The sequence below is a fragment of the Candidatus Zixiibacteriota bacterium genome, from assembly GCA_029860345.1.
Taxonomy (GTDB): Bacteria; Zixibacteria; MSB-5A5; order GN15; family FEB-12; genus JAJRTA01.
On the sequence record JAOUBJ010000019.1, the window covers coordinates 1 to 57,671 of the forward strand.

Below are 57,671 nucleotides of genomic sequence, written 5' to 3' on the forward strand. Positions count from 1 at the left end.
CCCGCAAACTCATCCTGACAATGTCCTCTCTGGCCATATACATCCCTGTCTTTTTGGGACATATTATAGCTGATCAATAGGACATTTCTACTTTGCTCAAATAGGACATTATCACTTTGCGGGAACAGACTTGAGAGATCAGGGTAGTGCAAAACGGTGTTGCCGAAAAGTGACAACACCGCCTTGGTGTCAGTATATTGAACAGAGTCGACTGTTGTTATTCTGTCCCGAACAGCCGGGACCGGGCTACCTTTTCGTATAGATCGCCTTCCCTGCAACTGCCCACGTTTCGCCACCGTCCATGGACATCTCAGAAGTCCAGTCGAACTTGGCTTTGGATTCATCGGTGCTTGTTATGCGCGAGAGATACTCCATTCCTTGCCAGACATCAGTACCGGTGAAGACCGCTTTGCCGTCGGCGTGACTGCCTTTGTACAAAGTCAGCCGTCCACCCATGTTGTCAACCCAGGACATCTGCCACGATTTTGTCTCCCGATCATAGCACTCGGTGCCGAGTCCCGTGAACGAGTCATCCAAAAACTCAGTCTCGAACAACATTTCCAAAGCAGCGCCATCGAGAACATATCGATAGGTGCAGGTCCCTGTGGACTTGACCCAGTTTTCGACAGTGTCACCCATGTTCCATTCCATTTCAACATCCCAGACTCCGACCAGGTACTCCAGTTGTTTCATTTCCTCCGGCGGTCCGGTCGGCCAATCCTGAGCCGATACTGACTGGTAACTAAGGCCTACCAAAGCCAGCATAACAAGAATCAACGTGAGTCGCTTCATAATCCGTTCCTTTGGTTTGTTTGAACCTGCGCTTTAGAGTAATCTTTACACCTAATACGCATCTATCGGTCTGAGCGCAATCACATTTTGAGTGGTGCCAGGCTCAAAATATGGCTTGGCCCGAAGTCAACTCAAGTCTATATTTTGGCGGTTCAAGGATATAACTGTAGTTGGTACATTCGATAATGAAGATAATGGAATATCGCAAGTTTACTCTGTCGCTGCTCACGATGGCAACGGCGCTAACCGTGGTTTCCTGTTCTGATAACCAGGCGGTGCGATTGCGTTATGAGGCCGAACGGTTGTACTATCAGGCCGATCGCCAGATGAAGATTGCGGCAGACGCTCCCGAACACTCTCGGATGCTCACCATGAAATCGGCCGCCGATGCTTACGGACTGTCGCTCCAATTCGCCCTGGCTTCGCTTGATTCGATCTCGGCCACCGTTCATCCGGTAGAAGAGCGCGAGGTTCGCTACCTGGCTTTCCAGGCGGCCAACCGTTTGGCCTCGCTGTATTTCCAGGCTCGCAGTTTTGATACCTGTGTGTCTATTCTCAGTCGCCTGCTTGAGAAAGCATCTTACGATGGAGCCGCTCAGGTAACCACCAATCTCAGTTTGGGGCGGGCCTTGCAGGCATCGGGTCGCTGGGACAGCGCCCTGGCCGTCTATCATACCGCGCTGGATAGCTATTTCCCACCGGTGGATGATTCTGGAAAGGTGGTTGATGTGCTGTTTCGTCTCCCCTTGCACATTTTCCAAATCGCTCAAGCCATAGGTGATTCCGCAGCGGCCAGGGAGCAGTATGAGATTGCTCGTGAGTACTATAAATCGCTAATTACCGAGACCCCAAGCGATCCAAGTACGGTAGCATCACACGCGGCTCTGGCCAAACTGTACCATGAGGTTGGTAAGTGGGGAATGGTGATCTCGGAGCTCAGACACCTGGCCGACAGCAACGCCGACAATTATATCGACATCCAGATCAATGTGGCCGATATCTACACCCGCCAGCCGCAAGGTAGTGACTCCGCCAAGGCGATCTACCGATCAATACTGGACAAACTCGAACCGGCCGACAGTCTGTATGTTCCGCGTCTGCGATTCAAGATTGCTCTTATGGAAATGGACGACGGCGAATATCGGCAAGCCAGGGAACGTTTGGTCGAACTCAAGCGAGAGCATCCCATCTACTACAACTCCACCCCCCAGGTGCAATTCACCATAGCGCGGTGCTTCGAACTTCTGGGCCGCTGGAACCGCGCCGAAACCGAATACAAGTACTTGATCGAGAAATTTCGCGGTTCCCAGCAGGCGATGGCCACCTACCTGCACCTGGGCGATCACTACCGCGACCTGGACCGCAATGATGAAGCCCAGAAGTGGTATCGGGACGCCGAGAAATACTATGATCAGATTGCAATGCGCGGCTCCGGGACGTTGGTCGAAGCCAGGGCCTTGAGCTTCAAAGCCGACCTGTACAGGCGTTGGGATGACCTCAAAGGATCGGCCGACCTACTCATCTCACTGTTCGAGAAGTATCCGGAGTCCGATCCCGGCCGCAACAGCCTTTTGCAGGCAGCCGCGATCTACCGTAACCAGTTGAACCAACCCGACATGGCCGATTCACTCGTGGATCGCCTGCGTTCTATGCTATTGCAGCCTGAAGAAGGCTGGGGAACTTAAGGTCGTCTATCTTGTGTAAGTGTAACGAATGTTTAAATATAACCTGAGAGTGCGGAGGAAGGATGAAACCTAAAGCTAACGTAATCTTGATCATCTGTCTGGTGTGGTTGTTGCCCGTGGTCGCCCTGGGCCAGAAGGACGCCTTCGGTAAACCGGATTCACTGTTTGCCGACCTGTCCAAAGTCGATGACAACAACTGGAAAATCGATATCTCGTTCGTCAACGACGAATGGGTGGAAGCATTGTCGATCCCGCTGAAGCTGAAAGGCGGCGACATCCGTCTGAAAGGCGACTCGGCAATCTTCACCGGTGGCCGGATTGAAAAATTCGACTACAAAGGATTTCGGGCCGACACGGCTATCCAATGTGTGACCCTGGGGCTGGTGGCCAATCTGGGACCCAACCAGAAATCACTGCCGCCCGGAAGTGGTCGCATAGTTACGGTTTTTGTCTCATCACCGGACAAAGGGCCGATCAAAGACATGAACATCGATACCACTTTTACTCGACCGAACAACAAGCTTTTGGTTATCGCCAAGCGGATTCAGCCGGGCGAACCGCCGGACACGATTGGTTATGATCGGGAGGATGAAAAGCAGATCATCCCGGTTTGGGTGGTCACGAAACCTGAGTAGGCCAGGTCGTTCACGGCCTTGAGGCCGGATCGTCAGGACCACAATCCGCCACTGCGGACTGACCTGCTGCTCCTTGATGGCGTGGCGCACGAGGACGTACACCACGCACAAAATGACACTGGTTCGAACAAATGTAAGGTGGGTCCGTCTTCGGACCCGGCCGGTCAAGCCGGCTCTCCGGCGTTAGGCGCCATTCACATGTTACCCCTCGACTGCGCTCGCGGTGACATGGTGAAGACTGGATTCTGGCCTTCGCCAGAATGACAGGACGGCGAGTGGCGGGTACGAAAACGGCCCCACGCGATCTGAGGATCACGCGGGCACCACAAGCAGGTGTCGGGCGGGGTCGCCGCGGGCACCACAAACGCTCCAGGAGAAGATGGATGCCGGATCAAGTCCGGCATGACAGGGGAAGATGATTGCCGCCCACAGCACCCACGCGATCTGAAGATGACGCGGGCACAAGTCGCAAAATCCGCCGCTCCAACTTTCGGTTTGGAAAAAGGGTCATAATAGTTATATTATACGCAAAATACCTATCTTTCGGAGATCATGCCATGACCGTTATTCGTACACTACGAATTACCCTCACCGCCGCCCTGCTACTGTTCGTGACCGCCGCAACCGCCCTGAGCCAAGCCTCACCAAAGCTCAATGACGGCGAAATCCCAAACCCAAGAGAAGTCCATAAGTTTCTCAGCGAAGGAAAATCTCGAGGAGTTGCCGACCGCGTCTTTACCGAGAAGCTCCTTCAGGACAAAAGCCGTACCAGCACCCAGACCAACTACGATGTCAAAACCTACGACATTGCCATTCGCGTAAACGACACCATTGAGACAATCTTTGGTCGGGTCGGGTTCAGAGCCTTAGCTACCGAAGACGGCGTCAGCCAGGTGGAAGTCGACCTTCTGGACAACATGCCGATCGACTCGATCATATCACCGGCCGGCGCGCTCTCGTATAGTCGTCTCGACAATACGGTCACCATTACGCTGGACCAGACGTACAATACCGATCAGAGTTTTGAGTTCGACATATATTACTGGGGCGAACCGGAACAAAGTAGTTCCAGCGTTTTCAACGGTTTTGCCTGGCATGTGAAATCAAGCGGCGAGTACAGCATCAGCACCGTGTCGCAACCTTACGGCGCACGAAGTTGGTGGCCGTGCAAAGATCGGATGGACGACAAGGCTGACAGTTTCTTTATTGCCATTACGGCCGACTCCCGCTTCTACGTCGCCTCCACCGGTACTCTGGACTCGACGGTTTTCGGCCTGGGTCATGTTAAGACCTACTACTTCACCATGCCTTACCCGATGGCATCCTATCTGTTTGCCATCGGCGTGTCCGACTATGCGGTGTGGTACGATGAATGGATTTACAACAACGATCAGGATACCATGCCGGTGGTTCACGCCGTCGACCCGGCCTGGTTTGAATACTCGCAGGACAACTACGATGTAACGCCATACGCCCTGACCATTCTCTCCGACAATTACGGCCTGTATCCGTTTACCGATGTCAAATATGGTCATGCCTCGATGCAATGGTACTCGGCAATGGAGCATCAATCGATGAGCTGGATGTTGGGCAGCCACACCTGGGGATATTCAGAGCCGGTAGTGGTGCATGAATTGGGCCACCAGTGGTGGGGAGACTATATTACCTGCGAGTCATGGTCCGACATTTGGCTCAACGAAGGCTGGGCCTCTTACTCTGAGGCGCTTTACTATCAAGTGCGGATGGGCTGGAACTACTATCACGACTACATGGACAACATGGACTACGCCGAGGGCACGAGTCTCTATCGGGCCGACACCACTTGGCCTAACTACGTTTTTAGCCTGATCGTCTATGACAAGGGAGCCTGGGTCTGCCACATGCTCCGTGGCGTGCTGGGTGATTCGCTGTTCTTCCAGGCTATCAATGACTACTACAATTCTCAGTATGCCTTCGGGGCGCTGACCACGCTGGAGTTCAGAGATGTTTGGGAACAGTCTTCCGGCATGGAACTCGACTGGTTTTTCGACCAATGGATATTCGGCGAGTACCGGCCTTATTATTACTTCCAGTATTGGGTGGAGGCATCGGCGGGTGGCGGCTACGATGTTTTCCTGGCTGTCGATCAGGTGCATACCACTGACCCGCAGGTGTTCAAGATGCCGGTTGACTTCACATTCGAGACCAACGCCGGCGATCCGGACACACTCACGCTGTGGGTCAATGATCGCTCTAATACTATTGTGTTGAACTTTCCAGACTCCGTTACCGAAATCAACCTTGATCCACGCGGTTGGATTCTCAAGTACGAACGCGATGTTCCATGGTATATGCAGTTTGTCGTCATGTCGGAACTGCCGGCAGCGCAGTTGGCTTTGCCATACGAGACCCTGCTGGACACGCGTGGTGGGACCGGGAGTAATACATTTTCGATATCCGGCGGCGCTCTGCCTACCGGTCTGAGTCTTGACAGTGTGACCGGGCTAATCACCGGCACACCGACCGATACCGGCCTGTTTACTTTCACCGCTTTTGTCGACGACAACGGCAGCAGCTTTGAGGATGAAGAGATTTTCACCATCTATGTCGAACCGACTCCCAACCTTCCCGGCGACATGGACCTCAGTGGAGAATTGGACATTGCCGACCTGATCTACTTCGTCGATTACAATTTTTCCGGCGGGCCACCACCACCCTTGATGAATCTTGCCGATGTCGATGGTTCCTGTGCAATCGATATTGCAGATATGGTATACTTGGTTGACTACATGTTCGCGGGTGGGCCTGCACCTTTAATGGGATGTGTAGAGTAATATTAGTGGCCGGACGGCGAGATTGACGCCGTTGTCAGACCTACCGGCAATGACCGATGGTGCCCTCACCGGCATCTGTCGGTGCTCATACAGCAGTCATTCCTCGGCCCGATTGGGGGGAGAGGATAGACGACTTATTCTGTAAGATTCATGCATTACCGGCACCATAGGGGCGGAACATAACGCAGGCGCGGGTCCGGCAGATCTACGTGTGCAGGGTTTTCCGGCGTTGTTGATTGTCGCAAGCGCTGCGACCGTGTGATACGACCCCGGACGTCAGACGCAGACTCTGCGATACAAACCTGTTGGATCAAATGTGACCACCGCCTATACTATAGTAGACAGACCACGATGACACTTCGCGAGGTTTCCATTGCTTAAATCAACAGCTATTTTACTCGTCTGCATTTTTCTCCCTGCATTAGCGGCGGCGCCTTTGGCCGACAGCAACTCTGCTTCAGCCGACCACCCGACGCCCAGCGCCATCGAAGCACATCGCTGGCTGAGTGAGGGAAAAGCGCGGCGGTTGGCCGACCGCTCTTTTGTGGACAAAATGTTTTCGCAGAACAACGGCGAACGCATTCAGGAAAACTACGATGTCAGGATTTACGACATAGCCATCCGTGTCGACGACACCACCGAAGTGCTCTACGGTCACGTGCGGTTTGTTGCCGAAGCCACCCTCGACGGTACAAGTGAGATCATTTTCGATCTGCAAGAGCTCATGTTCCTGGACTCTGTGGTGAATGCTTCGGGGCCGCTTGCATACTCGCGCACGGGCGACTACGTGACGGTGACACTTGAGCGGCCGTACAGTACCGGCGAGCTGTTTGAGTTTACAGTCTATTACCACGGGCATCCGCTTGATCCGACCATGTGGATCGGTGGTTTCGCCTTTCATCAACGGCAGGTCGGAGGTCCCGGCTCGACCGACTACCGCCCGGTGATATCCAGTCTGTCGCAACCGTATGGAGCCCGCACCTGGTGGCCCTGCAAAGATCGGGTGGACGACAAAGCTGACTCGTTTATTGTAGCTATTACCGTTGACAATCGTTTTTGGGTGGGTTCCAACGGCAGGTTGGACTCAATCGCCCTTGGCCCCCATATCAAGACTTTTCATTATGTCGAACCGCACCCGATGGTCACAGAGTTGTTCATGATTGCAGTGTCGGACTACTACGTCTATTACGATGAGTGGATATACAACAACTACCAGGATACAATGCCGATTGTCAATGCGGTTTACCCGGAAGTATTGGAGCAGGCACAACTGTCGTTCGGTATCGTGCCGGAGGTGTTAACTATCTGGTCCGACAAGTTTGGGTTATATCCGTTCGCCGATGTCAAGTATGGGCATGTCAACTTTGGTTGGGGTGGTGGTGCTTTGGAGCATCAGTCCATGACGTCGATCACCGATAGCTGGTATGGTTGGTCGGAGTATGTTGTTATTCACGAACTGGCCCACCAGTGGTACGGCGACTTTGTGTCGACCAAGTCCTGGGCCGATATCTGGATAAGCGAAGGCTGGGCCACTTATGCCGAGGCGATTTACTATGAAGTAAAAAACGGCCACCAGTACTACCACGACTACATGGATTCCATGTACTGGTTCAACGACGGTTCCGTCTATCGGTACGACACGACCAGCGCCTACGATATCTTTGACGTGATCATCTATTACAAAGGGGCCTGGGTGGTTCACATGCTGCGCAATGTGCTGGGCGACTCGGTGTTCTTTGACGCTTTGCAATACTACTACAACTCAGAATTCGCTTATGGCAGTCTGGACACCTGGGATCTCTGTCAGGTCTTTGAAGATGCCACCGGTCGAGAGCTTGACTGGTTCTTTCAACAGTGGATATTCGGCGGATACCGACCCCATTACCTGTACTGCTATTGGACAGAACCTTCAGACTCGGGCGGCTATGATCTGTTCCTGTCGGTCGATCAGTCACACACAACCGATCCCGAAGTATTCATCATGCCGATTGACTTCACTTTCAAGGACGTCAACGGGGATGAGGATACTGTCTCGGTTTGGATTGATGAACGTAAAGACGTTCAAAGACTGAACTTCCCCGATTCGATTGTTAAGGTGAGATTGGACCCCGAGCACTGGATACTGAAGACCTTCACTCAGTACACCTGGCGATTGAACTTTGTCACCGAACGAGAACTGCCACAGGCTCAGCAGGATCTGCCTCATACCCAGCTGCTGGACACCCGTGGCGGTACCATGAACAACGTCTATTCGATTATTGACGGCAGCTTACCTCCGGGACTGACCCTGGACACATCCAACGGTATCATCTCCGGCGTGCCGACTGACACCGGACTATTTACGTTTACCGCTTATGTTGACGATCTGGGTTCCAACTTTTGGGATGAAGCTGTCTTCGATCTTCGGGTGGAGCCCACGCAGCTGGTGCCGGGTGACATTGATATCAGTGGTTCTGTGGACATCGCTGACCTAATCTTCTTTGTGGACTATTCTTTCAGCGGCGGGCCGGCTCCACTTATCATCAACCTGGCTGATGTCGACGGGTCCTGCGCCATTGATATTGGTGACATGGTGTATCTCGTCGATTACATGTTCGCCGGCGGCGGCGTACTCATAATGGGGTGCGTTGAGTAGGCGACTTAGCCGGAGTCGTTACCACGTAACAAAACGGGGCAAAACAACAGAAAACAAGCCCAAACACCTGTCACTGCGTATACTGCAAGTCCTTGTTGTCAATGCACATAAGTGCTCTCTATCGCTTGGACAATAATCAGGGCGCATAGATAATAGGCATCAAGAGGCGATATATCCTCATTTTGCCGGTTTCGTACTGCCAGGCACTGGCACCATAGCCACCGACGCTATTGTATACGGGAGCGACTTATCGGGAGGTGAAGGAGTCAGACAATGAAGGCCTTGAATCGCATGAAATTGCTCTCTGAGCTTGGGAAGGACTCACGAAGTTATAAGGGTGATAGGGTATCAACATCGCGAAGGCTAATGCGTACAACAGACCTCCGGAAGAGTATTCTTGTCATTGATGATCAACCTGAGATGGTTGAATCACTCTCTGAATATCTGTCATACGGTGGCTACAAACCTCATGGAGCGTTGTCTGTTAAAGAAGGGATCGAAAAGTTGCAACGTTACGGTGATATATGCCTGATAGTCTGTGACCTTATGATGCCGGAAGACGACGGGTATTCAATGCTTGAGTTCCTGAAGGGTAGTTTACGGTTTCGGCACATACCAATCATAGTAAGCACCAGCCTCAACGACATGGATGCAATAGACAAAGCCTCAAGACTTGGCGTTCGAGAGTATCTTATCAAACCTTACACTTCAGAAATGTTTCTTTCAAGAATCCGAGACACTTTACTCTTAGGGCTTGGTTCAATCCTTATTGTTACAGAAAGCTCCACTTCCTCAAAACTTCTCTCAACGGCACTCTCCCGGATTGGATACCGAGTATTATCGGCTGAGAATGGTAATGTGGCTCTGGAAATTCTGCACCAAAAACCTGTTAATGGTGTTTTGTCAGAGTTGGCGCTTGTGGATATGACCGGCCTGCACCTGATGCTTCAAGTTCAAGACATACAAACCGGGATTCCTTTTTTGTTCATTGAGGATCATCTACTTGAATTAGCAGAATGTGACGTAATCTCAGCCGGTGGACATGGGATACTTCGAAAACCTTTCAACAATGCGGATGTAGTCCGAAGAGTAGCTCATTTACTCTCTGATAGAAAAACGCTATTAGGTCCCCGAGGGTAGAGACAGTAGTCTTATCAAGTATCAATGAGCTTCTTTGAGGTTGCGATCTTCCGCTAAATCCCCATGCTAAGACCTGGGAGGCCCGACAACGGCTCCCTCAAGATGAAGATGCTGCCGTCTTGAATCCACGTTTGTCGTTGCGGCAGGTCCTGCGACTCCGTGCCGGTGGATTCGTGCCCATTGCCGCTCTTGCCTGACATATGACCATAACGGAGAACATTGACCCGCAAATCTATACTCGACGAGTATCTCCATGTTTTCCCTTGCGGAAACTCATCTTCGGACTATATTGAGGGTAGGCTGGCAGGCATTGGATTTGGCGAAAGGAATGTTACTGATGAGGATGATTCTGGTCGTGATGACGGCGGTTGTTCTTGCAGGTGGATGCAGGAAGGTCGAGTTCGTGGGCGAGGTATACCCGGCCACTGGTCATGTCGACTTGTACTGTTCGTGGCAGGATGTTCAGGAATTGCATCGTGTGATTGGGCATTTCGTCCCGGTCGATGAGGACATGTCAAACATCCCGAAAATGCGCAAGCAAATGCTCCAGGCTGCTCGGATGAAGGGTGCCGATGCCTTGGTTATCGTTGGCGCCGGTCCCTGTTCGGAGGGTGTTGACTCGGACAACAAGGCGGGTACTCAAGCTTTGCGGGCTCATCAGGTGACAGTAAGCCTGCTTCGCTATAGAACTGCACAAGACAACCCAACCGATTCTGCAGAGGTTACTTCTGCCGATTGATCCCGACCAGGCGTTACGGTTTGGTGTCGGCCGATAGCTATGTTATCCCACAGGTGCGACGGTCGGCTGTGGACCGGCGCCTGCTCTGGCGTGGCTGTAGTTGTTGAGGAACCGGCTGGTGGGAATGTTCCTGTATGAAGAGTCGATGGCGGCTGTGCGGGTATCTCAAGAACAATACTCACCGGACGTGATCTCGACCCGCTTGTCCAGTTCCGTTCGAACCGCTTCCGCGATAGACCTCTTGGTAAACGGCTTCCTGACAAAAGTCCCAGCCCCCAGTTTCTGAGCTTCGATAACTCGTTCAGAAGATGAGAACCCGGAAACGACAATTGCTCTTTGATTGGGATCGATCTCGATGGCTTGTCGATATGTTTCGGTCCCGTCCAGGCCAGGGGGCATGATCATATCAAGGACCAGGAGGTCCGGCGAACTCTTCTTGAGGAGTTCGATGGCTTTCTCGCCACTTTCGGCAATGGTAACCTGGTATCCAAGTTTGCGCAAAATCTGGGCGGAGACCCGGCGTTGAGTGTCGTCATCATCGACAACCAGTATTGACTCCGTTCCACACGGAATCTTTTCCGGATGCTGTTCGTCTCGTGATTCGCGAGTGACCGGAAAGTAGAGATAGAATGAAGTTCCCACACCCACCTGAGTATCCAGATCGAGGTATCCACCGTGATCTTTGATAACAGCATCGACCACGCTCAGGCCCAGCCCGGTGCCACGTTTCTTGTCGCTGGTTTTGGTCGTGAAGAATGGATCGAATATTTTCTGGACAATGTCATCGGTAATGCCGCAGCCGGTATCTGCTATGGTCAACTTGACAAACTCACCTTTGGGAACACGGCCGTAGGCAACCGAAACATCGTCGACATAGTAGTTCTCCGTTTTGACGGTAACCTGACCGATACACCGCATGGCATCAATGGCGTTGTGCAGTAGATTATTGATCACACGATGAAGCTGGGCGCCACCGCCACGTATGTTCATCAGGTTCGGGCCGAGAACTGTCTTGATGACCAGGGTGTCGGAATGTGGTTTAATGTCCTTTGTGGCCTGAAGGATGATCTCATTCAGATTTAGAGTCTCGGCGTTGTAATGACCTCTTCTTCCCAGGGTCAGCAGTTGCTGGTTAATCTCGGCGATCTGCTTGGCGGAGTTTTCGATGTCTCGCACATAAGCCAGAGCAGGGTGATCCCGGGGCAGGTCCTCGCGAATGAAGTCCGGGTACGCCATCAACGGAGCCAGCAGGTTGTTGAAATCGTGCGCGACCTGTCCGGCAATGGTCCCTGCCGTTTCAAGTCGTTCGGCCCGCGATTCCAATTCACGCAAGCGTCTGGTTTCGGTTATATCGCGGACAATGCCCTGGATAGTAGAGTGTTTGGGATCGACTATCTTGGAACTGATGCTCACGTTTCGAATCGTTCCGCCGGCAGTTATGAGCGATGATTCGAAAACCGTAGAACCCTCTTGCTCGGTGGTCCTGATGGCTTGGGTACACCTGGCCTTTTCACTATCCGGGTGCAAGCAGGGTACCGTCATCGACAGTAGTTGCTCGCGACTGTAACCAAGCATTTCACAGGCAGCGCTGTTGACATCAAGGATCACCCCCTCGGGTGAATGAACGAATATGGGATCGTTGGAATGCTCGAACAAGCGGCGGTGTTTTTCCTCGCTCTGGCGCAGTTTTTCAGCGGCCTGTTTACGATCGGTGATGTCCTCATGGGTGATAACGATACTCGTAACGGTGCCTGCGGAATCTCTCAGCGGGTAGATTTTGGTGCTCAACCAACGTACTCTGCCCAATCCTCCGGATTCTGTTGCGCCGGTCGGGTCGAACAGATATTCGGGCGCTGTCACCGTTTCTCCGGCATACGCCCGTCTGACATATTCCATCAGGCCGGTCTCTTCTACTTCCTTGCTATTTAGCACGTTGAACTTGTTTACCGTGGTGTCGGCCGGGAACCCCCACAGCTCTTCGTAGGCCGTGTTCACTTCAATCTGAAGGCCGTCGAGATCGTAGATTTCCATCACCAAGGGAGATTGCATCATTTGGGTTCTGAATCGTTCCTCGCTCACTTGCAGCGCTTCCTGGGCCCGCTTGCGCTCGGTTATGTCGAAAACGTAGTGGACGTAGTGATCATCGTCCAACGGCACCCAAACACCATGATACCAGACACCCTCACACTCCACTTCAATATCTTGCTTCTGACCTGTTGCCCAAACTTCAGGCGCCCGGCAGAAGGTGCAACTTTCCTGACGCTGTGCGCACGTGCCATAGCAGGTTGTGCCGGGAACGGCGCCAATTGAGTGCGCGGCGTTGTTACTGGCTACTATCTCCCTGGTTCCCTTCCTGAGAATCATGGCCACGCATGGAAGATTGTCCAACAGCAGGCGCACTCTGTCCTCGGCCCGCTTGCGTTCTGTATAATCGGTGATAACAGATGAGAAACCGGTAACACACCCTTTGGCATCACGTTTGTAGTTCCAGTCAACAAGTTGGTCGATAATCCGGCCGTCCCTGGTCTTGTTCTTTTGCATGTAGGTCGTAGGTTCAGGCTGATCCTTGACCAGCAAGGGCAGATAGGCCCGAAGACTATCGCGCGCTTCGTCGGTATCAAGTAAATCCATAATGGACTTGCCCTGCAATTCCTCTTCGGTATAGCCGAGCATTTTCTGATACGCGGGATTACTGAGCGTGATACGTCCGGAAACGTCGATCACCTGGAACCCATAAGGATTGGTTTCAAGGAGTGTCCGGTACTTCTCCTCACTCTCTTTAAGTGCCTCTTCGGCTTTGAAACGGTCGGTGACATCCTGCGAGAAGCCCCAGATGTAGGTCAGGTTACCATGATCGTCGAATTCCCGGTCAGCCTGGGTATGGATGTATCTCAGTTGACCGTCTTTTCTGAGAATTCGGTATAGGATATCCATGTCGGCTTCGCCTGCGTACACTTTGTTCGCAGCTTTTGTCAGGCGATCACGGTCTTGGGGATGAACAAATCCCCAGTAGGTTTCATTGTCCGGTTCGACTTCTCCGGGTTTGAGTCCCAGCATGCGATACACCTGATCAGACCAATTCAGATCCTCGGTAGACACCTCCACCACGAAACTGCCGACTGCGGCTATCTCCTCCGATTTGCGATACTGACTTACTTTGAATCTGAGAGTTCTCTCTGCCTTTTCTCGGTCATTAATGTCCAACGCACAGAGTTGAACGGCCGGCTTTCCCAGATAAGTTATCAGGCTGGTATGTGCCTCCACCCACACTGTGTCACCGCTCTTTGTGAGAATGCGAAAACGGTGAACCCCCGACATTTCTTTGCCGGCCAGGCGATCCCGGGTCCTCTGGATTACTTGCTCACGATCATCCGGGTGAACGAGTTTGGGTAATTCGGGTGGGGTAAGTTTCTGTAGTTCTTCCTGGGTATAACCCACCAGTTTGGTATAGGCGGGATTGACCAGCGCATGTTTTCCGTTTTGCACGATGGCCACGCCCTGAAGGGAATCGATAAACAAGTCTCGAAAGCTGTTCTCGCCGGCCAGCGATTGATCCACTTGATCACGTAAAGCTGCCAACTCTTCTATTAGCTGACGCTTCGTTTTCTGATCATCTCGCAGCATTTGCGGTCCTGTCTGATCCGGAGTTTGATGAGCGGCTGCGTAGCGTCGTCATTTCCTTTTTCCACCCGGCTGTACTGACCTGCCCTCGGCCCCTCTCGGTGCATTAGCACTATGATAATCAATGGTCTATCTATCTACATGGAATCGGCACATTGGGCAAATAGGTTAGCCTTGAAGTCCAGTTGGATAGCTATCTTCAGGTCCATGCTATTACTTCCTGTCGGTGCAGACAGCTCACTGTCAAGCGGACGTCACGGTCTGTTCATAACCAGCGAACCATGGCGGTTCACGCCCCCCTCTGGTACCGAGCATATAGGCCTGCGTCGGGTTTGTTGACTGTTTAGTGCCTGTGGTCGGCAATAATCTGATCCAACCTCCGGATAGTCTGCGTATACAGTTAAGAACAGACTGAATCTGTTTGTGTATGGATAGCCGGAAGACTCACTATTAGTTGCCAAGAGATGAAAAGATGCCGTGCCGTGATCTTACTGAAAGAATAAAACTAACGCTTGATAACGATAACCGCATAGAGTCCTATTCTCTCTCCAAAAAAACATGCGGTGGAGCCATCGGGCTTGAATCCTTATTGTTGGATCACCTTGGCGGGCGATCTATAGATGAAGTCACGGGGAGTCGCGGTTTGTCACTTCTGCAGACAATTGTAGCGGAGGATGAGATTGAAGTATACCTAAAGCAAAAGCATTTCCACACCATTCAGTCTGTTCTGAACACCTATGTCGGTAACTCGCCCGGTGGAATTGGTGATTTGTGTACTATTGCCGGGATAGAATACGGCAGCGGGCATACCGTCATTGAGGCCGAGATTAAGATCGAGCTTTTGACTGATCGAATTGAACCCTGTGACCATTGCGGACCAGACTGAGGGTCGCATTAAACCATCCGGCGGATGGTGAACAGGATGACCTTACCACACCTATCGCATTCGAACACGGCCCTACAAAACCGTCGAGACCGTTTTCAGGTTTCCCGGTTCCGCTTCTGCGGGTAAGTGAGGCTGTCGCACGCCTGCTTCCAGCTCCAGCAGGTACTTCTTGCGCCAGACTTTCCCGCCATAGCCGCGCAGGTTGCCGTTGGCTTCGATCACTCGATGGCAGGGGATCACAATCGAGAGGTAATTGGCGCCGTTGGCTCGGCCCACCGCCCGTGCGGCGCCCGGTTTGTCCAACTTGGCGGCCAGTTCACCATAGGAGCAGGTGCGGCCATAGTCGATTTTCTGCAGTTGCTTCCATACAACTTGTTCAAACGATGTGCCGGTGATGTCGATAGCCGTTCGGAACTGTTTCAGATCGCCGGTGAAGTAGCGAGATAGTTCATCGGTCAAACTCGTCAGATGATCGTTGTGGCCGGGGGCAACTTCTGTCTTGTAGCGCTTGCGAACCCGGTTGAGAATGACATCGACGCCGCCCCGGTCGTGCCATTCCAGAAAACAGATGCCCTGGTCGGTGGCGCCGCCGATCATGGGACCGATTGGGCTCTCAAAATCCTGATAGAGTATCATTGGTTTATCTCCTTGATCCCTCCCGGTGGACGGCCGAATTGTTTGGCGAAAGCGGCTCGGAACCCCGACGAGGATTCATAGCCGCAGGCAAAGGCGGCGCTAAGATAGTTTTCGCCGGCCGTTAGCATCTCACGGGCATGCAGCAGCCGCTGGTAGCGATTGAAAGCCAAAGCTGTCATTCCAAGATGCGCTTTGAAATGACGGCGAATCGTACTGATATTGACCCCGGCGATATCGGCCAAATCGGTTTCGGTAATCCGAACGGTACGGTTTTCTCTGAGATGCTTGATCAACCGCTTGACCCAATCGGGCAAGACATCGGGATACCTATCTGACCGGCAGCGTTTGCAACCTCGCAACCCGGCCGCGACGGCTTCTTCACGGCTGGGGAAGAAGCGAACGTTTTCCCGTTTGGGATTCTTGGCTTTGCACGAGGGGAGGCAGTAGATACCGGTGGAGAGAACACCGACATAGAACTTGCCGTCGAACGACTGGTTGCGTTCGATCATCGCTTTGAGCATTGTTTTATCTGTGTACGTCATGGCGACCACAAGATATACGTGGTTAGCCGATCCTGTCTACCGAATTTCGGGCAGGGAAGTAGGTTTTTTGGGGTGGGTGGGGTGTTTTGTTTCAATTAAGTCCAACCGTTGTCATAGGCTACTTTCCACATCTAGTATGAAGGGCTTTTCCCTAATCACCGTGGAAGCCAATTTCAATATCTGTGCGAATCTGGTGACACTCGAAAAAGAAATCCAGCCCTACTACGTCGTCTTCAATTTCAAGCACCCTCCCGTCAGGTCCTGGCTCAAGGTAGATGCCGACAATTCCAGATGTATCAGGAGAGTTCACAATCAAGAAAGTACCAGACCAAAGACCCCTTTCACACCAAAGCGGCACCGACTCGCTACTGATCTCCACGTTATCGCGAGCGAGGAGAGATCTCATGACCCTCTGAGCAGACTCCCTATCTGCTATCTCAGGGATTATATTGGATTCCGTCAATAGGTAGAGCAAGAAATCTTCCGTAGATCTCTCTCCCAAGAAATCCCGGTTCCAGACCTTTCCAATCCAGCTGGCCGCGACATTCGAGAACTTCTCTCTCCTAGCCTTTTCTGTAGGCTCATCTAGCGTTTTAAACAGTGGAATAGCCTTTCCTCCTTGGAAGGACGCAAGGCGTGCCTTTGCTACCGCTCGTTGCCACCAATCGCCGGCCTGATCCCCCCTCTCAGCCAGAAACAGCTGAATGCTCTCGATCGCACGGCTGGTATCACCGGTCATATCGTACACATCCGCAAGCGCCGACTGTACCGCCGCACGAGATGCACCAAGATCGAGCGCTTTCTCTAAGTGTTGAATCGCTGCTGCACCCTGGCCATATGCCGAGTGCACGTTTGCTAAGGCGAGCCGTAAATCTGCATGATCTCCCCCTTGGTCGATCGCTTGCATCAGGAACGCAGAGACCTCTCGGAGTGTGTTGCGATCAAGAAAGTCACCGTACCGTGCGTACAAACTCACTCTCATGAAAACTGGCCGATGAGAAGAGGGATCCTTTTCCATTGAGACACGCAGGTAGTCGTCCGCTCTATCAAAAAACTCCGGCATGTCAGCGAAAGCGTACGGGATCTGCAACATCGCTTCAAAAGTCAAAAGACCGGCAATATAATAGGATTCGGACGAGTTTCTTGATAGCTCTATTGCCGTCTTCAGTTCCTCCTCAACGACTGAGAAGCCCGTGTTCTCATTCAGGAAGAGTTCGGCGCGGCGCCAGTGGACAGCCGGCAGTTCGAGCCCCAATTCAACTGCACGATCATAGTCCTGGTCTGCTTGGTCTGCATCCGAATGTATGTAATGGCAAATCCCACGGAGATAGTGAGTCCGAGCTGTGAGCCGGGCGTCCTCGGAGCGATCGATAACTTCGGAGAAGTGATCCTTAGCTCCGGCAACGTCTCCAGAAATGTAGAGGTGAATACCTTTAATAAAGATGGCTACAGGAAGCAAGTGGGCCGACAATGCGTTTACTGGAATGTTAAGGGAAATGGGGCTACCGTCCAGGCGGACCCCTATATGCGTCAAGTCTTCATCCAGAATGAGGAGGCTCGGTTCAGTGAGTGCGAGCTTTAGATTCAATGTTTGTCCATCATGACTACCGGTTATCACAAAAAGTGCTCGCAGTTCCTTTCCCAGTGCTGTTGCGTCGGAAATTGCGAGGGCTCGCCGGGATTGCTCAATTCGCCACGGGCTCATCAGAGCCACGACGCCGCCTGTCGGACCGTATTCGAGTTCAGCCTGAAGAGTGCTCGCGACAGCCGTCGTAATGTCCGCAGTGTTTGCGGGACCCTCGATTCCGAAGACCACTACAAGAGACTCCCCAGGTGCAGTAGGAGCGATATCCTCGAAGTACGGCTGACTTGAGACAAGCCATGTGGTGATCGCTACGATAGCTACTGTTTGGATGCCAGTGGCTATCGCAGCGACGAGACGTATGGTCGGACTGAACCTAGCGACGTAGGTGATGTTTTCAGCTCCGAGGATGACAGGCTTTGCTCCGGGTATGCGCGCAACGATCATCCAAGTTGTGTACACGATACCCATGCAGCAAGCCAACGCTAGCGAAATGGCAGCCGCAGAGGTGTTCTCGAAATAGTAGGTCACCACCGCCATCAAGGTAGCAAGGATCCCGACTACCTTAGCCGTTCGGTCAAGAAATCTGTACATGGTGCCGGTCACCCGTTTCGTCGTGTGTTCGCTCATCGGCGGGACAATTCACGATTATCCTAATGTTCAGGTTCACATGTTTAAATAATATGATACGACACTTTTTCATAGCGATTTGACACGCCACGGGTGAATGTCAAGAGTATTAGAGTTGGGCTGCCATTGCTCCCAGCCATCTGTATCTCCAACAGGACTAAGTAGTACAACAGATTACAGGAGAAACCACTAGACAGATAAACTCCAGTTAGTCTTTGCTATCACTACGGGTTTCTATGGCGTACTTGCTGTTAAGCGAACCTGCAAAAGTGCTCTTGATCCTCAGGTCGTTTTTCTGTTCTACCCCCCTTCACAGCCACAGCTTGCGGTCAAGCGAACGGTAGTGGATGGCCTCGGCGATATGGCCCAGTTCGATATCCGAAGCGCCGGCCAAATCAGCTATTGTACGCGCCACTTTGAGAATCCGATCATACGCCCGCGCCGATAACCCCTGCTGCTGAATGGCCATGGCCAAGAGCGATTGGGACTTTTCATCTACTTTACAGTAGGTTCGAATGTCGCGCGATTCCATGTGAGCGTTGCAGAACATCTTCTTCTCGCTTTCGAACCGGGTTAGTTGCGCCTGCCGCGCCCGATTGACTCGTTCGCGGATAGCATCGGATTTCTCCCCGCTGGTCTCGGAAGAGAGTTCCTGGAATTTCACCGACGGAACCGTGATATGGATATCGATTCGATCCATCAGGGGACCGCTGATCCGCGACATATAACGCTGAATCTCGGTGGTGGAGCAGTTGCACTCATGGGCCGGATCACCGTAGTAGCCGCACGGGCAGGGGTTCATAGCCGCCACCAGCATGAACCCGGCCGGATAGGTCAGAGTAGTCGCCGCCCGTGAGATGGTCACCGCGTTGTCTTCCATCGGCTGACGGAGCATCTCAAGAATATCTTTCTTGAACTCGGGCAGTTCATCCAAGAACAGCACGCCATGATGGGCCAGCGAGACCTCGCCCGGTTTGGGAATGGCGCCGCCGCCGATCAGTCCGGCATAAGAGATCGAGTGATGCGGCGATCGGAACGGTCGTGTCGCAACCAGCGATGATTCAGCCGTCAGTTGCCCCGCCACCGAGTGGATTTTGGTTGTCTCAAGCGCTTCCTCAAGTGACATATCGGGCAGAATCGTCGGCATCCGCCGGGCCAGCATGGTTTTGCCGGAGCCGGGCGGTCCGATCATGACGATATTATGGCCACCGGCGGCCGCGACTTCCAGCGCCCGTTTGGCTGATTCCTGACCCTTGACATCGGCAAAGTCGATTGTGTATTTGTGGGCGGCATCGAAGGCTGAGTTGATATCGACGTGGAACTGTCGGATGCTCGATTCATCTTCCAGAAAGTGGATCGCCTCTTTTAGCGAGCGCACCGGAAACACCGGCAGGGTACCGGCCATGGCTGCTTCTTCGGCGTTTTGCCCGGGGACGATCAACCCTTTGAGGCCGTTGTTGCCGTTGAGTACCATCGCCATAGGCAAAACGCCCGGTACTGCCCGGAGGGCGCCGTCGAGCGACAGTTCGCCCAGGATCACGAACTCATCGCAGCGGTCGCGCAGCACTTGTCCGGTGGCGGCCAGGATACCGACTGCGATAGGCAGGTCGAAAGCCGAGCCTTCCTTCTTGATATCCGCCGGAGCGAGGTTGATGGTTACCCGTTTGGAGGGAAAGATAAAATCGGAGTTTTTGATAGCCGCGGTCACCCGTTCCTTGGATTCCCGTACCGCTCCTTCCGGCAGCCCGACGGTGACAAAAGCGGGAAGCTGCTGTTGAATGTCAGCCTCGACCTCGACCCTGTAGGCATCGACGCCCATGGTGGCGGATGAAATCACTCTGGCCAGCATACAGACTCTCTTTCCTTTTTGAGCTAACCTGTGTCTTGTAGGCAGACTGCACCGTATGGTACCAGACGCTGGGATTGGCAGGTCTTAGCTCTCTTGGTTCAACCTCCGGGGCCTGAGCGCTTTCAGCGGGAGAGGCGGCCAGCACGTGATCCGCCTCTCCCTGATCGAAGGTCCGCGATGTCATTTCCGACCCGCGGGCGCCCCGCAAGCCCCTCTTGTCTGCGCGGATTATAACCCCCACCACTGACAGGTACTGTCAGTCAAAAATACTGAACTTGTAGTTTTTTTGTGATACGGTGCTGGTCAGTAGGGTAGGTCTGTCTTCAGACCTGCCGACAAAGTCTGGTTCACGCCGCGGCGCGCAGGCGAAGACGGACCCGCCCTGCTTGTAATGAAGTGGCTACATATTCAAAGACAACTTCCCAAGCTTCAGCTTGTCAAGCTGGAAGTCCCACTGAAAGCCGATGTGTGGTCAGGCCACTACCTCTGGTTGTGTGACCATCACGCCAAAGAGTACGCTCTGTAGCCGACAGCCCGCCCACCAGAGAATAAACATCTTGCGAAAAGCTCCAACCTGGGTATAATCTTATAAGCATGCGAATGTCCATGCGATGCGATAATCCGCATCGTGAGGGCGCAATCGGAAGGAGGAGGCGATGACATGCGAAGGTAGATTCATTCAACGATGGTTCCCGAGATTGATAGTCTGTTTGATGGCCGGGCTGTTGTGGTTGTCTTGCGGCCAGTCCGGTGTGTCGGACGATGGTGATGGTTTTGTTCAATCGTTGCCGAAACTGCCGGCCGATCAGGCAATTCTGTTTGAGGTCGGCTATGTCAACGGGGCTTGGGGCTACAGGTGCGAGGGTTGGTATATCGATGGATCAGGGCGGCGTTACTCGTACCACTACGAACATGACGATGATCCCTGGCGACCAGAGAACCACGAAGCAATCACCGAACAGGAACTGTTGGAGAAATTTAGCCACGGCGCCGAGTTTCTGGGGGTTGTCGATCCGGCGGAGGTGGCAGCTTCCAAAGCTCTGATACCGGCCAGCGCAGTTGGGACTATGTCCGATGTTGCTCGCCGTTGTGCCGACTTCGGTACAGCCAGGTATCTTGCTTATGTGCGCGACGATTCGACACTTACCTATCGCACGGTTCTGTTATACCAGCACGGTGATATGGCCTACAGGAATCTCTCTGTGGAGGCGAGGACACTCTTTGACTGGTTGCGCGAGGTGTCTGATCAACGGGGCGAAATCCCCTGCCCAGCCCCGGAGTGAGGGGGGCAACCGGGACACCTGTTGCCAGCCCCGCTGGCACTGTGCATCATTGGTCTTCGAGTGCTTTTTCCAGTTCTCGGATTTCCTCTCTGGCCCGCTGGACTGACCGCTTGTCTTCATCGCGGCTTCGAAACATGTACTTCTTGTAGTCCAAAAGAGCGCCCTCCAAATCACCGACACGCTTCCGTGCATCAGCACGGAAATAGTACACCTTGGCATTATCAAGCCCGAGTTCTACAGCTTTGGTGAACTCTCTTACCGCACCGGCAGGATCTGTCTCGCCATCCTCACGGGCGACCAGGTGACTGAATCCGCGATGGAAATAGGCCCTGGCGTTGTCAGGGTCGATTTTAAGAACCTCGTCATAGTCAAGCATGGCCCGTTCGGGATCACCGAGCTTATCATAGGTATGCCCACGTCGTATGTAGGCCTTTATCAGGAGAGAGTCTATCGCAAGAGCTTCGGTATAGAGAGAAATCGCCTCTTCAAGGTCGCCGTTATCTTCAGATTTCATTGCGTACTTGAGATATGCGGATGCGCTTTTTCGGCCTCCGGTGCAATTAATCGTCAGAGTAGCCACAATGCTGACAGCTATCAGTGAACATGTTGCTTTTGACATGATACCAGTCACTGGCGAATGGTCAATGACCTATTAGATTCACACCCAAGAACACGACAATCGACGGTCCCCCTACCCCTCGACTTGTTTGCGAGCGGCGTTCTTGAGCTTGTCGTTGGCGAAGATGGCTATGTCGACCCGGCGGTTGGCCTGACGCCCGGCGTTGGTATCGTTGGTCGCAACCGGCTGATCGGGACCATACCCCATCATGCGAAACCGCGAGGCAATAACGTTCAGTCCGGTCATGTGATTGGCCACCGACTGGGCCCGCCTAAGCGATAGATCCATGTTGTGGTCGTGCGTTCCGGTTATGTCGGTGTGCCCCTCCACCAGGACATCGGTGTCCGGATACTTGTTCAGCACTTCAGCCAGCCGAGTGAGATTGGTTTTGGCTTCCGGGTGCAAGCCGGATGAGTTCACATCGAATAGAATTCCCGAATCAAAAGTGATCTTGATTCCCTCGCCGACCCGCTCGACAGTGGCGCCTTCCAAGTCCTTTTCAATCTCCGCCGCCTGCTTGTCCATGTAGTTACCGATGTAAGCCCCGGCTGCACCACCGATAGCCGCGCCCAGAATTGCCCCCACGGCGGTGTTACCGGCTTTGTCTCCGATGACACCACCAAGTACCGCCCCCGCACCGGCCCCGATGACGGCGCCCTTGTTCTTTCGTGACCATCCGCACCCCATGGAGCTTGCCAACACCAGGGCGCACAATCCGACAATAAACACTCGTTTCATTTGGACAACTCCTTCGTTTTAGTCATGACATCCAATCAGCCATCCGCCGATTGCATGATAAAACGGTAGCCCCCGGTGTCATCAGGGTCAAGTTTTAAGGTTGGATTCCGGGGATTCCTCGATTTTTGGAAATTCCGCTACTTTTTCTGCAATAGGGCGAAAATCTCATGCCCGACATTCAAGTGAACGGGCAGGCGAATGATACATCGATCCCGGAAACGACAGTACCAGGGCGCGAGCGATTTTAGTTTGGGATGAAGCCACCACTCGTTGAGAACTTCTCGTTTGACAACATCGAACGCTCTGAGTTTGCCTTCGTTTTGACGTACCATAGACGCAGCCGATTTCCGTGTCGATGGCGTGCATGCGTTCTTGTCCCGCAACCCCCAACCACGTCCCCTTCTGGTACCTTTTAGACCATAGTTGTAGAAATCGACCGTCGCGAATCCCAGTTTGTTCAAAAACCGTTCAAGGCCGCGGCCATCGAAATAGTTGACGTGATTGATAAGTATCTCCGATGGTTGCGCGCTCAGACGCCAGCGGGCAAAGCCGGCCCAGGCATCTTCATGTCCGTTCGGTGTGATAAAATGGAAATAGCCGCCATCGTCCAGGATTTCCAAAACGTTTTTCGTCACTTTCGATATATCGCCGACGTGTTCGATTATGTCTCTGGCCACCACAAGATCGAATCGTCCGCAGGCACTGGTATCGATTGTCTCCGGGGTCGCCTTGATCGTCTTGAAACCATGTTCCGCTTTGATCCGGTCCAGCACTTCGTCGAGAACATCAAGAACGGTGAATTCAGCTTGCTCAAATACGAACTGCATTCCCGCTGCGAAGTAACCGCTGCCGGGGCCGAGTTCCAACACCCGCGAGGGACGAATTCCCTTGGCTTTCAGGCGCGATGCAAAAGCCACCCCCCGCCGATAGTTCCTTACGCAATTCCTGAGTTGGCTGTGGCGCGATTCGGCCATGGTTTCCTGAATGTAGTATGCGTAACAACCAAGAGCCGTCTCTTCATCGGTCAACATTGGATCAAACTGGGTCAGGTTGCATTGGGGGCAGGTCATCAGGTCGCACTCTTTGATGTCCCAATAGTGAACTTCCGATATCTTGAGCCCTTCAAGGCACCCGCACATTCGGCAGGGTTCCGCCCGCCTATGTCGTTCCCCGGTCATCTTGCGTGGAATTGGGAACAACGACAGTAGACCGCCCCACAGCCTTCGGACCAGCGGGATGTTCTTACTCATCGGGTTGAATTCTTGTTTCTTGATAAAGGGTAGAGGCTGTCACGTGAGCAAGATTAGCAGTCTGGTTGCCGTTTGTCAAGGTTCGGGATTTGGCCATAAGCGCCGAAACCACCCCACCTAAAAAAACCACCGAATCCGCCGATTAGTACCTTATATGTTCTATGGGTCCAAAGCAGCAGGAGGGAATCCATGAACGATAAGCGAAGACAGAAACGACACGAAACAAGCGATCTTCTGAAAGTGCTTGATAGGGACTCCGGGCAGCCCGTAGCAAACCTGGCCAACCTGTCGACCGAAGGGGCTATGTTCGTCTCGCACGGGCCGGTGAAAGTCGGCCGGTTGTTTAAGTGCAAGCTTGATTTGCCGCAGCCAATTATGGATCAAACCAAGATCGAATTCGATGCGGAATGTCGCTGGTGCAAACAGGATGTCGTTCAGAACCGTCACGAATCCGGATACAGCCTAACCAATGTCTCGGACACAGACAAAGAGATAATCTCTTATCTAATCCTGCGATGTGTTATCGACGAATGGTCCCAATCGGATACTCAGCCGCGTACTCGAACCGAGGAGTCGGTCGATCGATGAGGGTTTTTCTATGATGGACCGGCGAAGACTGACGCGCTACGAGGTCGAGGAATACTATCCGGTAGTGGAGAGGGAGACCGACCGGGCAGTGGGGCGGCTGGCCAATCTTTCGATTGAGGGTGTCATGCTGATCACTGAAGAGCCGGTGAAAAAACGGACACTTCTCAAGCTGACCCTCAAACTTCCGACACCGGTTTTGGGTCACGCCACGGTCGAATTCGATGCCGAGTGTCGCTGGAGCCGCAAGGGGAGAGGTGTTGACTGGTTTGAGTCGGGCTACAGACTGAAAAATGTCCCGATAGAAGACCAGACGACTATCTTGTGCCTGGTGATGCAACTCCTGGCCGACAAGACCACCGACCAAGAACTGGCCTGACGCGGGACTGCACGAACCGACTAGCAATCTCCAATCACACTTGTAGGTCAGGAGGCCTGTCCTCCTGACGAGTTCTGTAGGGCGGGTCCGTCTTCGCCTGCGCGCCGTGGCGTGAACCCGCCGATTGTGTCAGGACAACAAGGGTCCTGACCTACAAAGATCACGGCTCATAACTCACATGGTGGACACTCTTGAGTGTCTTGCGGTGGGGGAATTTCGATGACGGTATACAAAAATCCGCGCCCTCTTTACGGCGCATCCGGACAGTATAATCCTGGCAAGCCTGACATCGACGGATCGACCCCAAAGCCTCCCGTTTGATCCGACGGCGTTTGTTGTGGTTCGGCGCAAATACCGGCTCGCCGATAATCTTGTATCCCTTGGTCGGGTCGTCGTTGTCGTGGTACTTCACGCCGCCGATAACGTTGTTGGTGCCCGGTTCGTACAACGTGGCGCCGGGACATTCGATAAAGACACTGTCTTCAGATTCCTGCTGATCGACGAATATACGTGAAACATCGATCTCGTCCGAATTACATTCAAAGCACAACCAGACGCCTTTCTGTTTCAAAAGAGGTCGGTTGCAGTTGATGCATCTTTTTTTATCGTCCATCTGTGCCGTTCCGTGGTTTTCAGATTGCTCTTTCTGTTTGTCTTGTGTTTCAGTTAGGTATAGAGCAAGCGACCTGCCGGAGTGGGGAGAGGTGGAGTAACGGGCTGTCGTTCAGCCGATTTGTGTGGCGGGGCGATATCCCGGCGGGCAAAAAAACAGCCCCAAAAAGGGGCCTGAAAACCAGACAATGTCGGACTTAACCCTTGAACAACATAATCAACGAGCAGCCAACAACCGTCACCGGCAGCAGGCTCACAAACGGCGACCCCAACACAAAGCTGCCCACAGCGGCCAGCGCGACAGACGGAATGACCACATACTTGAGAGCATCAAAACCAATCTTGACCAGGCGCCAGACTAATACCAGAGCCAGCACGGCGGCGACAATGTAGGCTGCCGTAAGTCCGTTGGGTCCGAAGTAGTCGAGAATCAGCGCCTTGATCGAACCCAGACCGCCGGTGACGCTGTCGGCTTCGGCGGCCGCCCGATCGCCCAGATCGGAAAGTTGGGCCAGTAGGTTTGCTTTAGACATCGGCGGTGTCTTCCATCGGCTCGATTGTTAACGACGACTCACCCACCCGGGTCAGGCCGACCATCCGTTGGGTCAGGAAGTTTTGTGAGGTGATCCATTCATGCGACAGTTTGAGAATGTCACCCTGGTCGACATCGGTTTCCCAGTCGAAAATAACGCGATCGATGTTGTGGTCGTCGACGACCAGATCTTCCATTGTCAGTATGAACTTGACTTTCATATTTCTCACCTGTCTGACGGTTTCCTCTTGCGTTCAGACGGGGTTGAGCAACCGAGATGCCGTTTATCCGGCTAGGTTGAGGTGGTTTGGTAACTGGTTTACTTACAGCAGCTTGGTGGGCGGATTGGCCGGCTATTGAACAGCCGGTCAGATATTTCCCAGTGGGGTCTATCAGACAACTATGGGGTCCATCGGACAACTATTGGATACATCCCACATCCGACAGGCTAAGATAAAAGCCGGGAGCTTTTTAGGGCTCCCGGCCAGTCGTATTACGGAACTGAGTTAGCTACAATCGAAGCGTCTCAAACGTCCCGGCTGTGCGCCGCCATTTTACCCCCTCGGACGATAGATGAGCGTGTGCAGGTTTGTGCTGATGTGTAGATGATGCCTGGGGGATCAGTCCTTGATCCCACAAACCTGATGGGCACTCAGCCGATGGTCCAAGACGACTCCGATCGAGCTGCAAAAATGTCTTACGTTTTTTGCATGTGCTTGGGTGTCCACGGCATCATCGAGTATCCGGGCTTTCAGATGACGCGGACGGAAAAGTGCATAGATGCTCCTCCTCAGATTTTGGTTCTTGCCAACTCGTTGGCGAAGAGTTGTTACGAAACTGGGGAAATCGTTATAGCCAATGCAAAGGCGGTCCGCAAGGCCGTGTGAGGGATCTGTTGGTGTCTAAGGTGAGGTGGAAGAGCCCTGCTAAGCTTTCTTCCTGAGGGCAATTAACTATGCGATAGCGTTTTTGTCAAGCAAAAAGTGGAGTTTGAAGAACTGTTAGGCGATGATGAGTCTTCTGGAGAAAGCTATCTTGCTAACGGTTTGGACCTTCGGGCGATCAGCATGGCCGGCGCAGAGTTTGCGAAATGGGGGACGCTCAAATAAAAACAGGGCCGAGACCCTGTTTTGCATCTAGTCGAACACCAGTCATGAATCCAATCATGACCGTGCGGTTTGGATCACTCTGCTATCTTCAAAAGCCTGAGCATCTGAAGGGTAGTGCCTTCCTGCAGCTTCATGATCAGCGAATCACCTTTGGTCTCACGAACAAAGACACCCTCCGGATTCAACTCGTCGTTACAAGCACCTTCACAGCCCTCCTCGGGCCCGGAGTTCTCCTCTTTGAGACGGATTCCTTCGGTAAGCGCATACTGGCCATCGACGGCGCAGAAGCACTCCTGCTCGGTGTAGGTTGTATCCAGGTTCATGTGATAGGATGTCTCGTCAAAGATGAAAATGACGTGAGACTTGATGGTTACCTGGTCCACACCGGCACCGAAGTTGGTGATATATGAGTAAACACCTTCGTAGGTCCCCTTCAGAGGTGCCTCTTCCGGCAGCACTATATCGGACTGACAACTCATGAGCGCTACAATCAGGAAAAGTGCAGCCATTAAAGCAAAGAAACGATTCATCAACCAAATCTCCTATTAAAGCACATACCTTTGAGCCAATATATGTAACCGACGCTTTCGGCACAACCGAAAAGTGCGGTCGGTTTCTTTTCGGACGAACCGGCCCTCCCTTTCGTGCAAGAGCTTTTGACCTGATTCTCAGGCTCATTTGCGGATGTAGTCAGGCCATTTCGGCAGGTCGAGACAAGCCCGTGATCGCCGCCGGTGGCGGAGTTAAAGCCACTTTTCGAGGGGCGCTGTTGCAGGCCTGCTGTGGTCTCTCCGCGCTCACACCGCCGCACTGCCATAAACCCCCCTAAGTAGGTGAATAACAATGCTATACGCTAACAACAAAGCACTATGAGGGGGCGCCGTGGTCTCAGCCTGGTTTGTCTCAAAAGTTGTCGGATTTGGTCAGGATTAGTGATTCGCTCTTGACAGTCGGTGAGTCAGGCCGTATAATATATTGAAGTTTGCTGGAGGGCAACTTTCGGGGATCTCCCCCTCTATCCCCACAAGTCCTTTCGGCAAACTTCTTTTTTGCGCCAATCTGAGTATGTGGGGTATACGGTCGATTTAACTGCCGCTGACTGTCTTGAAGCTATAGATTTTCCATTTACCGTTGACTTTGTGAAGCCCGAAACGGGTCATGTAACCCTTTGATTTTTCTTTGTCCACAAAAGTGACGTCGACGGTGGCTGTCTCTTCACCCGTGAGATTCACACCGCTGATTATTCGTTGAAGAGCGAACCAGGTTTTTTTGGTCTTGCCCTCGCCGGTTAGATCATCGAGTATCTGCTCAGGATTGGTGAAGACGCGGGGGCTATCGGTCTGCAGAGCGTAGTCTTCGTTCAAGCTCATCATCAGCTCCGGCAGATCGAGAACATACAGAAGGGCCGCCTGATCGTCCTTTTCCATGGCGCCGAAAAGAGCGATGACTGTTTTTTTTGGCGCCTCGCTGTCTTTATCCGAAGCGCATCCGCCGATGAGTGCCAGCACCATCAGAGCCGGCAGCAGCACACCGAGCCTGCGCATAATCATCGGGGGAATCCTCCGGTGACGGTAATGCGATGGCTGTCCCCCAGGTCGGCTCCGGGTGCAAACGCGTAGGCAAAGTGGAGACGTTTGTAATCAAACCCGCAGCCTACACTTAACCCCGCCCACTTATCGTCGGAGTTGCCGGCGCGATAGTTCGAGCCGAAACTGTTCCAGCCGAGACGCAGGTAAAGCGGTTTGAGTTCATGGTACTCGCCGCCGATGGCAAAATCAAAATCGTTGTCGACCGGGAGGATCAGGTCGGTGGCCAAAAGGAGAGGCAGTCCGACGGGACGGTAGGAAACACCGCCACGGAAGGTTAGCGGCAGCCGATATTTCTCTTCACCCAACGATGAAAGCTGCTTGCCGAGGTTTTGTACCATTACGCCGCCGGTAAAGCGTTCGCGATCATCTGAGTACCTGGCGCCCAGATCAACAGCTATTCCGGATGCCGAGAACTCCTGGACACGCTCATAGATATATTTGGCTGTCACCCCGAGACTGAGGTTATAACCTATCAGCCGACTGTAGGTGGCCGCCAATACCATATCGGCGCCGCCGAATGTGCCCAGTAGGCGGCCGCTGGTATCGGTTTCAACGAATTCACCGTATCCGAGATAATCCAGGTGACCGGCAATAGAACTCTGTTCATCCAGCGGGAAGATCATGCCGAAAAAGCCTGATTGCATGTCGAGAAAATAGTTGTGGTAGCCGCCTATCCACCGTTTTTCTTTGAAACCTGTAATCCCGGCCGGGTTGTAATACAAAGCCGCTTCGTCGTCGGCCAGCCCGGTAGCGGCCCCGCCCATCGCAATCGGTCGGGCGCCGATGTTAATCTTGAGGAAGGGAAAGGCACTGGTGCCCGCTTCCGAGTGGATCTCGCCGGACAGTATGGACAACGGCGAAAACAGCCAACCTATGATTGTGACAAGCAGGGTCAGTCGTGTGGTTTTGTTCAGCATCAACATTTCCTATTCTGGACGTCTTTACACCTTATACTGTTTATCGACTTTCTCGGTCGACGCTCTTATGCACGGGGTCCACTTCATTTCTCTACCAACTCTTGGTGGTACGGTTAATAATCTCGACAATCAGCCGCTGGACGGCACTGTTTTGTCCGTCCTGTTCGGTCTGGCTGTCGACATTATACACACCTTCCTGCACCATGTTTTCGCGCCAAATCTCAGAGTCGTTGTCGTTTGGGTTTTTCAATAAGAGATCGAAAGTCATGGTAACGCTGTAAGAGATCACGACGCCGTTTTCGTCGTACTCAAACGGTTTTCGCTGATAGCCGGTCAGCTCACCCACCAGAACGGCGTCGGCATTATCGGCTGAGACGACTTTCATGGTACCATCGGCCAGGAAGGCATCGATGACCAGGTCGGTCATGCGATCGGCCAGGTCATACTCGGTAGTCTTGTTGTCGAACCGCTCGACGGCAATTGCCTGAATACTCGACTTGCCGGCCGGGTTGAAAGTATAACAACCCACCAAAAGCAGCAAGATCGTCGGATACACTGTTAATCGCAGAGCCGGCATCATCCTTTCAACCCCTGAGTCTTCCGGACGTTCCCTTCTCCTGACGGACTGCCGACTACTTTGCCCCGCTTGATAACCAGTTGGGCCAGGTTGACACCGTAGTGATAGGGAAGCTCACGATAGTCGTCGATCTCCCACAGCACCATGTCGGCCAGACATCCGACATCCAGTCGGCCGATTCGGTCCTGACGTTTGATAGCACAGGCGGCGTTGACCGTGACAGCCGAGATTGCCTCGGCGGCGGTCATTTTCATTTGCAGCGCGGCCAGCGAAATAATCAACGGCATCGATTCGGTGTGGCTGGAGCCGGGGTTACAATCGGTGGATAAGGCAACGACAACGCCGGATTCGATCATCGTGCGGGCCGGGGCATATTTGCTGCCGGCCAAAGAGAATGTGGTACCGGGCAGAAGTACCGCCACGGTACCGGTGTCGGCCATGGCGCTGATGCCTGAGTCTGAGATATAGACCAAATGATCGGCCGACACGGCATTCATAGATGCCGCCAATTCCGCGCCGCCGGTGGACTTCAATTCATCGGCGTGGAATTTCAAACCAAGACCTGCATCTTGCGCCGCCTGCTGGATGTGTCGGGATTCGTCGACGTTAAACACACCCTCTTCGCAGAAGATGTCCGAAAACTCAGCCAGCCCTTCGGAAACGACTTTGGGGAGCATTTCATTGATGACCAGTTCGATATAAGCCTGGCGATTGTCGCGATACTCATCGGGGACTTCGTGGGCGCCCAGAAAAGTAGGTACCATATCTATGGGATGCGACAGGTTCAGGTCGCGGATGATCTCCAGCTGTTTGATCTCCGACTCTGTCGATAGTCCGTAGCCCGATTTTGCTTCGATGGTGGTGATTCCGTGAGCCAGGAGACGATCCAGCCGCCGTGCGGTTCGCTGCTTGAGAAGTTCGGTTGGACTACTGCGCAGGTCACGCACTGAGGCGCGGATGCCACCGCCGGCCTGCGCGATTTCCATATAGCTCTTGCCGAGGATACGCATCTCGAACTCTTTCTCGCGCGTCATCGAAAAGACCGGGTGCGTGTGAGGGTCTATGAGCCCGGGCGTCATCACCATACCGCAGGCATCGATGACACGGCAGCCTTCGGCCAGTTGGGCGCGACCCTCGATTTCATCGGAGAGACCAACGGCCAGAATCTCATCACCGGTTACTGCGATGCCACCGTCTTCGATCAGCCCCAGCTCTTTCATTTGAGGACCCAATCGCGGGACGGCACCGGCCATAGTGATTAGTTGGCCGACATTCTTTATGAGTAGCGTTGCTTTTTTTTCCAGCGGCATGTCACGAATATATGGTGTGAGCGGTTTTGATCAAAACGATTCTTGTCCGGCGACAAAGGGCTTGTTGATAAACCCGGTATACGTTGTGTCGGGTCCTGAACCCCGCGATAGCGGGGGTTGTGACCCGACACCTAACCCCATGTTGGACAGCGGCGGCGGGTCACACGGATTCGCTCGCGTCCGCCGCGGCGTACAGGACCCACCGCAACACATGAGGAGGCTTTGTCAACACTCCCCAAAGCCTGGGGTGGGTTACCTGGGATAGTCTTTGTTTAAGCTGTCAGCCCAGTGATCAAAAAACGGGTCGTCGGTCATCCGGGCCAGATCGCGCAACTGGTCTATATGGACTCGGTGATAATTGACATCGAAGCGTCGAAAATGCAGGTTGTAGAAACTTATCCCGCCCGTTCGCCGAAACAGAGGCAAGTAGTTCTTGATGGTACTCAGGCAATCTTCCAAAACCATTTCCGCTCGCGGGTCAGCGGTGAGCAGGAAATAATCATACAACCCGTAGATTGCAAAGATGAAACCATTCAGGGTCATACTGGGTGGTTGGGTGGGATACTCTTCGATCCAGTAGCAGCCACAACTGTCGCGAAAAACCGTCCAGGGACTGCTGTCTGAGCGAAGTCTGAGGAAAGAGCTGAAAACCCGATGTGAGAATTCAAGAAGAGTCGAGTCTTTGGTTATCTTAAACATGCGCACGAGAACACCAAGCGCCTCCCCCTGAGCCATCCCCGAAAACCAGGGCGCTCTCAAAAGAGCATCATCGCGCCGATGGACTTTGTAGTCTATGTGATAGGGGAAGTACATTGCGGTGTCGAAGATCATGGCTTCTTTAATCAGGCGGGTTGTATATTTGTTGGCAAGTTGCAGAAGTGTGGTATCGCCGGTGCGATGGTAGACGTCGATCAAGGCATATAGTTTGTGAGTCATGCCAACCGGATGGTAGTAGGCCTGGCCATCCCGTTGGCTGAGCATGACATTGTCGGCATCGCGTACAAAGTCGGTGTCGCGTGCGGCCGCCTCGGAATAGCCGGTGTTGGGAAGATCGTCGTAGCCAAGATCGACAATGTTGAAATCGTATGAAATGCAGGAATCAAGCCGGGGGATATCACCGTAGTCGTGGCCTTCCAAGTCAACCCCGGAACCGCAGCCGAGTGAAAACAAGAGAGCTGTAAGCGCTACAAACCACAAGCAACGATGGATGGCCATCGAGGCCACAGGGATATTGTAACCATGTCCGCCGGTCATGGCTGCCGCTTCTACTTTTTTAGCATGGGGATCTTGACTTTGTGCTTACGAGCGAAGTCGGCTGCTTCTTTGTAGCCGGCGTCGGCATGGCGCATAATACCAGTACCGGGGTCGTTGGTCAAAACGCGGTTGAGACGCTCGGCCATCTCCTGGCTTCCGTCGGCCACCACAACCATACCGGCATGTATCGCGTTGCCGATACCAACCCCGCCGCCATGATGGATCGACACCCAACTGGCGCCGGAAATAGCACTGAGCAATCCGTTCAACAGGGGCCAGTCGGCGATAGCATCGGACCCGTCGAGCATGCCTTCGGTCTCACGATAGGGGGAGGCGACCGAGCCGCAGTCGAGATGGTCGCGTCCGATCACGATAGGCGCGGAAATCTTGCCCTTCTTGATATAGCTGTTCATAATGTCGGCAAAGCGATCCCGCTCACCGTAACCCAGCCAACAAATACGGGCGGGTAACCCCTGGAATGGAATCCGTTCACGAGCCAATTTGATCCAGTTAACCAGCGACTTGTTTTTGGCAAATTCTTTCAGCACGATCTCGTCGGTGACGGCGATATCTTTGGGGTCGCCGGACAGAGCCGCCCAGCGGAAGGGCCCGCGACCTTCGCAGAACAACGGTCGAACATAAGCCGGTACAAATCCGGGATATGCGAATGAGTTCACCAGCCCGCCGGTCTGGGCCTGGCCGCGCAGGTTGTTGCCGTAGTCGAACACGACAGAGCCGGCTTTCTGAAACTTGAGCATGGCGTCACAATGCTTGACCATCGACTCGAATGACCGCTTGATATACCCCTTGGGGTCTTTTTTGCGCATGCGATTGGCCTCGACCATGGTCAGCGCCTCGGGGATGTAGCCGTTTAGTTCATCATGGGCCGAGGTCTGGTCGGTGACGATATCCGGCACGATTCCGCGGCGGAAAATCTCCGGAAGAATCTCGGCGCAGTTACCGACCAAACCGATGGAGATAGGTTTTTTGGACTTGTTATGTTCCTTGATCAGTTTGATCGCTTTGTCCAGCGCCTTCACCTTGACATCGCAGAAGCCCTGTTTGATGCGACGGTTGATGCGCGACTCATCGACTTCGACAACCAACACCGATGCGCCGGCCATGGTAGCCGCCATCGGCTGAGCACCACCCATACCGCCCATGCCGCCGGTAAGAATCCATCGTCCATGCAGGTCGCCACCGAAATGTTGATCGGCGATGGCTGCAAAGGTTTCATACGTCCCCTGGATAATCCCCTGGGTGCCGATGTATATCCAGCTACCGGCTGTCATCTGGCCGTACATGATCAACCCGAGCCGTTCCAATTGGCGGAACTTGTCCCAATTGGCCCAGTGTGGTACCAAATGCGAGTTGGCGATCAGCACGCGCGGCGAGTATTCATGGGTGCGGAAGATTCCAACCGGTTTGCCGGATTGGACCATCAGAGTTTCGTCGTTATCGAGTTTTTTGAGCGATTTGACGATAGCGTCGTATGATTCCCAGTTGCGCGCCGCCTTGCCACTGCCGCCGTAGATAATCAAATCTTCCGGTTTTTCGGCCACTTCGGCGTCGAGGTTGTTGTTGAGCATCCTGAGGGCGGCTTCCTGATGCCATCCCTTGCACGACAGTTTTGTCCCGCGCGCGGCTTTGACTTTTTTGGGTTTCACTGACCAGCTCCTGCTTGCATTCCGCGAATATACGGCGCGGATTTCACGATGTCAAACGGGGTTTTTGTGGGTGATAAATCACCCATAAATGGGTTCCTGCGCTTCGCGGCCTGCGTCCATCATAGCGGTGTGGTCTTGTGGGCAGGTTCTTGTAGGTCAGGTCCTTTATGGACCTGACAGAAAATCAGGCTTGCCTGTCAGGACCACGAGGGTCCTGACCTACTGAGGAAACTGTCGAAACCTGCCCTTCGACTTCGCTCAGGGCAGTCCTTCGGGCCAGGGGTTTCGACCTACTTCATTATTTCCTAAACCCGAAACTGATGGCGTCCTCATGGCAGGCAGTGGCGCACTCGCCACAAGAAGTGCAGTCCGGCAGCGCTTTCATGTTCTGTTCCACCAGCGGCTGGATCGTCGGACAGGGGCTGGCGTCGTAGCAGTCTTCACACCCGGTGCATTTTTCATGATCGATCCGGATGCGTCCGGGTGCGATTTTTTCAAGCAGCCAGGTCAAGGCGCCAATAGGGCAGAGCAGATAACAAAAGGGCCGGTAAAGCATCAGGCTGGCGACAATCAAAATCCCGAACATGACAAACCAGCGCACACTGTTCATGCCCCAGTGCAACAGTTCAAAAAAGTTGACCGGCTCATACAGACTGTAGGCCGCAAACGCCGTCCAGGTGTCCTGGGAGCCTTGCAGTCCTACCTGTCCACCCAGGAATTCAACGTGGTCTTTCACTCCGAAAAAGGTAAAGATAAACCCGGCCAATAAACCCAATCGCACGGCGTTGAACAGGGTAAAGTTGAACCGTTTGAAGCGCAGTTTGAACGGAATCTTGTTCACCAAATCCTGTATCGCACCCAGCGGGCAGACCCAACCGCAAAACAGTTTGCGTCCGATCAGACTTGGGATCATGATGGCGAAAAAGAGGGCCAGGAAAGCCGGGAAGAACTCACCCCAGGTAAACCGGAACATGAACAACTTGGTAACAGCACACATGGGGGAGGGATGCAACGGATAAATGTAGTCAAGGCCGAAGAGCACAAAGGCCACCAGCAGGAGCGCGATGCGCACCCAGAGATGGACCCATCGCCTGACGAGGAGGACCAGGGCAACGATCATCAAGACCGCAAAACCCAAAAACTTGCCGGCCATCAGAAAATCGATCGGGCCGGGATCTGTGCGCTCGCCCGGCATCTCACCCTCGACTACCGGCTGAGCCTCTTCTGTCGCCTGGGCCGGATGTTCAACTTGTTCCGTGGACATTTGCCCAACAAGGCTGTCGTCGGTTATCGAGCCCGAATCCTGCGCTGCTGTCGGGACAGCAATTATCATAAGCCACGCAGCGGCAAAACAGATTGCCGCAGGGGCATTCCACCGAGTGTCTTTCGTCTTCATGCGGCACAATATAGAAGACATTTGGGCGACGTCAACACGAACCTGAGCCTTTCTATCGCTAATCTGCAACCGGTCCGAACCCGGATTGTTACTATCATGATAATAGGTTGCGCCATTAGATTTTGCCGGTATCTTAGGCGCTGGAAACGTAAGAAATAAGTATGAACGAGCATCACGACCACAGCCACGTCTCCGGTTCCAAACTGTTCTGGACCATTCTGTTCAATCTCGGTATCACCATCGCCGAGTTTGTGGGTGGTATTGTCTCCGGTTACCTGGCTCTTTTGGCCGATGCCGTTCACAACCTCTCCGATGTAGCCGCCCTGATCTTAGCCTGGCTGGGTGTGAAAGGCTCGGCTATGCCAGCCACCAAGCGCTCAACTTATGGCTACAAGCGGATTGAAGTGATGACCGCTATGCTCTCGGCGGTGGCGTTGGTGGTGATTGCCGTTTTCATTATCCGCGAAGCCTACCTGCGAATGATCGACCCGCAACCGATCACTCACCCCTGGTTGTTTCTGTCAGTGGCCATAATCGGGCTGATCGGCAATATTGTCTCGGTTTGGTTGCTGCATAGCGAGAAGGGCAAGTCGCTGAACATGAAAACAGCTTTCTTGCACATGGCCTACGATGCCGTATCGTCGGTGGGCGTGATTATCGGCGGCATCGTGATCCTGCTCACCGGCTGGATGATAATCGACATCATTTTGTCCTGCCTGATCGCCCTGGCTATCGTCTATTCATCCTATCTGGTAATCAAAGAGGCGATGCTGATCTTTCTGGAGGCGGCGCCGGAAGGCATAGATTTCGACGCCGTGCTCGATACAATCAAACGGGTCGACCATGTTCAGGATTGCCACCATCTGCACATTTGGTCGCTCTCATCGAAAGAGGTGGCACTGTCTTGCCACGTCTGTATCGATGAATCCGATTTTCAGGACGGCCCGGAAGTCATCGGGGCGATCAATCGGATGCTGCATGAAAAGTATACCATTGGCCACGCTACGATTCAGATCGAAAAAATCCGTTGTGAAACCGACGATCCCAGCTGCAACAACCAGGAGCAGTCGATAACATGACCGCGTCGGATAAACTGGTCAAACTTAAGATCGTCGACCTGGCCTTCGACGGCAAGTCGGTAGCGCATCTCGACGGGAAAGTCGTTTTTCTCAAGGGTGGCCTGCCCGGCGAGACGGTCGAGGCCGAGATTGTTCAATCACGACGACGCTACGACCAGGCACTGGTCCATCGTATTATCGAAAAATCGGAATACCGCAAGGATGCCCGCTGCTCTCATTTCGGCCAATGTGGCGGATGCACCTGGCAGGACCTTGATTACGAACAGCAACTGTTGTTCAAACACAAACAAGTGGTGGATTGTCTGAAGCGGTTGGGCGGCTTTGAGGATATCAAAGTGGAACCGCTGGTTGGTGTGGCCGAACCGTTCTACTATCGTAACAAGATGGAGTTTTCGTTTCATGTCGACGATGATGATTCGCTCCGTCTTGGTTTGCATGAACGGGGCAGGTTTGATCGGATTTTCGATCTCTTTGAATGCTATCTGCAATCGGAGTTGTCCAATCAGGTTGTGGCTTGCCTGCGGAGTTTCTCGGTGGACAACGGTATTCCCGCCTACAACGTAAAGACACATGAAGGATACCTGCGTTTTTTGGTCATCCGCCAGACCGCCCGCACCGATCAATTAATGGTAAACCTGGTTACCAACCAGGGAGACTTCCCGGATGTCGACAAACTGGTGTCCGAATTGACGGCCGCCGTGCCTCAGATCACTACGATTGTGCACAATCGCACCGGTAAAGTCTCGAACGTTGCCGTCGGTGAAACAGAAGAAATACTTTCCGGACCGGGTTATATCGAAGAGGAACTTTCCGGCCGTCGTTTTGTGATTCGCGCCAATTCGTTCTTCCAGACCAACTCGCTGCAGGCTGAGAAACTTTACAACGTGGCCTTCGAGATGCTTGAGCCGCAACCGGACGAGCGCGTGCTGGACTTGTTTTGTGGCGCCGGGACAATAGGTATTCTACTGGCCGACAAAGTGGCCGAAGTGCTCGGAGTGGAACTTGTCCAGGACGCCGTGGAAGCAGCCAGCCGGAACGCCGCGCTTAACGAAATCGACAATATCAGCTTTTTCTGCGGCCATGTGCGCGATTTTCTAAAAGAGACACCACCGGAGCAACTGGGTCGTCCAACCGTTATCGTCGACCCACCGCGGGCCGGTCTGCATCCTAAGGCTGTTAAGCGAATAATCGAAATGCAACCGGAAAAACTGTTGTACATCTCATGCAACCCGGCAACTTTCGCCCGCGATGCCAAGCTGCTTTGTGTGGCCGGTTATGACCTTCCCATGGTAAGGCCGGTCGATATGTTTCCACACACAATGCATATTGAACTGGTGGGTCGCTTTTTCCGTAAGTAAGACGGGACTGTTTTGGTACGGCGCTTTTGCCGACCTCTATATGAAGGAGAAAAGATGCTTCGCAGAATCGTAGTCAGCTTCGTTTTGATCACATTTCTCACCGGATTGCCCGGGGGGCCTGCCGCGGCCAAGAAGAGTCGGACTTTTCAGGATATCTGCCTGGAGGTTCTTGAATCACTGCAGACTTTCTATCCGGTGCGCGCTACCGAGATGGGTATCCATGCTCATGACTTTCATCTGGCCGACTATTCATCGAAGTCCGTCAAAAGTATGATCAAGAAGCTGAAGGGGTTTGAGAAGAGTCTTTACAAGTACAAGGGCGCCGACCTCGAAGACTACCAGCGCATAAACTACCACCTGGTCAAATCGTATGTTGATATTGCCCTACTGGACCTTGAGAGAATCCGCTGGCATCAAAAGTCGCCGCAACTATATGTTGATGAAGCAATCCAGGGGCTGTACCTGCTTACTATTTCATCACACGCCCCCCTGAATGAAAAACGGGTGGCTATGATGGCTCGCATGAAAGCGGTTCCGGGGATGTTTGCGACGGCCAAGAAGAACCTGAAGAAACCACCATCGATCTACTTGGAAGCGGCACAGGAGTCACTTGAATCCGGGCAGGTCTTTTATCGTAATGTGGCCGGGGAATTGATGAACCGTTTCCCGGACCATGCCGATCAGATACTGAAGGTTGCCACCGCCGCGCGTGAGGCCATGACCGACTTTGCCGCCTGGCTCTCGGAGCTTCAACCCGGTGATTCTACGGCCTTTGCGATCGGCCAAAAGAACTTCGATTACAAACTATCCCACGAGTACTTTCTCGACATAGATTCGGACTCACTTCTCCGGATCGGCAACAGGCTACTGGCTGAAGCCGACTCGGCTTACCAGGCGTATGAGACCCACATTGAAGAAAACCATCAGAACGGTTCCGATTCGGTCTATGTGCCGCCGAGTTTTTCTCGCGATGACATTTTGGCATACTACTCGTGGGAGACTCAGCAGGTGCGGCTGTTTCTGGAAGAAAGCGGCTTTATCACCGTGCCGGACGACATCGCGCCGGTGAAGATCGTCGAGACGCCTTCGTTTTTACGTTCCATGATCACGAGTATCGCCTACCAACCGGCCGGACCGTTTGACAGTATCCAACAGGGTATCTTCTACGTTCGTCCGGTCCCCGAGGATTTGGATAGACGCCAACTTGAAGCACGCTTTCGGTTTTCGCATCGGCGTGGGTTCCGGGGCTCCATCGTGCACGAAGCCTACCCGGGACACCATCTGCAAATGCAATTGGCCGGTCGGCATCCCGACCCGGTGCGCCGCTGGGCCTCCAGCATTATGATGATCGAAGGCTGGGCCTTGTATTCTGAGGAAGCGGTGTACCGCCACGGTTTGTTCGGCGAGGAACACCCGGTGCAATGGCTGGGCGTGCTGGGCGGTATACGTTTTCGAGCCATGCGAATCGTGGCCGATGTAATGCTGCATACCGGCCAGTTGGGCTATAATGAATGTGTCGACTGGGCCTGTGACGCCCTCCGGATCACCAGCGAGTCGGAGAAGCAATTCGTGCGGCGTGAGATCAGGCGCTACACTTTGTCACCGACCTATCAAATGTCCTATTTAATGGGAAAGCGCGAGATTATGAAGCTGCGTGAGGCAGCTATGGCCCGCGACGGCGAAGCCTTTGACCTGCGCGCTTTCCACGATGCACTTTTGGCCGAGGGCTCCGTCCCGCCGGCATTAATGTGGGACGTGCTGGGGTTGTAGGGGGGGTAGTCAACGATCCACCATGAGAAGCCATCGGCAATATCCGCTCTGAGCGATCCGGCATCATAGAATTCGGACAAGTATCGGTCGACCCACGCTCGAAGTGATCGGAAATACGGAGGAGGCGGAATCTGGGGGAGTAGACGGTAGGCGTATCTCAAGGCCAGTTTGGCATACTGGAAATTGTCATACTTGGCGTGGACCAAGGCTATCAGATAAAAACGGTGAGCCCGGCCTATCCCCGTGGTTGGCTGCCACTGGTCGATGGCTCCTTTTGCACCCTCAAGATCGTTGTTGTTCAGGCAATCCAAAGCCCTTTTGATTTGGACGCCACTATCAGAGCTCAAGTATCCTTGTACTCCTCTCTTGTGGCCGCGTATAAGCCACACCACCTCCATATTATCATAACAAGCACTTTCAGGGAGTTGGTAAGCCAAGAAGCACATAACAACCTTCGAACCCGGTATTGCATTTTCGGAATATACGTTCAGGACTCTATTGGCATAGTGTTCCGACCAAAAAAACATGTCCAATCGGGTATGTCCGGGTTCCACTGGGACGAAGCGCCCGGCGAAGACAGAATCTGAGTTGAGCGAAGGTGGCGGGGTATCAATTGTGTCAGCAGGATCGTAGATTTCATCGAGTCTACTCGAAACCGATCGAATGTGCTCCATGGGACAAATGATACTTGGCGCAAACTCGCTTGCCTTCTGCTGGACATAGGCTGGAGCGTCCTCGAACCCTACACGCTTGACGGCCATCTCTGTGAAATACCCCCACATCATTAACTCTTTCTTGGTATCACGATCCACCGGGGCTATTTGAGTTATGCAGTCAAGCGCGTCTGAGAAGCGGGCAAGACCTGTTTCGTACTCGCTCTTATCACATGCCAGCTTCAAATTCGCAGTATGTGTGCTTAACGCTGACTGCAAATCTTCACCATCGACCTCTGATCCCGCTGCCGTATTGATCTCGCTCTCCTCAGGGAGGGTGATGTGAATACTGTCGTCAAATGTTGTTTCAGATTCGTGTGTCCCCAGGTCGCAATCCTGTTCTGTGACATCGGCTTTTTCAGGGTCTTGTTCCACGACATGCCGGTCACAGACGACAAAAAACGTCAGCGCTAATACTGAAACGACAAGTAATACAACCGCTTTGTGACGTGCCATGCGATTCACCGGGCCTTCCTGCGATCGCGCTAGCGTACCATGGTGTTTAGAGAGTTCCATTCTTTCCTCGGCTTCCTACGACAGATTTGTCGCTGTGTTCTTTCTCAACCGGCCAACGTCATATTGACACTGGCCTACAATCCCACTATCCACCGGCGAGCGCTTTTGTCCCGGTTTCTTCGCATCCTTATCCTTAGCCGGATTTGGTCCCAATGGGGCCAACATCGTTCGATCTCAAGGCGAGCGTCGCGTGTGATTCACTAGCAGGGGAAGTGGGTTGATCTCAGTTGTCGTCGAATCCGCTCTCACATTATATGTACCTCACTGTAATGCGAAAATTCACTTACTTTCAGAAATTCGTACCCCCGACCGATTCCCAGCCGTATATTGAATTAGAGAGTGCGCACTGTTATGTCCCACCAAACGAGCCGATAAAATGTATGTGACCGGAACCATCATTATAATTGCCTTGCTGATGGCAGCGATACTGTTGCTCAGACTGCGCATTCGCTTTGAGTTGGGCAACGGGCGGCGGCGGCTCTTCGTGGGCTTGGGACGAAGCGGGCCTCAGTTCGATTTTGTGCGTCGGGTGCAGAGTATCAAGCTGTTCGGCTTCACGATCTGGTCATCACCGATGAAAGATAGCGACGACTCGGAAGAAACCGAAACCGTATCCGACGTAAAGAAGAAATCAAAGCGCAAAAAGGCCGGGCGTGTTCGTTCCATCCGTGAGATACTCGCCGCCGTTCCAGCAATAAGCGGCGCTATGTGGCGGTACTCGATCGGACTCCTGAAGTCGATAATCGTGGAAGAGTTGGAAGCTGAGATCCAAGCCGGATTCGAGGCGGTCGACCTGACCGGCCAGGTTTTTGGATACTACCAGGCAGCGTTGGCCGCCGCGCCGACGGTGATGGGACGGATACAATACAGGCCGGACTGGACCGGACCATCGTTTGCCGGACAGGCGCGGGTCTGTGTAGCCCTGCCCGTATATCGAATGGTGTTTTGTACGCTCAAGTTGATTTATCAGTTGCCGTTAAGACGAATTGTGAAATTGGCGATAGGAAAGAAGAGAGGAGGCCAGGATGGCAGACAACAACGTAGTTGAAATTCTCAAAGGCGTTGTCGGCGAACTCAAAGAAGTCGCGCGCTCAGAGACGATAATCGGTGATGCTGTTACGGTCGGTGACAAGACGGTGATCCCGATTGTGAAAATCTCATTCGGTTTCGGCGCCGGTGGCGGCCAGGGAGACGATCAAAAGCGCTCCGGATTTGGCGGTGGTGGCGGTGGCGGGGCACGCATTGAGCCTGCTGCTTTCATTATAATGGACGAGTCCGGAGTCAGCCTGTTGCCGGCCGGAAAAGGGAAGTGGGATACGATCATAGATGCTATCCCCAACATTGCCAAGAAAATCTCCAAACTGAAAGACAAGTTCAAGTCGGAAGGCACCACCGATGATGATGCCGACCTCTACGATTTCGACGACACCGATGATGATCCGGCGGCTACCGACGACAAAGGCGACGGATAACAGGTATTGGATACCATTTTCATATATTGCTGAAGGCCGGCTGCCCGCCGGCCTTTGTTTTGCCATGATGTGGGCGACACAAGGCCGCCCCCTACGCGGTGTAACGCCGGGCACGAGGACGTATACCAGGCACAGGCGTGCTAAAAAACCCTGGCGCGCTTGAGAGCCCGGGCGAACTTGCTTTCAGACTGGACTTCGTAAGGGATGGCCAACGATGAAAAGATGCGACGCAGGTTGTCATCGACTGTGTCCACCCGGCTGACATCGGGCAGTTCCACTTCGAGTTCGTAGTCTACCGAGCCATCACCGAATTCTGTTTTGTCGATTTCCAGCAGGTAATTGAAGTCGGCGATTTTGAAAAACTTCTTCTGCCTTAAGTTCTCGAACTTAACCAAAGTCATGACCTCAAGCCGGCCGACTTTTTCAACCAGGTATTCAATCGGCAGCACCGGTTGGTCCATCACGTCAGATTGTAAGGCCAGAATGTCCATTGCTTTGGAGCGGGTGATTTCGGACTCGACCTCCTGCCGTATGAAAGCGCTTCCGGACTCTTTGGCGATACTTTTGATGGTGATCAATCCGCGATGGTTTTCCGCGCGAACCCTGAGAGCCCAGCCGGCTTTTGACAGTTGGCGGTCTTCGGTGTCGAAAAATGCGTTGAGATGCCGTTCTTCCTTTTCGGTCTGACCCAAAAAACCCATCAGTTTGAGGTAGTTGGTGAACGATCCGAGGTTGAGCTTGATCTCAATCTCGTGACTCATATTGTGCTCCTTCGACATGGTTGTATATTATAACGAAACCAGAGCGTCGAATGCACCATATTTTTTTTGGCGATAAATCGCTTTCTTGCGCCTCGCGGCGATAAATCGCTTTCTTGCGCTCCGCGGCGATAAATCGCTTTCTTGCGCTTCGCGCATACCGATGTCATGCCGAGCGCAGTCGAGGTATGAGTCATTGACCCGTAGGGCCGAACCGATTCTGGTTCTGCCGATATTCGTGGGCGGCAGACGCCTCCGTCTGGCCCAGGGCTTCGACTGCGTTCACCCTTCGACTGCGCTCAGGGTGACTTGAGAAACACGGCTTGACCGTGTCAGGACCGCCAAGGGGTCCTGACCTACAAGACTGCTGTTGATAAACCCACGGAGCCGTCATTGCGAGGTATCCCGCGCCGCGCGGGATGCCGTGGCAATCTCATTTCTGTGGGCGGCAGACGCCCCCCTTAGAAGGGCCTGTTGGTCTGCCCCTGCTTCGACGGCGTTCACGCCTCGACTGCGCTCGGGGTGACATGAACGTGGCGCACGAGGACGTACACCACGCACAGGTCGTGGAATGGCAGGTCTCCAGGAGAAGAGAGACCTGCCCTACAAAACTGTTTTTTGTTGGCTTCGCATGCGGCGTCGGGTATCCTTGCTCAAAGTAACGCACGGAGGTGTTTGATGTTCTTTGGTGTCTTGCTGATTGTCATGGGGATTCTCATGTTTCTGGATCAGATAGGTGTTATCTACGGTGATTGGTGGGATTATTTCTGGCCGACGGTTATTGTAGCAATTGGAGTCTCGATGATTTTCAAACACAAGCGCCCCCCCACGCACTGATGTCGAAACCGTTCTACTTTAATCCCACCGCAGAGGGGTTGGCCGTTTTCATGGGACCGACCGAAGCGCGACTGATGGAAATAGCCTGGGCGCAGGATAGCTTAACCGTCAAACAGGCGCTCTTCCACCTCGGTGAAACCAACAAACGAGCGTACACCACGGTTATGACGATATTGAGCCGCCTGGCTGAGAAACAGCTCTTGATGAAAGAACGGATCGGGCGCAGTTTTGTCTACCGTCCGAGTATTCCCAGAGAGAAGTATCTTAAGTCTCGGGTCAAAACGCTGACCGATTGCCTTGAGAACAATTTCCCCGATCTGAGATAAGCCAGGTTGTTGGCTGAGACAATCGCTATCGTTGTGAAAGAGCGAAAACAGGTCGATAGAATACCAATGATCTGCATGTGGCGTAGTATCCTTTTGCTCTTGCTCTCAACCAATGTGTTGGCCGATAGGTTGATCCGTCCGGCCGATCAGGTGGAGCTACCTTTGCCGGCCAGTTGGCTTGTCGGTGGCGACGAAGTCGGCTTCCCCATCGACCTGGTCAACGAAGATCTCACCGCAGAATTCCAGGTTTATCGAAATGAGTTGCCACAGGATGATGCAATCGCCGACGGCGCCCAACTGCGCCGGGCTGTCGATGATATTATCAGCGACGTTGTCATGGAACTGCCCAATGCACAACTATTGACCAACACCGGCTACGCCGAGGACAACCGCGTCTGGTTTGTTCTGGAATTCACATCAGGCGACACGGCTGCGGCATCAAGGGTCAGCCATCGGTTGGCCGGCGTCCTTTATCGTCTGCCCAACCATGACCAGCTGTTGTTTACGCTGTGGGGGAAAGCGTCGGCCAACGCCCCGGGCAGCGTGCAGTCGGATTTTCGTGTAATGCAATCAGGCTTTCGGTATACCGGACCGTCGGCCGACCGTCCCTTCGAACAATCCAACGGGCTCCGATATTTCCTGGTTGGGTCCGGCCTGCTGGTGCTGATTCTGATAATAACACTGCGTCGAAAGCTCGTTCGACCAATAGGGTGAGACGGCCACCCGCCGAACACAAAGCTGCCGGCGTTACTACACTTTCTGCTCCAACTCGATCAGCACGCCATGCATGTCCGACGGATGTACGAATGCGATCTTGTTCCCCTGGGCTCCAACTCGCGGTGTCTCGTCGATTAGTCTCACCCCGGCTGATCTGAGCCGAACCAGCGCAGCCTCGATGTCATCTACCGAGATGCATAGATGATGCAGACCTTCACCCTTCTTTTGCAGAAATGACATCACCGGGCTATCCGGCGAAGTTGGAGCGACCAGTTCGATTTTCGAAGAGCCTGCAGACTGGCCCGCGAACATGGCTACTGTGACCTTTTGATCGGCTACTTCGGTTACATGGTCAGGTTCTTTTCCGATCAGCAGTTGATATCGTTGAATGGCGCTGCTCAGATCGGCCACGGCAATGCCGATATGCGAAATCAGATCGCGGTTCATCCTACCAATCATCCCCGGCGTCATCGTCAGCTTGCCTCAACAGGGCATCGTAATCAAGCTGATGCTGGATCGTGGCCACATACGGCCTGATCCACCGACCGTGGCGATAATAGGTCATCAACGGCATCGGCTGGCCTGCCACATCATCAATGTTGTTGAAATAGAAAGCTGTTTCCACCAATGCTGAGTCCTTACCGAAGAAGAGAATGTCCTTTATTTCGACATACTCCAATCCGTCGACATTAGCCCACTGGACCTCGCCCCGTTTGAGATAGTCATCGAACGTTTCCTGCTCATGGAGGTAGCTGAATTCATTTTCCCATAGCCCGGATTTGTCGCCATAGCTGAGCCGCGTGATGACCTCGTCAACAACGGCATGGATGGCGGTCCAATCGTCGGCTAGTTCTCCGGTCGCCCCTGGTACTTCGGCTATGCGCACCAACGATCCCGACGCTTCCTGGGTCGTGACCACCGGTTCGGCCAACTGAGGGGCTTCGGTTTCGTTACCCCCGCAGCCGATAAGTCCGTTCAGCAACGACAGTAAAGCCCCCAAGGTAAGTGACCTAATTCTTCGCATGATATTCACCCCACACTTTTCGAAACTGCTCGGAAATCTCACCGACAGTAGCATAGTTTTCGACCGCCTCGATAACAGGACCGACTATGTTGCCGGAACTTTCGGCGGTCTGTCTCAAACTGTCCAAACAACTCTCGACCTTTCTGTTATCACGTCCGGCTTTCATTTTCTGCAGTCGTTCTTTCTGATTCTGTTCCAACAGCGGGTCGACTTTCAATACCTGTGGCGTCGAACTCTCTTGCCCGATGAAGCGATTGAGACCGACCACGACTCGCTCTTTATCCTCAATAGCTCTTTGTGTCTTATATGCCGCCTGGCTGATTTCGCTGGAGTAATATCCGTTCTCGATACAATTGACGGCGCCGCCCTGTTTGTCTATCTGATCCATGATTTCCGTGATGCGACCTTCCAACCGGCTGGTCAAATACTCCACATAGTAGGAGCCGGCCAGCGGGTCGGCTGAGTCGGCGCAACCGGATTCGAAGGCAAGTATCTGCTGGGTGCGCAAGGCGATTTCGGCCGCCTTCTCAGTCGGCAGACTCAGCGCTTCATCGTATGAGTTGGTGTGCAAGGATTGCGTACCGCCCATCACCGCCGCCAAGGCTTGCAAGGTGGTGCGAACGATGTTGTTCTCCGGCTGCTGAGCGGTAAGCGTGGAACCACCGGTTTGCGTGTGGAACCTCAGAAGTGTCGATTTTTCGCTGGTGGGCGCAAAGCGTTCATGGATCGATCGCGCCCAGATCGTTCGCGCCGCGCGAAACTTTGCCACTTCCTCGAACAGATCATTGTGCGCTGCAAAAAAGAAAGACAGCTTGGGTGCAAACTTATCGATGTCCAGTCCCGCTTTCAGTGCCGCTTTGCAATAAGCAAGACCGTTGGCCAGCGTGAAGGCCACTTCTTGTGCCGCCGTGGCGCCGGCCTCACGTATGTGGTATCCGGAGATCGAAATGGTGTTGTACTGCGGCAGATTCGAGCCGCCGTAAGCAAATATATCGGTGATTATGCGCATCGACGGCTCCGGCGGCAGGATATAGGTACCGCGGGCAATGAATTCCTTAAGGACATCGTTCTGTATAGTGCCCTTCAATCTCTCGGACGGCACTCCCTGCTTTTTCCCCACCACGATGTACATGGCCAACAGGATTACGGCAGTGGAATTGATTGTCATCGAAGTAGATACTTTGTCCAGAGGGATACCGTCAAAAAGTGCTTCCATGTCCTCAAGCGAATCTATGGCCACACCGGTCCGACCAACCTCACCCAGGGCCATGGGGTGATCCGAATCATATCCGATTTGTGTGGCCAGGTCGAAGGCAACCGACAACCCGGTCTGACCTCGTTGAAGCAGATATTTGAAACGTCTGTTGGTTTCTTTGGCGGTGCCGAACCCGGCGTACTGACGCATCGTCCACAGCCGTCCTCGGTACATGTCCGGATAGACACCCCGCGTAAACGGAAACTCCCCGGGGCGGCCACAAGTGGCTTCTTTTTCCGCCCTGTCAGGGGGTGTAACAACAATCGGTATCTCAATGCCTGACGTGTTGAGTTTCTTAGTCGGCGCCATCACTCAAACTCCATGAGCACGTCACCCTTTTCAACCGAAGCACCCTTGGTCACACTGACTGTTTTCACCGTGCCGTCGGCCGGCGCTTTGAGGACGTTTTCCATTTTCATCGCTTCGATTACGATCAACGGATCATCTTTTGCTACGGCTGCCCCCTCGGCAATCTTCACTTCAAGAATCAATCCCGGCATGGGCGCCCGCAGAACCTTTTGAGCCGACGCCTCGGTGGCGATACCGGCCCTTTTGCGCAACTGAGCCAGATGATACTGTTCAACCTCGGCAGCGATTTCGACGCCAAGCATGAAAACGACCCGGCTTTCATCGTGACCGTTGGATCGAACGTCAACTTCAAACGAACGATCATCCACCAGGAGCACAGACCGCGTGTCGTTTAATTCGTGCGTGGATATCCTGACCGGTGAACCGTCGACCGTCACTGCATATCCGTCGGCGCGGTACTGAACCTCGACATCGTATTCGTGACCTTCGACTTTGACCAGGTAGCGCGGCATCAGCGGCTTCCTCCAAACCAACGAAGACGTTGGCGACGATGGACCGCGCTCCATTGGGAGGTATCCTCTCTGTCGGTTCGTTTGGGCCCGAGGGATATCTTGCGCTCGTGCGTAAACTTGTTCAGCGCCGCCGCAATTGCCGCGCAACGCAATATGTCGTCGTCCAGGATTTCGTACTTATTGTCGGGGAACTCCTCTGATAAAAAGCTGGTGGAAAGTTCACCTTTGGCGAATCTGTCGTTTTCCAAAACGGCCAGATGGAATCCAATAGTCGTTTTCAGTCCCGACACTCGATACTCCTGCAGAGCGCGGCGGGTGCGGTTGATAGCTTCGGCGCGGTCGCTTCCCCATACCACCAGCTTGGCGATCATGGGGTCATAGAAGATAGGTATCTCATTGAAAATAACGACACCGGAATCGACTCGGACGCCGGGGCCGGCCGGGATGCGATAGTGGTTGAGCCTGCCGGTGGAGGGTGTGAAGCCCTGTTGAGGGTCTTCGGCGTAGATACGACACTCGATGGCGTGGCCGTCGAGTTTGATATCCTCCTGTCGATAGCGCAATGGTTCCCCTTCGGCAATGGCAATCTGTTCTTTGACCAAATCGATACCGGTGACCATCTCCGTGACCGGATGCTCCACCTGGAGCCGCGTGTTTACTTCGAGAAAATAGAACGACATGTCCTCAGCAACCATGAACTCGACCGTGCCGGCGCCGACATAACCGGTCTTGCGGGCTATGTCGACAGCAGCGGCGCCCATCCGTTGACGCAGTGGGGGCGTCATCACGGGCGAGGGCGACTCCTCGATCACTTTCTGGTGGCGGCGTTGTATCGAACACTCGCGCTCGTTCAGGTGTATGGCATTACCGTGTTGATCGCACAGTATCTGAATCTCGATATGACGCGGGCGTTCGAGGTATTTCTCCAGGTATACCCGTCCATCGCCAAAGGCGGATGTTGCTTCGCTTGAGGCGCGTTGCAGAGCGTCATCAAACTGCGCCGGTTCGTGAACGACCCGCATTCCTTTGCCGCCGCCACCGGCGGCTGCTTTGATAAGGATCGGATACCCTATAGCATCGGCCTTGGCGATGGACGACTTGAGATCGTCACCCTCGATAGTTTCACCCGGCACGACCGGCAGGCCCGCTTCCAGCGCTTTTGCCCGCGCCTGCAATTTGTCACCCAGCAACGTAATCGTCTCCGGCTTGGGTCCTATGAAGATGATCTTTTCGTCGATACAGCGCTGTGCAAACTCGGCATTCTCTGCCAGAAAGCCGTAGCCCGGATGAATAGCATCGGCCCCGGCCCGTTTTGCGGCATCGATGATTTTGTCCTGAGCCAGATAGCTCTCGGCCGAGGGGGAAGGTCCTATATGATGTGCTTCGTCGGCCAGTCGCACATGATAGGCGGATTTGTCGCAGTCGGAGTAGACGGCTACGGCGTCGATACGGAGGTCGCGGCAACCGCGAATAATTCGAACCGCGATTTCGCCACGGTTGGCGATGAGTATCTTTTTGATCTTAGCTGCCATGCCACACGCGAACCACCCACCTCACAACGGAATGTTCCCATGCTTCTTGGGTGGGTTGGTGTCCTTTTTGGTTTCGAGCATCTCAAAGGCGCGAATCAAGCGCGGACGTGTTGTCTTGGGCTCGATGACATCGTCGACATACCCACGCGCCGCAGCCATGTATGGATTGGCGAACTTTTCGCGATAATCGTCGGTCATCTTCTGTAGCTCTGCTTCGGGATCGTCGGCCTCGGCGATATCCTTCCTGAAAATTATCTCGACGGCTCCTTTTGATCCCATAACGGCGATTTCAGCACTCGGCCAGGCGTAGTTCATGTCGCCGCGCACATGTTTGGAATTCATGACGTCGTATGCGCCGCCATACGCCTTGCGGGTGATCACCGTCACTTTGGGCACGGTTGCCTCACAATAGGCATACAAGAGCTTGGCGCCGTTTTTGATAATGCCGCCATGTTCCTGATCCATCCCCGGCAAGAATCCCGGCACATCCTCGAAGGTCAACAGCGGGATGTTAAAGGCGTCGCAGAACCTGATGAACCGCGCACCCTTGTTCGACGAGTTGATATCCAGCACCCCGGCCAGCACCGCCGGCTGGTTGGCAACAATGCCGATCGAACGTCCGCCCAGATGCGCGAAGCCGACCACAATGTTCTGTGCGAACTCCTGGTGCACCTCAAGGAAAGCGCCCTCATCGACCACCAGTTTGATAACGTCCTTGATATCGTATGGCACATTCGGATTGTCCGGCACGATTTTGTTAAGCGTCTCATCTTCACGATCCGGCGGATCGTCGTTGTCACCGAACGGCGGGTCCTCGCAGTTGTTTTGCGGAATATACTGAAGCAACTTTTTCAGTCTGGTGATAGCATCGGCTTCGTTCTCGCAGGCGAAGTGGGCCACGCCCGATTTTTCGGCATGCACCATAGCGCCGCCCAACTCTTCCGACGTTACTTGTTCGTGGGTGACCGTTTTGACGACGTTGGGCCCGGTGACGAACATGTAGGATGTGCCTTTGGTCATGAAAACGAAGTCGGTAATGGCCGGGCTGTAGACGGCTCCACCGGCACACGGCCCCAGCACCAACGACAACTGCGGCACGACACCGGAGGCCAGCGTATTGAGCAAGAAGATGTCGGCGTAGCCGCCCAGCGAGACAACGCCTTCCTGAATTCGCGCGCCGCCGGAATCGTTAAGTCCGATCACCGGCGCGCCCACTTTCATAGCCATTTTCATGATCTTGCAAATCTTCTCGGCGTGGGCTTCAGAGAGCGAACCACCGAAAACGGTGAAATCCTGCGAGAAAATATAGGCCGTCCGTCCGTTGATCTTGGCGCATCCGGTAACGACGCCGTCGCCCAGAACCTTCTGCTCGGCCAGCCCGAAATCGGACGAACGATGGGTCACGAACATGTCGAACTCTTCGAACGAGTTCTCATCGACCAACAGCTCGATCCGTTCGCGCGCTGTCAGTTTTCCTTTGGCGTGCTGAGCGTCAATACGCTTCTGCCCGCCGCCGAGTTTGGCCTCGGCGCGGCGTTTTTCAAGATCGTTCAGTTGTTCCTCAAGTGACACGGTGTATCCCGTTCGCTTTGGGTTCAGATTTGCTCGACCGGCAACGCTTTCAGGCGTTTGCCGTCTTTCACAACTCGGGCCAGCGGAGCGTTAACGTCGTGATCGAAAGCCATGACGACATTCTGATCGACAATCCGCGGCAATGTGTTTCGTTTGACATCCATCGTGTCCAATGGATAGAGATCGGTCGCCGGGACATAAGCCACGCCCATGTGTGCGGCACTGCAAAAGATATCGGCATAATAAAAAACCGATGCGCCCTCAGACTCCATTTCCAGAGCATAATGCGCAGCGGTGTGGCCACCGGTAAACACGGCTCGGATGCCCGGGAGGATTTCCCTGTCTTTGTCTATAAAGTCGACCTGACCGGCATCCTCCAGCGGTGTCAATCGTTCCGGCACATAGACAGCCGATGTTCGTTCGTCCGGCGTCAACGCCATCTTCCACTCTTTCCGGCCGACGACGTATTTCGCGTTGGGAAAGCGTGGGACGTAAGCGCCATCCGTTTGCTTCACGGCGCCGGCAGCGTGGTCGGTGTGCAGATGTGTCAGAACCACGTAGTCGATTTCGTCAACGGCCAGCCCGAGTGACTCAAGCCCTTTGTCCATGTGCGAAACGCCGTCGGTGCCGTAGATCTTTTTCTCTCGATCACTAAGGGTGTCGCCCAGACCGGCGTCGAACAAGAGCTTCTTGCCATGGGCCGACAGCACGAAAAGGTTAGTGACCATCGGTATCAGGTTGTTCTCATCGGCCGGGATCATCCGTTGCCAGATTACTTTTGGGATGACCCCGAACATAGCGCCGCCGTCGAGCTTAAAATGCTGCTCAACGAACGTTTGAATCTCAAACTGACCGAACTTCATCAGCGTCCTATGATCGTACCGGCGATTACCAGCCGTTGGACTTCGGAGGTACCTTCGTAGATTTCCAGCACTCGTTGATCGCGGTAGATTTTCTCGATTTGCGTGAACTCACCGATGTATCCATAGCCTGAGTGAATTTGCATGGCCCGGTCGACACAGAAGTTGGAAGCTTCCGACGCATACAGTTTGGCCATGGCCGCCTCGACCGAGAATTTCTCACCACGGTCCTGCATCTGGGCCGCTTTATAGGTGAGGGCACGAGCCGCTTCCAGACGTACCGCCATGTCGGCGATCATCCACTGGATGGCCTGCAGTTTGGCAATTGGTGCGCCAAAGGCCACGCGCTTTTTGGCGTAGGAGACAGACTCATCAAGTGCGCGCTGCGCGATACCGACACCCTGAGCGGCCACACCCACCCGAGCGGAGTCCAGTGTGCCCATAGCATAACGGAAACCCCGGCCGATTTCACCCAACAGGTTCTCCTTGGGCACCTTGACGTCTTTCAATATGATTCCACCGGTCGTCGCGGCGCGCATGCCCATCTTGTTGGCAAGGGTGCGACCCTGCCAGCCGGGTTGATCGCAGTCGACGATAAAAGCTGAGAGTTTGGGCTTGCCTTCGATCTTGCAAAAAAGCACGCCCAGATCGCACACGTCGCCGTGCATGATGAATGTCTTCTCGCCGTTTATGACATAACCGTCATCGGTCTCGACGGCCACCGTGGTCAACGAGGCAGCATCCGATCCGGCGTTCGGCTCGGTTAAAACAAACGAGGGTATCCGTCGACCCATGGCGCAGTCGGGCACATATTTTTTCTTATGCTCGTCACTGGCATAATAGATGATCGGATGGGTGGCCAACTCGGCAACCGCGGCCAGCAGTCCGATGGCGGCATCGTGGTAGCAGAGTTCTTCGACCAGCGTTATATACTCAAGGCTGGATTTCCCCTGCCCTTCGTACTCTTTGGGCATGACGTATCCGATGAACCCGGCGTCACCCAGTTTTTTGTACAATTCGTGGGGGAAAGTTCGCGGTTCCGGCATTTCGTCGAGTTGGCGCGAGACGGGATACATCTCTTTTTCGGCAAACGCCTTGACTTCATCCCTGACAGCTTGTTGGCGTTCATCAACGTTCTTGTTCATTGTTCCTCCGGCCGGCCATGAATGGCTCTTATTGAGTAACTCTTGTTTTCGTTTTTGGCTTTGTATCCATCGCGTAGGGGGCGGCCTTGCGTCGCCCCTTTTGTCGGTGTTAAGGCGAGATAACGGCGGAGACTAGCCCCGCCGCTACGCGGAGTGGTCCAATCGCGGGTCAAGTTTCCTCCATCGCGTAGGGGGCGGCCTTGCGTCGCCCCTTTTGTCGGTGTTAAGGCGAGATAACGGCGGAGACTAGCCCCGCCGCTATGCGGCGTGGTCCAATCGCGGGTCACGTTTCCTCCATCGCGTAGGGGGCGGCCTTGCGTCGCCCCTTCTCCAACGCCGCAACATAAAGATATCGATATGTTTCCTCAACTTCAACCAAGCTTGCCCTGATTGGATTATTCACGATATATGTCAGCTTCTCCTTAAGGTCCACTGGACCGCGGATAACGTGCTCGTGGTATCCTCGTTGCCAAAAAGACTCGGTGATGAGATTCTCTTGCTTCAGCAGATAAACGCTTTTGGACTTCAGTATACAAACCAAGTCGCTCAAAGCTGTACGGTCACTGTCACCCGCCCGGACCAGTACATGGATATGGTCTGGCATTACAACAAGTGCGTCGCAGGTGTACTCAGAATCTCCAATAAGCTGCAACAGCGCTTCAAATAACTTGCTGCATACAGTCTCCTGAAGCGGCAATTTGAACTTCGCGGTAACAAAGTAAGCTTGGTTTGCAGCCCTATAATCAAATCCCGAAAGTCGGACCGACTTCATTGTTTTAATGCTCCGTTATTCTTGGCGGAGACAAGCCCCGCCGCTACGCGATAATGGGCCGTCGTGATTCATTAGTTCTCCCCCGCGTAGGGGGCGGCCTTGTGTCGCCCCTTCCGTCATGGACGGGGCTAGATAACAGCGGAGACAAGCCCCGCCGCTACGCGGTGACATGTGAGCCTTGCTCATCGTTTTCCGACAGCGCGAAAAACACATTTATGTGCTACTTCTTTTTCGCCTCAATCGTTTTGCGCAACCAGGCGATCGCATCGGTCGTCGGTGCACCCGGCGTAAAAATGTGCGCCACACCAAGTTTCTGCAACTCCTCCTTGTCGTCGTCCGGGATGATGCCGCCGCCGAACAACAAAATGTCCGATGCGTCCTTGGCTTTCATCTCATCCAGAATGGCCGGGAACAAAGTCATGTGGGCACCGGAAAGGATCGACACGCCGATAGCGTCGACATCCTCCTGCACGGCGGCATCGACAATCATCTGAGGCGTTTGTCTCAATCCGGTGTAGATCACTTCCATGCCGGCATCGCGAAAGGCGGCGGCGATTACTTTGATACCTCGGTCGTGGCCGTCAAGGCCCGGTTTGGCTAACAGTACTCTGATTTTGTCTGGCATTATTTCTCTATTTGCTACAGTGAACCGAATTCTTTGTCATTCCACGACGCCCCAAGGGCGAAAGACAGGCATCGCCTGCTACGACGCGACCATGGCTGCGGCCGGTTCGACATACTCGCCCCACTCCTCGCGCAACAGATCGCACATCTCACCCAGCGTTACATAGACGCGGCTGCAATCCAGAATGGCCTCAAACGTGTTGCCGCTGCCATTGGCAGCCTGACGCAGTTTCTCAAGCGTTGCTTGAACCGCAGCTGCGTCACGCTCGGCGCGGACTTTTTGCACGAAGGCTCTCTGGTCGGCTTCCACCTGTTTGTCGATATACAGAACCGGGATATCGATCTTCTCGTTTTCCTCTACATAGTCGTTGACGCCGACGATCACGCGTTGTTCTTCCTCGATCTCGCGCTGGTAGGCGTAGGCCGATTTGGCCAACTCGCGCTGGAAGAAACCTTCTTCGATGCATTGGAGCACACCGCCGCGTCGTTCGATCTCGTCGAAATACGCTTCACATTCGGCTTCCATCTTGTCGGTCAGCGCTTCAATAAAATACGATCCGGCCAGTGGGTCGACGGTGTTGGCCACGCCGGATTCGTGGGCGATGACTTGCTGGGTGCGGAGAGCGATCTTGGCCGCTTTCTCAGAGGGCAGGGCCAGCGTTTCGTCCATCGAATTAGTGTGCAAAGACTGCGTCCCGCCCAACACACCGGACAGCGCCTGCAGGGCAACACGCACGATATTGTTTTCAGGCTGCTGCGCCGTTAACGAACAACCCGCCGTCTGAGTATGGAACCTGAGTAGCCAACTGCGTTCGTTTTTCGCTTTGTACTTTTCTTTCATCCGTCGCGCGTAAATGCGTCGCGCGGCGCGGTACTTGGCAATTTCTTCAAAGAAATCTGAGTGGGCGTTGAAAAAGTACGACAACCTCGGCGCGAATTCATCGATATCCTGCCCGGCTTCGACAGCCGACTCGACATACTGGAACCCGTCGGCCAGCGTGAAAGCCAGTTCCTGCACGGCAGTGGCGCCTGCTTCTCGAATGTGATAACCGGAGATCGAAATCGTATTATACTGCGGGACATTTTTCGAGCAGTAATCCATCATGTCGGTAATCAACCGAATGGACGGACGCGGCGGGAAGATAAACTCCTTTTGTGCGATGTACTCTTTGAGGATATCGTTCTGAAGAGTGCCGCGCACTTTGTCAAACGGAACGCCCTGCTTCTCGGCGACACAGAGATACATGGCCAGAGCCATCGAGGCGGATGAGTTTATCGTCATCGATGTGGATACCTGCGAGAGATCGATACCGTCAAACAGTATCTCCATGTCGGCCAGGCTGTCGACGGCCACGCCACACTTGCCCACTTCGCCGAGCGAGCGAACATGATCGGAATCGTAGCCCATCAGCGTCGGCAGATCGAAGGCTGTCGAAAGGCCGGTGCCGCCGCTTTTCAGAAGATACTTGAACCGCTCGTTAGTTTGCCTGGGCGTGCCCATTCCGGCAAACTGACGCATCGTCCACAACCTGGTGCGATACATGGTATGATGCACACCGCGTGTATAGGGATACTCGCCGGGCAGACCTATCTTATCGAAATAGTAGCCGTCACCGTTGGCACCCACAACCGAGTCAGGCGTGTACAGTTCATCGATGTCGACACCGGAAACGGTAAAGAAACGGGGCTTCGATTTTTTCTGTCTTGTCTTCTCAGCCGTCCTGTTCCAATCGGTCAGGCGGGCCTCAAGATTGTCCAGTAAACTCTTGGTAAACACAATAATCTCTCCACTATTCACACAGCCAAAGAAGATATGTAATGCGCCCGGCAAAAGCAAGCCGACCGGTTCATTTTTGGACGGCCGCCACCGCCTACTAACATTGTGGACCTCAATAGGTTATTAGCTGAGCTTAATAAGTCCATGGGAGCGCCGTCATGCTGCCGATGCTCGTCGATTCCTGGTTGACACTTTATTGCGACCAACCTACTTTGATGCCCACATGAATCAGCATGACCCGAAAGCCAAGCTATCAGAGCGATCCGAGTTCTCAATCGCGGCGGGAATTACGCTGGGTGTAGTTGTGCTTTCGTTTTTCCTGCATTGGAAATGGTGCGGCTCATACATGCAACTCTCCGAGGATATCTTTGTTGAGTCTCACCAGATGAGACTCAGCACTTATCCATTCTCAATACGTCCCTTCATGGCCAACTCGATTGAATTATTCGGAAGGTTGTTTTTGTTTGAAGTGAAGACGTCGTTCTTTGCCGTTCAGTTTTCGTTGGCCGCTGCTATCGGCCTGAGTTTCTACTACTATCTGAGACAGCTTCGATTCTCGGTCGGTTGGTCGCGGCTGGGCTTGTTTCTGGTTCTGAGCGCCTACCCGATTCTGGCTGCACATATCGAGCCGATGCACACCTGGGACGATCTGTGGGCGCACCTGTTCGTGATGTTGGCGATAGTGGCATTGCTGAAGTCACGCTTGATCACTGGTTTAATCTGGTTCACACTGAGTTGTTT

The 57,671-nt window shown here is 53.6% G+C and carries 51 protein-coding genes (1 of these 51 running past the window's edge); 19 read left to right on the plus strand and 32 right to left on the minus strand.

The features are described 5' to 3' along the window. Positions 1-246: 246 nt before the first annotated feature. Positions 247-792: a DUF1579 domain-containing protein gene (locus OEV49_15785; protein MDH3892526.1), complete on the minus strand. Its 546-nt coding sequence runs from the start codon at positions 790-792 to the stop codon at positions 247-249. A 185-nt stretch (positions 793-977) separates the two neighbouring features. Between OEV49_15785 and OEV49_15790 the strand changes: the two genes are divergently transcribed. From OEV49_15790 to OEV49_15815, 6 genes are all read left to right on the plus strand, one after another. Continuing rightward, the gene (locus OEV49_15790) at positions 978-2,477 is read left to right on the plus strand and encodes a tetratricopeptide repeat protein (protein MDH3892527.1); all 1,500 of its coding nucleotides are present in this window, start codon (positions 978-980) and stop codon (positions 2,475-2,477) included. A 62-nt stretch (positions 2,478-2,539) separates the two neighbouring features. Next, complete coding sequence (locus tag OEV49_15795) at positions 2,540-3,112, plus strand: hypothetical protein (protein ID MDH3892528.1); 573 nt, start codon at positions 2,540-2,542, stop codon at positions 3,110-3,112. A gap of 557 nt (positions 3,113-3,669) precedes the next feature. Beyond that, positions 3,670-5,925, plus strand: a complete 2,256-nt coding sequence (locus OEV49_15800; GenBank protein ID MDH3892529.1) for a M1 family aminopeptidase — start codon at positions 3,670-3,672, stop codon at positions 5,923-5,925. Positions 5,926-6,361: 436 nt separating this feature from the next. Further along, complete coding sequence (locus OEV49_15805; GenBank protein MDH3892530.1) at positions 6,362-8,560, plus strand: M1 family aminopeptidase; 2,199 nt, start codon at positions 6,362-6,364, stop codon at positions 8,558-8,560. A gap of 273 nt (positions 8,561-8,833) precedes the next feature. Continuing rightward, positions 8,834-9,700, plus strand: a complete 867-nt coding sequence (locus tag OEV49_15810; GenBank protein ID MDH3892531.1) for a response regulator — start codon at positions 8,834-8,836, stop codon at positions 9,698-9,700. Positions 9,701-10,037: 337 nt separating this feature from the next. Continuing rightward, complete coding sequence (locus tag OEV49_15815; GenBank protein ID MDH3892532.1) at positions 10,038-10,439, plus strand: hypothetical protein; 402 nt, start codon at positions 10,038-10,040, stop codon at positions 10,437-10,439. Positions 10,440-10,604: 165 nt separating this feature from the next. Here OEV49_15815 and OEV49_15820 read toward each other — a convergent pair whose 3' ends face one another. Then, positions 10,605-14,063 carry a PAS domain S-box protein gene (locus tag OEV49_15820; protein ID MDH3892533.1) on the minus strand — a complete coding sequence of 1,153 codons (3,459 nt, stop codon included), beginning with the start codon at positions 14,061-14,063 and terminating at the stop codon, positions 10,605-10,607. Positions 14,064-14,532: 469 nt separating this feature from the next. Between OEV49_15820 and OEV49_15825 the strand changes: the two genes are divergently transcribed. Beyond that, a complete protein-coding gene (locus OEV49_15825) occupies positions 14,533-14,946 on the plus strand; it encodes a hypothetical protein (protein ID MDH3892534.1) in 414 nt (137 codons plus the stop codon). A 72-nt stretch (positions 14,947-15,018) separates the two neighbouring features. Here the strand turns inward: OEV49_15825 and OEV49_15830 are convergent, their stop codons facing one another. The 4 genes from OEV49_15830 to OEV49_15845 form a co-directional block, all read right to left on the minus strand. After that, complete coding sequence (locus tag OEV49_15830) at positions 15,019-15,582, minus strand: methylated-DNA--[protein]-cysteine S-methyltransferase (GenBank protein ID MDH3892535.1); 564 nt, start codon at positions 15,580-15,582, stop codon at positions 15,019-15,021. After that, positions 15,579-16,124 carry a helix-turn-helix domain-containing protein gene (locus tag OEV49_15835; GenBank protein ID MDH3892536.1) on the minus strand — a complete coding sequence of 182 codons (546 nt, stop codon included), beginning with the start codon at positions 16,122-16,124 and terminating at the stop codon, positions 15,579-15,581. Before OEV49_15835 ends, OEV49_15830 begins: the two co-directional genes overlap by 4 nt. Positions 16,125-16,275: 151 nt before the next feature. Beyond that, positions 16,276-18,300 carry a hypothetical protein gene (locus OEV49_15840; GenBank protein MDH3892537.1) on the minus strand — a complete coding sequence of 675 codons (2,025 nt, stop codon included), beginning with the start codon at positions 18,298-18,300 and terminating at the stop codon, positions 16,276-16,278. A 346-nt stretch (positions 18,301-18,646) separates the two neighbouring features. After that, positions 18,647-20,185, minus strand: a complete 1,539-nt coding sequence (locus OEV49_15845) for a YifB family Mg chelatase-like AAA ATPase (GenBank protein ID MDH3892538.1) — start codon at positions 20,183-20,185, stop codon at positions 18,647-18,649. A 656-nt stretch (positions 20,186-20,841) separates the two neighbouring features. Between OEV49_15845 and OEV49_15850 the strand changes: the two genes are divergently transcribed. Beyond that, positions 20,842-21,468 carry a hypothetical protein gene (locus tag OEV49_15850; protein ID MDH3892539.1) on the plus strand — a complete coding sequence of 209 codons (627 nt, stop codon included), beginning with the start codon at positions 20,842-20,844 and terminating at the stop codon, positions 21,466-21,468. A 46-nt stretch (positions 21,469-21,514) separates the two neighbouring features. On the opposite strand, the gene OEV49_15855 is transcribed toward OEV49_15850, so the two are convergent. The 3 genes from OEV49_15855 to OEV49_15865 form a co-directional block, all read right to left on the minus strand. Then, the gene (locus OEV49_15855) at positions 21,515-22,087 is read right to left on the minus strand and encodes a tetratricopeptide repeat protein (protein MDH3892540.1); all 573 of its coding nucleotides are present in this window, start codon (positions 22,085-22,087) and stop codon (positions 21,515-21,517) included. Between the two features lie 72 nt (positions 22,088-22,159). Then, positions 22,160-22,825 carry an OmpA family protein gene (locus OEV49_15860; protein ID MDH3892541.1) on the minus strand — a complete coding sequence of 222 codons (666 nt, stop codon included), beginning with the start codon at positions 22,823-22,825 and terminating at the stop codon, positions 22,160-22,162. Between the two features lie 137 nt (positions 22,826-22,962). After that, positions 22,963-24,075: a class I SAM-dependent methyltransferase gene (locus OEV49_15865; GenBank protein MDH3892542.1), complete on the minus strand. Its 1,113-nt coding sequence runs from the start codon at positions 24,073-24,075 to the stop codon at positions 22,963-22,965. A gap of 189 nt (positions 24,076-24,264) precedes the next feature. Here OEV49_15865 and OEV49_15870 point away from each other — a divergent pair, with 189 nt between their 5' ends. Both OEV49_15870 and OEV49_15875 read left to right on the plus strand, forming a co-directional pair. Beyond that, the gene (locus OEV49_15870) at positions 24,265-24,663 is read left to right on the plus strand and encodes a PilZ domain-containing protein (protein ID MDH3892543.1); all 399 of its coding nucleotides are present in this window, start codon (positions 24,265-24,267) and stop codon (positions 24,661-24,663) included. A 10-nt stretch (positions 24,664-24,673) separates the two neighbouring features. Continuing rightward, on the plus strand, positions 24,674-25,039 hold the full coding sequence (locus OEV49_15875) for a PilZ domain-containing protein (protein MDH3892544.1): 366 nt from the start codon (positions 24,674-24,676) through the stop codon (positions 25,037-25,039). 160 nt (positions 25,040-25,199) lie between these two features. Here OEV49_15875 and OEV49_15880 read toward each other — a convergent pair whose 3' ends face one another. The 11 genes from OEV49_15880 to OEV49_15930 all read right to left on the minus strand — a co-directional run bounded on the left by OEV49_15880 (position 25,200) and on the right by OEV49_15930 (position 35,939). Continuing rightward, entirely contained in the window at positions 25,200-25,652 is a 453-nt protein-coding gene (locus tag OEV49_15880) for a hypothetical protein (protein ID MDH3892545.1), read from the minus strand. Between the two features lie 196 nt (positions 25,653-25,848). Continuing rightward, positions 25,849-26,184, minus strand: a complete 336-nt coding sequence (locus OEV49_15885; protein MDH3892546.1) for a hypothetical protein — start codon at positions 26,182-26,184, stop codon at positions 25,849-25,851. After that, positions 26,177-26,404, minus strand: a complete 228-nt coding sequence (locus tag OEV49_15890) for a hypothetical protein (protein MDH3892547.1) — start codon at positions 26,402-26,404, stop codon at positions 26,177-26,179. The genes OEV49_15885 and OEV49_15890 overlap by 8 nt, the downstream gene beginning before the upstream one ends. Positions 26,405-27,366: 962 nt before the next feature. Further along, positions 27,367-27,822, minus strand: a complete 456-nt coding sequence (locus tag OEV49_15895; GenBank protein ID MDH3892548.1) for a hypothetical protein — start codon at positions 27,820-27,822, stop codon at positions 27,367-27,369. A 555-nt stretch (positions 27,823-28,377) separates the two neighbouring features. Further along, positions 28,378-28,842, minus strand: coding sequence for a hypothetical protein (locus OEV49_15900; GenBank protein ID MDH3892549.1), 465 nt, complete (start codon positions 28,840-28,842; stop codon positions 28,378-28,380). Continuing rightward, entirely contained in the window at positions 28,839-29,798 is a 960-nt protein-coding gene (locus tag OEV49_15905; GenBank protein MDH3892550.1) for a PorV/PorQ family protein, read from the minus strand. Before OEV49_15905 ends, OEV49_15900 begins: the two co-directional genes overlap by 4 nt. Before the next feature lie 91 nt (positions 29,799-29,889). After that, on the minus strand, positions 29,890-30,378 hold the full coding sequence (gene lptE / locus OEV49_15910; protein ID MDH3892551.1) for an LPS assembly lipoprotein LptE: 489 nt from the start codon (positions 30,376-30,378) through the stop codon (positions 29,890-29,892). Further along, positions 30,375-31,685, minus strand: a complete 1,311-nt coding sequence (hutI, locus tag OEV49_15915) for an imidazolonepropionase (GenBank protein MDH3892552.1) — start codon at positions 31,683-31,685, stop codon at positions 30,375-30,377. The genes lptE and hutI overlap by 4 nt, the downstream gene beginning before the upstream one ends. Positions 31,686-31,937: 252 nt before the next feature. Beyond that, a complete protein-coding gene (locus tag OEV49_15920; protein ID MDH3892553.1) occupies positions 31,938-32,939 on the minus strand; it encodes a D-glucuronyl C5-epimerase family protein in 1,002 nt (333 codons plus the stop codon). An 11-nt stretch (positions 32,940-32,950) separates the two neighbouring features. Further along, a complete protein-coding gene (gene hutU, locus OEV49_15925; GenBank protein ID MDH3892554.1) occupies positions 32,951-34,606 on the minus strand; it encodes a urocanate hydratase in 1,656 nt (551 codons plus the stop codon). Positions 34,607-34,904: 298 nt separating this feature from the next. Further along, positions 34,905-35,939 carry a 4Fe-4S binding protein gene (locus OEV49_15930; protein MDH3892555.1) on the minus strand — a complete coding sequence of 345 codons (1,035 nt, stop codon included), beginning with the start codon at positions 35,937-35,939 and terminating at the stop codon, positions 34,905-34,907. A 224-nt stretch (positions 35,940-36,163) separates the two neighbouring features. On the opposite strand from OEV49_15930, the gene OEV49_15935 reads away from it, so the two are divergent. The 5 genes from OEV49_15935 to OEV49_15955 all read left to right on the plus strand — a co-directional run bounded on the left by OEV49_15935 (position 36,164) and on the right by OEV49_15955 (position 42,910). Further along, a complete protein-coding gene (locus tag OEV49_15935) occupies positions 36,164-37,081 on the plus strand; it encodes a cation diffusion facilitator family transporter (protein MDH3892556.1) in 918 nt (305 codons plus the stop codon). Then, complete coding sequence (gene rlmD / locus OEV49_15940; GenBank protein MDH3892557.1) at positions 37,078-38,439, plus strand: 23S rRNA (uracil(1939)-C(5))-methyltransferase RlmD; 1,362 nt, start codon at positions 37,078-37,080, stop codon at positions 38,437-38,439. Before OEV49_15935 ends, rlmD begins: the two co-directional genes overlap by 4 nt. A gap of 54 nt (positions 38,440-38,493) precedes the next feature. Further along, positions 38,494-40,209 carry a DUF885 domain-containing protein gene (locus OEV49_15945; GenBank protein MDH3892558.1) on the plus strand — a complete coding sequence of 572 codons (1,716 nt, stop codon included), beginning with the start codon at positions 38,494-38,496 and terminating at the stop codon, positions 40,207-40,209. A gap of 1,605 nt (positions 40,210-41,814) precedes the next feature. Next, the gene (locus OEV49_15950; GenBank protein MDH3892559.1) at positions 41,815-42,486 is read left to right on the plus strand and encodes a hypothetical protein; all 672 of its coding nucleotides are present in this window, start codon (positions 41,815-41,817) and stop codon (positions 42,484-42,486) included. After that, the gene (locus tag OEV49_15955) at positions 42,464-42,910 is read left to right on the plus strand and encodes a spore germination protein GerW family protein (GenBank protein ID MDH3892560.1); all 447 of its coding nucleotides are present in this window, start codon (positions 42,464-42,466) and stop codon (positions 42,908-42,910) included. The genes OEV49_15950 and OEV49_15955 overlap by 23 nt, the downstream gene beginning before the upstream one ends. 140 nt (positions 42,911-43,050) lie before the next feature. Here OEV49_15955 and OEV49_15960 read toward each other — a convergent pair whose 3' ends face one another. Continuing rightward, the gene (locus OEV49_15960; protein MDH3892561.1) at positions 43,051-43,671 is read right to left on the minus strand and encodes a CYTH domain-containing protein; all 621 of its coding nucleotides are present in this window, start codon (positions 43,669-43,671) and stop codon (positions 43,051-43,053) included. 675 nt (positions 43,672-44,346) lie between these two features. Between OEV49_15960 and OEV49_15965 the strand changes: the two genes are divergently transcribed. The 3 genes from OEV49_15965 to OEV49_15975 are packed head-to-tail and all read left to right on the plus strand — an operon-like array spanning position 44,347 to position 45,545. Further along, entirely contained in the window at positions 44,347-44,505 is a 159-nt protein-coding gene (locus OEV49_15965; GenBank protein MDH3892562.1) for a DUF5668 domain-containing protein, read from the plus strand. Further along, positions 44,505-44,831: a BlaI/MecI/CopY family transcriptional regulator gene (locus OEV49_15970; GenBank protein ID MDH3892563.1), complete on the plus strand. Its 327-nt coding sequence runs from the start codon at positions 44,505-44,507 to the stop codon at positions 44,829-44,831. Before OEV49_15965 ends, OEV49_15970 begins: the two co-directional genes overlap by 1 nt. A 9-nt stretch (positions 44,832-44,840) precedes the next feature. Beyond that, entirely contained in the window at positions 44,841-45,545 is a 705-nt protein-coding gene (locus OEV49_15975) for a hypothetical protein (protein MDH3892564.1), read from the plus strand. A 36-nt stretch (positions 45,546-45,581) separates the two neighbouring features. Here the strand turns inward: OEV49_15975 and mce are convergent, their stop codons facing one another. From mce to OEV49_16030, 11 genes are all read right to left on the minus strand, one after another. After that, the gene (gene mce / locus OEV49_15980) at positions 45,582-45,995 is read right to left on the minus strand and encodes a methylmalonyl-CoA epimerase (GenBank protein MDH3892565.1); all 414 of its coding nucleotides are present in this window, start codon (positions 45,993-45,995) and stop codon (positions 45,582-45,584) included. Between the two features lies 1 nt (position 45,996). Then, the gene (locus tag OEV49_15985) at positions 45,997-46,572 is read right to left on the minus strand and encodes a hypothetical protein (GenBank protein ID MDH3892566.1); all 576 of its coding nucleotides are present in this window, start codon (positions 46,570-46,572) and stop codon (positions 45,997-45,999) included. Continuing rightward, positions 46,559-48,136: a methylmalonyl-CoA mutase family protein gene (locus OEV49_15990; GenBank protein MDH3892567.1), complete on the minus strand. Its 1,578-nt coding sequence runs from the start codon at positions 48,134-48,136 to the stop codon at positions 46,559-46,561. Before OEV49_15990 ends, OEV49_15985 begins: the two co-directional genes overlap by 14 nt. Beyond that, on the minus strand, positions 48,136-48,648 hold the full coding sequence (locus tag OEV49_15995; protein MDH3892568.1) for a biotin/lipoyl-binding protein: 513 nt from the start codon (positions 48,646-48,648) through the stop codon (positions 48,136-48,138). Before OEV49_15995 ends, OEV49_15990 begins: the two co-directional genes overlap by 1 nt. After that, on the minus strand, positions 48,648-50,180 hold the full coding sequence (gene accC, locus OEV49_16000; protein MDH3892569.1) for an acetyl-CoA carboxylase biotin carboxylase subunit: 1,533 nt from the start codon (positions 50,178-50,180) through the stop codon (positions 48,648-48,650). The genes OEV49_15995 and accC overlap by 1 nt, the downstream gene beginning before the upstream one ends. Before the next feature lie 21 nt (positions 50,181-50,201). Beyond that, positions 50,202-51,752, minus strand: a complete 1,551-nt coding sequence (locus OEV49_16005; protein MDH3892570.1) for an acyl-CoA carboxylase subunit beta — start codon at positions 51,750-51,752, stop codon at positions 50,202-50,204. 23 nt (positions 51,753-51,775) lie between these two features. Then, complete coding sequence (locus tag OEV49_16010; GenBank protein ID MDH3892571.1) at positions 51,776-52,615, minus strand: MBL fold metallo-hydrolase; 840 nt, start codon at positions 52,613-52,615, stop codon at positions 51,776-51,778. Then, complete coding sequence (locus tag OEV49_16015) at positions 52,615-53,757, minus strand: acyl-CoA dehydrogenase family protein (protein ID MDH3892572.1); 1,143 nt, start codon at positions 53,755-53,757, stop codon at positions 52,615-52,617. The genes OEV49_16010 and OEV49_16015 overlap by 1 nt, the downstream gene beginning before the upstream one ends. Positions 53,758-54,040: 283 nt before the next feature. Next, positions 54,041-54,529 carry a transposase gene (locus OEV49_16020; GenBank protein ID MDH3892573.1) on the minus strand — a complete coding sequence of 163 codons (489 nt, stop codon included), beginning with the start codon at positions 54,527-54,529 and terminating at the stop codon, positions 54,041-54,043. Positions 54,530-54,749: 220 nt separating this feature from the next. Further along, on the minus strand, positions 54,750-55,154 hold the full coding sequence (locus OEV49_16025; protein MDH3892574.1) for a cobalamin B12-binding domain-containing protein: 405 nt from the start codon (positions 55,152-55,154) through the stop codon (positions 54,750-54,752). 78 nt (positions 55,155-55,232) lie between these two features. After that, on the minus strand, positions 55,233-56,891 hold the full coding sequence (locus tag OEV49_16030; GenBank protein MDH3892575.1) for a methylmalonyl-CoA mutase family protein: 1,659 nt from the start codon (positions 56,889-56,891) through the stop codon (positions 55,233-55,235). A gap of 262 nt (positions 56,892-57,153) precedes the next feature. Here OEV49_16030 and OEV49_16035 point away from each other — a divergent pair, with 262 nt between their 5' ends. Further along, a protein-coding gene (locus OEV49_16035; GenBank protein MDH3892576.1) for a hypothetical protein crosses the window boundary here: on the plus strand, positions 57,154-57,671 show its 5' portion. It continues 679 nt past the right edge of the window; the window shows 518 of its 1,197 coding nt (coding positions 1-518); the start codon lies at positions 57,154-57,156; its stop codon lies beyond the right edge, outside the window.

Excerpts from the sequence above, each read along its gene's own strand:
- OEV49_15835 (MDH3892536.1), bottom strand. The coding sequence starts at position 16,124 with ATGACGTACACAGATAAAACAATGCTCAAAGCGATGATCGAACGCAAC.
- OEV49_15810 (MDH3892531.1), top strand. The coding sequence starts at position 8,834 with ATGAAGGCCTTGAATCGCATGAAATTGCTCTCTGAGCTTGGGAAGGAC.
- OEV49_15970 (MDH3892563.1), top strand. The coding sequence starts at position 44,505 with ATGTCGAAACCGTTCTACTTTAATCCCACCGCAGAGGGGTTGGCCGTT.
- OEV49_15885 (MDH3892546.1), bottom strand. The coding sequence starts at position 26,184 with ATGTCTAAAGCAAACCTACTGGCCCAACTTTCCGATCTGGGCGATCGG.
- OEV49_15900 (MDH3892549.1), bottom strand. The coding sequence starts at position 28,842 with ATGATTATGCGCAGGCTCGGTGTGCTGCTGCCGGCTCTGATGGTGCTG.
- OEV49_15875 (MDH3892544.1), top strand. The coding sequence starts at position 24,674 with ATGATGGACCGGCGAAGACTGACGCGCTACGAGGTCGAGGAATACTAT.
- OEV49_15855 (MDH3892540.1), bottom strand. The coding sequence starts at position 22,087 with ATGTCAAAAGCAACATGTTCACTGATAGCTGTCAGCATTGTGGCTACT.
- OEV49_15950 (MDH3892559.1), top strand. The coding sequence starts at position 41,815 with ATGTATGTGACCGGAACCATCATTATAATTGCCTTGCTGATGGCAGCG.
- OEV49_16020 (MDH3892573.1), bottom strand. The coding sequence starts at position 54,529 with ATGAAGTCGGTCCGACTTTCGGGATTTGATTATAGGGCTGCAAACCAA.
- lptE (MDH3892551.1), bottom strand. The coding sequence starts at position 30,378 with ATGATGCCGGCTCTGCGATTAACAGTGTATCCGACGATCTTGCTGCTT.
- OEV49_15785 (MDH3892526.1), bottom strand. The coding sequence starts at position 792 with ATGAAGCGACTCACGTTGATTCTTGTTATGCTGGCTTTGGTAGGCCTT.
- hutI (MDH3892552.1), bottom strand. The coding sequence starts at position 31,685 with ATGCCGCTGGAAAAAAAAGCAACGCTACTCATAAAGAATGTCGGCCAA.
- OEV49_15945 (MDH3892558.1), top strand. The coding sequence starts at position 38,494 with ATGCTTCGCAGAATCGTAGTCAGCTTCGTTTTGATCACATTTCTCACC.
- OEV49_15850 (MDH3892539.1), top strand. The coding sequence starts at position 20,842 with ATGACATGCGAAGGTAGATTCATTCAACGATGGTTCCCGAGATTGATA.
- OEV49_15840 (MDH3892537.1), bottom strand. The coding sequence starts at position 18,300 with ATGTACAGATTTCTTGACCGAACGGCTAAGGTAGTCGGGATCCTTGCT.
- OEV49_15860 (MDH3892541.1), bottom strand. The coding sequence starts at position 22,825 with ATGAAACGAGTGTTTATTGTCGGATTGTGCGCCCTGGTGTTGGCAAGC.
- OEV49_15830 (MDH3892535.1), bottom strand. The coding sequence starts at position 15,582 with ATGATACTCTATCAGGATTTTGAGAGCCCAATCGGTCCCATGATCGGC.
- OEV49_15955 (MDH3892560.1), top strand. The coding sequence starts at position 42,464 with ATGGCAGACAACAACGTAGTTGAAATTCTCAAAGGCGTTGTCGGCGAA.
- OEV49_15995 (MDH3892568.1), bottom strand. The coding sequence starts at position 48,648 with ATGCCGCGCTACCTGGTCAAAGTCGAAGGTCACGAATACGATGTCGAG.
- mce (MDH3892565.1), bottom strand. The coding sequence starts at position 45,995 with ATGAACCGCGATCTGATTTCGCATATCGGCATTGCCGTGGCCGATCTG.
- OEV49_16025 (MDH3892574.1), bottom strand. The coding sequence starts at position 55,154 with ATGCCAGACAAAATCAGAGTACTGTTAGCCAAACCGGGCCTTGACGGC.
- OEV49_16010 (MDH3892571.1), bottom strand. The coding sequence starts at position 52,615 with ATGAAGTTCGGTCAGTTTGAGATTCAAACGTTCGTTGAGCAGCATTTT.
- OEV49_15990 (MDH3892567.1), bottom strand. The coding sequence starts at position 48,136 with ATGGCGCCGACTAAGAAACTCAACACGTCAGGCATTGAGATACCGATT.
- OEV49_15880 (MDH3892545.1), bottom strand. The coding sequence starts at position 25,652 with ATGGACGATAAAAAAAGATGCATCAACTGCAACCGACCTCTTTTGAAA.
- OEV49_15890 (MDH3892547.1), bottom strand. The coding sequence starts at position 26,404 with ATGAAAGTCAAGTTCATACTGACAATGGAAGATCTGGTCGTCGACGAC.
- OEV49_15870 (MDH3892543.1), top strand. The coding sequence starts at position 24,265 with ATGAACGATAAGCGAAGACAGAAACGACACGAAACAAGCGATCTTCTG.
- OEV49_15825 (MDH3892534.1), top strand. The coding sequence starts at position 14,533 with ATGCCGTGCCGTGATCTTACTGAAAGAATAAAACTAACGCTTGATAAC.
- OEV49_15920 (MDH3892553.1), bottom strand. The coding sequence starts at position 32,939 with ATGACCGGCGGACATGGTTACAATATCCCTGTGGCCTCGATGGCCATC.
- OEV49_15845 (MDH3892538.1), bottom strand. The coding sequence starts at position 20,185 with ATGCTGGCCAGAGTGATTTCATCCGCCACCATGGGCGTCGATGCCTAC.
- OEV49_15960 (MDH3892561.1), bottom strand. The coding sequence starts at position 43,671 with ATGAGTCACGAGATTGAGATCAAGCTCAACCTCGGATCGTTCACCAAC.
- rlmD (MDH3892557.1), top strand. The coding sequence starts at position 37,078 with ATGACCGCGTCGGATAAACTGGTCAAACTTAAGATCGTCGACCTGGCC.
- OEV49_15985 (MDH3892566.1), bottom strand. The coding sequence starts at position 46,572 with ATGCGAAGAATTAGGTCACTTACCTTGGGGGCTTTACTGTCGTTGCTG.
- OEV49_15895 (MDH3892548.1), bottom strand. The coding sequence starts at position 27,822 with ATGAATCGTTTCTTTGCTTTAATGGCTGCACTTTTCCTGATTGTAGCG.
- accC (MDH3892569.1), bottom strand. The coding sequence starts at position 50,180 with ATGGCAGCTAAGATCAAAAAGATACTCATCGCCAACCGTGGCGAAATC.
- OEV49_16015 (MDH3892572.1), bottom strand. The coding sequence starts at position 53,757 with ATGAACAAGAACGTTGATGAACGCCAACAAGCTGTCAGGGATGAAGTC.
- OEV49_15905 (MDH3892550.1), bottom strand. The coding sequence starts at position 29,798 with ATGCTGAACAAAACCACACGACTGACCCTGCTTGTCACAATCATAGGT.
- OEV49_15790 (MDH3892527.1), top strand. The coding sequence starts at position 978 with ATGAAGATAATGGAATATCGCAAGTTTACTCTGTCGCTGCTCACGATG.
- OEV49_15800 (MDH3892529.1), top strand. The coding sequence starts at position 3,670 with ATGACCGTTATTCGTACACTACGAATTACCCTCACCGCCGCCCTGCTA.
- OEV49_15815 (MDH3892532.1), top strand. The coding sequence starts at position 10,038 with ATGAGGATGATTCTGGTCGTGATGACGGCGGTTGTTCTTGCAGGTGGA.
- OEV49_15935 (MDH3892556.1), top strand. The coding sequence starts at position 36,164 with ATGAACGAGCATCACGACCACAGCCACGTCTCCGGTTCCAAACTGTTC.
- OEV49_15795 (MDH3892528.1), top strand. The coding sequence starts at position 2,540 with ATGAAACCTAAAGCTAACGTAATCTTGATCATCTGTCTGGTGTGGTTG.
- OEV49_15820 (MDH3892533.1), bottom strand. The coding sequence starts at position 14,063 with ATGCTGCGAGATGATCAGAAAACGAAGCGTCAGCTAATAGAAGAGTTG.
- OEV49_15930 (MDH3892555.1), bottom strand. The coding sequence starts at position 35,939 with ATGATAATTGCTGTCCCGACAGCAGCGCAGGATTCGGGCTCGATAACC.
- OEV49_15865 (MDH3892542.1), bottom strand. The coding sequence starts at position 24,075 with ATGAGTAAGAACATCCCGCTGGTCCGAAGGCTGTGGGGCGGTCTACTG.
- OEV49_15965 (MDH3892562.1), top strand. The coding sequence starts at position 44,347 with ATGTTCTTTGGTGTCTTGCTGATTGTCATGGGGATTCTCATGTTTCTG.